50 protein-coding genes and 1 pseudogene are annotated in these 52,528 nt (G+C 62.8%); 32 read left to right on the top strand and 19 right to left on the bottom strand.

Features of this window, described 5'->3' with window-relative positions; genetic code table 11:
- On the bottom strand, nt 1-738 hold a 738-nt coding region (locus JF616_18915), incomplete at its 3' end, for a hypothetical protein (GenBank protein ID MBW8889836.1).
- 293 nt (nt 739-1,031) lie between these two features.
- Nucleotides 1,032-1,346: a hypothetical protein gene (locus JF616_18920; protein ID MBW8889837.1), complete on the bottom strand. Its 315-nt coding sequence runs from the start codon at nt 1,344-1,346 to the stop codon at nt 1,032-1,034.
- Nucleotides 1,347-1,506: 160 nt separating this feature from the next.
- On the opposite strand from JF616_18920, the gene JF616_18925 reads away from it, so the two are divergent.
- From JF616_18925 to JF616_19020, 20 genes are all read left to right on the top strand, one after another.
- Nucleotides 1,507-2,673, top strand: a complete 1,167-nt coding sequence (locus JF616_18925; GenBank protein ID MBW8889838.1) for a DUF1015 domain-containing protein — start codon at nt 1,507-1,509, stop codon at nt 2,671-2,673.
- 237 nt (nt 2,674-2,910) lie between these two features.
- Nucleotides 2,911-3,705: a hypothetical protein gene (locus JF616_18930; GenBank protein ID MBW8889839.1), complete on the top strand. Its 795-nt coding sequence runs from the start codon at nt 2,911-2,913 to the stop codon at nt 3,703-3,705.
- Between the two features lie 18 nt (nt 3,706-3,723).
- Nucleotides 3,724-5,724 (top strand): flagellar hook-length control protein FliK, encoded by a 2,001-nt coding sequence (locus tag JF616_18935; GenBank protein ID MBW8889840.1) that lies wholly within the window; start codon nt 3,724-3,726, stop codon nt 5,722-5,724.
- A 9-nt stretch (nt 5,725-5,733) separates the two neighbouring features.
- Complete coding sequence (locus JF616_18940) at nt 5,734-6,552, top strand: hypothetical protein (GenBank protein MBW8889841.1); 819 nt, start codon at nt 5,734-5,736, stop codon at nt 6,550-6,552.
- Nucleotides 6,553-6,603: 51 nt separating this feature from the next.
- The gene (locus tag JF616_18945) at nt 6,604-8,745 is read left to right on the top strand and encodes a flagellar hook-basal body complex protein (GenBank protein MBW8889842.1); all 2,142 of its coding nucleotides are present in this window, start codon (nt 6,604-6,606) and stop codon (nt 8,743-8,745) included.
- A gap of 294 nt (nt 8,746-9,039) precedes the next feature.
- Nucleotides 9,040-9,267 (top strand): flagellar FlbD family protein, encoded by a 228-nt coding sequence (locus JF616_18950; protein ID MBW8889843.1) that lies wholly within the window; start codon nt 9,040-9,042, stop codon nt 9,265-9,267.
- Between the two features lie 6 nt (nt 9,268-9,273).
- The gene (locus JF616_18955) at nt 9,274-9,954 is read left to right on the top strand and encodes a flagellar basal body-associated FliL family protein (GenBank protein MBW8889844.1); all 681 of its coding nucleotides are present in this window, start codon (nt 9,274-9,276) and stop codon (nt 9,952-9,954) included.
- A gap of 17 nt (nt 9,955-9,971) precedes the next feature.
- Nucleotides 9,972-11,003, top strand: a complete 1,032-nt coding sequence (fliM, locus tag JF616_18960) for a flagellar motor switch protein FliM (GenBank protein ID MBW8889845.1) — start codon at nt 9,972-9,974, stop codon at nt 11,001-11,003.
- Nucleotides 10,996-11,958, top strand: a complete 963-nt coding sequence (fliN, locus tag JF616_18965) for a flagellar motor switch protein FliN (protein MBW8889846.1) — start codon at nt 10,996-10,998, stop codon at nt 11,956-11,958. Before fliM ends, fliN begins: the two co-directional genes overlap by 8 nt.
- Complete coding sequence (locus JF616_18970; protein ID MBW8889847.1) at nt 11,955-12,617, top strand: flagellar biosynthetic protein FliO; 663 nt, start codon at nt 11,955-11,957, stop codon at nt 12,615-12,617. Before fliN ends, JF616_18970 begins: the two co-directional genes overlap by 4 nt.
- Entirely contained in the window at nt 12,614-13,477 is an 864-nt protein-coding gene (gene fliP, locus JF616_18975; GenBank protein ID MBW8889848.1) for a flagellar type III secretion system pore protein FliP, read from the top strand. Before JF616_18970 ends, fliP begins: the two co-directional genes overlap by 4 nt.
- A gap of 7 nt (nt 13,478-13,484) precedes the next feature.
- Entirely contained in the window at nt 13,485-13,754 is a 270-nt protein-coding gene (gene fliQ, locus JF616_18980) for a flagellar biosynthesis protein FliQ (protein ID MBW8889849.1), read from the top strand.
- Nucleotides 13,755-13,858: 104 nt separating this feature from the next.
- Nucleotides 13,859-14,686 carry a flagellar biosynthetic protein FliR gene (gene fliR, locus JF616_18985; GenBank protein ID MBW8889850.1) on the top strand — a complete coding sequence of 276 codons (828 nt, stop codon included), beginning with the start codon at nt 13,859-13,861 and terminating at the stop codon, nt 14,684-14,686.
- Complete coding sequence (flhB, locus tag JF616_18990; GenBank protein MBW8889851.1) at nt 14,687-15,754, top strand: flagellar biosynthesis protein FlhB; 1,068 nt, start codon at nt 14,687-14,689, stop codon at nt 15,752-15,754.
- Between the two features lie 192 nt (nt 15,755-15,946).
- On the top strand, nt 15,947-18,040 hold the full coding sequence (flhA, locus tag JF616_18995) for a flagellar biosynthesis protein FlhA (GenBank protein MBW8889852.1): 2,094 nt from the start codon (nt 15,947-15,949) through the stop codon (nt 18,038-18,040).
- 15 nt (nt 18,041-18,055) lie between these two features.
- Nucleotides 18,056-19,684, top strand: coding sequence for a flagellar biosynthesis protein FlhF (gene flhF / locus JF616_19000; GenBank protein ID MBW8889853.1), 1,629 nt, complete (start codon nt 18,056-18,058; stop codon nt 19,682-19,684).
- Nucleotides 19,685-19,845: 161 nt separating this feature from the next.
- Entirely contained in the window at nt 19,846-20,205 is a 360-nt protein-coding gene (locus tag JF616_19005) for a hypothetical protein (GenBank protein ID MBW8889854.1), read from the top strand.
- Nucleotides 20,206-20,245: 40 nt separating this feature from the next.
- Nucleotides 20,246-21,010 (top strand): FliA/WhiG family RNA polymerase sigma factor, encoded by a 765-nt coding sequence (locus tag JF616_19010; protein ID MBW8889855.1) that lies wholly within the window; start codon nt 20,246-20,248, stop codon nt 21,008-21,010.
- 12 nt (nt 21,011-21,022) lie between these two features.
- Nucleotides 21,023-21,907, top strand: coding sequence for an HDOD domain-containing protein (locus tag JF616_19015; GenBank protein ID MBW8889856.1), 885 nt, complete (start codon nt 21,023-21,025; stop codon nt 21,905-21,907).
- Nucleotides 21,904-23,874, top strand: a complete 1,971-nt coding sequence (locus tag JF616_19020; protein MBW8889857.1) for a GAF domain-containing protein — start codon at nt 21,904-21,906, stop codon at nt 23,872-23,874. The genes JF616_19015 and JF616_19020 overlap by 4 nt, the downstream gene beginning before the upstream one ends.
- 18 nt (nt 23,875-23,892) lie before the next feature.
- Here the strand turns inward: JF616_19020 and JF616_19025 are convergent, their stop codons facing one another.
- A complete protein-coding gene (locus JF616_19025; GenBank protein MBW8889858.1) occupies nt 23,893-24,306 on the bottom strand; it encodes a response regulator in 414 nt (137 codons plus the stop codon).
- Between the two features lie 115 nt (nt 24,307-24,421).
- Here JF616_19025 and JF616_19030 point away from each other — a divergent pair, with 115 nt between their 5' ends.
- The 3 genes from JF616_19030 to JF616_19040 all read left to right on the top strand — a co-directional run bounded on the left by JF616_19030 (nt 24,422) and on the right by JF616_19040 (nt 26,925).
- The gene (locus JF616_19030) at nt 24,422-24,871 is read left to right on the top strand and encodes a response regulator (GenBank protein MBW8889859.1); all 450 of its coding nucleotides are present in this window, start codon (nt 24,422-24,424) and stop codon (nt 24,869-24,871) included.
- Nucleotides 24,872-25,033: 162 nt separating this feature from the next.
- Nucleotides 25,034-26,596, top strand: a complete 1,563-nt coding sequence (locus JF616_19035) for a WG repeat-containing protein (protein MBW8889860.1) — start codon at nt 25,034-25,036, stop codon at nt 26,594-26,596.
- Between the two features lie 95 nt (nt 26,597-26,691).
- Nucleotides 26,692-26,925: a hypothetical protein gene (locus tag JF616_19040; GenBank protein ID MBW8889861.1), complete on the top strand. Its 234-nt coding sequence runs from the start codon at nt 26,692-26,694 to the stop codon at nt 26,923-26,925.
- Nucleotides 26,926-26,943: 18 nt separating this feature from the next.
- Here JF616_19040 and JF616_19045 read toward each other — a convergent pair whose 3' ends face one another.
- Nucleotides 26,944-27,960: a zinc-binding dehydrogenase gene (locus JF616_19045; protein MBW8889862.1), complete on the bottom strand. Its 1,017-nt coding sequence runs from the start codon at nt 27,958-27,960 to the stop codon at nt 26,944-26,946.
- 116 nt (nt 27,961-28,076) lie between these two features.
- On the opposite strand from JF616_19045, the gene JF616_19050 reads away from it, so the two are divergent.
- Nucleotides 28,077-29,054 (top strand): asparaginase, encoded by a 978-nt coding sequence (locus JF616_19050; GenBank protein ID MBW8889863.1) that lies wholly within the window; start codon nt 28,077-28,079, stop codon nt 29,052-29,054.
- Between the two features lie 67 nt (nt 29,055-29,121).
- On the opposite strand, the gene JF616_19055 is transcribed toward JF616_19050, so the two are convergent.
- The 6 genes from JF616_19055 to JF616_19080 form a co-directional block, all read right to left on the bottom strand.
- Nucleotides 29,122-29,559, bottom strand: a complete 438-nt coding sequence (locus tag JF616_19055) for a hypothetical protein (protein MBW8889864.1) — start codon at nt 29,557-29,559, stop codon at nt 29,122-29,124.
- A 142-nt stretch (nt 29,560-29,701) separates the two neighbouring features.
- The gene (locus tag JF616_19060; protein ID MBW8889865.1) at nt 29,702-30,865 is read right to left on the bottom strand and encodes a glycoside hydrolase family 16 protein; all 1,164 of its coding nucleotides are present in this window, start codon (nt 30,863-30,865) and stop codon (nt 29,702-29,704) included.
- 90 nt (nt 30,866-30,955) lie between these two features.
- Nucleotides 30,956-32,215 carry a DUF342 domain-containing protein gene (locus JF616_19065; GenBank protein ID MBW8889866.1) on the bottom strand — a complete coding sequence of 420 codons (1,260 nt, stop codon included), beginning with the start codon at nt 32,213-32,215 and terminating at the stop codon, nt 30,956-30,958.
- 121 nt (nt 32,216-32,336) lie between these two features.
- Nucleotides 32,337-32,534 (bottom strand): rubredoxin, encoded by a 198-nt coding sequence (locus tag JF616_19070; protein ID MBW8889867.1) that lies wholly within the window; start codon nt 32,532-32,534, stop codon nt 32,337-32,339.
- Nucleotides 32,535-32,560: 26 nt separating this feature from the next.
- Nucleotides 32,561-33,049 carry a hypothetical protein gene (locus tag JF616_19075; protein ID MBW8889868.1) on the bottom strand — a complete coding sequence of 163 codons (489 nt, stop codon included), beginning with the start codon at nt 33,047-33,049 and terminating at the stop codon, nt 32,561-32,563.
- 24 nt (nt 33,050-33,073) lie between these two features.
- Entirely contained in the window at nt 33,074-34,099 is a 1,026-nt protein-coding gene (locus tag JF616_19080) for a GGDEF domain-containing protein (GenBank protein MBW8889869.1), read from the bottom strand.
- A 120-nt stretch (nt 34,100-34,219) separates the two neighbouring features.
- On the opposite strand from JF616_19080, the gene JF616_19085 reads away from it, so the two are divergent.
- A complete protein-coding gene (locus JF616_19085; GenBank protein ID MBW8889870.1) occupies nt 34,220-34,435 on the top strand; it encodes a hypothetical protein in 216 nt (71 codons plus the stop codon).
- 44 nt (nt 34,436-34,479) lie between these two features.
- On the opposite strand, the gene JF616_19090 is transcribed toward JF616_19085, so the two are convergent.
- On the bottom strand, nt 34,480-34,818 hold the full coding sequence (locus tag JF616_19090; GenBank protein ID MBW8889871.1) for a hypothetical protein: 339 nt from the start codon (nt 34,816-34,818) through the stop codon (nt 34,480-34,482).
- A 343-nt stretch (nt 34,819-35,161) separates the two neighbouring features.
- Here JF616_19090 and amt point away from each other — a divergent pair, with 343 nt between their 5' ends.
- Complete coding sequence (gene amt / locus JF616_19095) at nt 35,162-36,853, top strand: ammonium transporter (GenBank protein ID MBW8889872.1); 1,692 nt, start codon at nt 35,162-35,164, stop codon at nt 36,851-36,853.
- Nucleotides 36,850-37,935, top strand: coding sequence for a serine/threonine protein kinase (locus JF616_19100; GenBank protein ID MBW8889873.1), 1,086 nt, complete (start codon nt 36,850-36,852; stop codon nt 37,933-37,935). The genes amt and JF616_19100 overlap by 4 nt, the downstream gene beginning before the upstream one ends.
- A gap of 49 nt (nt 37,936-37,984) precedes the next feature.
- On the opposite strand, the gene dusA is transcribed toward JF616_19100, so the two are convergent.
- Entirely contained in the window at nt 37,985-38,971 is a 987-nt protein-coding gene (dusA, locus tag JF616_19105) for a tRNA dihydrouridine(20/20a) synthase DusA (protein MBW8889874.1), read from the bottom strand.
- Between the two features lie 19 nt (nt 38,972-38,990).
- Nucleotides 38,991-40,106, bottom strand: a complete 1,116-nt coding sequence (locus JF616_19110) for an MFS transporter (GenBank protein ID MBW8889875.1) — start codon at nt 40,104-40,106, stop codon at nt 38,991-38,993.
- A 248-nt stretch (nt 40,107-40,354) separates the two neighbouring features.
- On the opposite strand from JF616_19110, the gene JF616_19115 reads away from it, so the two are divergent.
- A complete protein-coding gene (locus tag JF616_19115; GenBank protein ID MBW8889876.1) occupies nt 40,355-40,987 on the top strand; it encodes a PorT family protein in 633 nt (210 codons plus the stop codon).
- 25 nt (nt 40,988-41,012) lie between these two features.
- Here JF616_19115 and JF616_19120 read toward each other — a convergent pair whose 3' ends face one another.
- From JF616_19120 to xth, 4 genes are all read right to left on the bottom strand, one after another.
- A complete protein-coding gene (locus tag JF616_19120; GenBank protein MBW8889877.1) occupies nt 41,013-41,627 on the bottom strand; it encodes a YceI family protein in 615 nt (204 codons plus the stop codon).
- Nucleotides 41,628-41,838: 211 nt separating this feature from the next.
- On the bottom strand, nt 41,839-42,024 hold the full coding sequence (locus JF616_19125; GenBank protein MBW8889878.1) for a hypothetical protein: 186 nt from the start codon (nt 42,022-42,024) through the stop codon (nt 41,839-41,841).
- Between the two features lie 138 nt (nt 42,025-42,162).
- Nucleotides 42,163-42,705 carry a tetratricopeptide repeat protein gene (locus JF616_19130; protein MBW8889879.1) on the bottom strand — a complete coding sequence of 181 codons (543 nt, stop codon included), beginning with the start codon at nt 42,703-42,705 and terminating at the stop codon, nt 42,163-42,165.
- A gap of 162 nt (nt 42,706-42,867) precedes the next feature.
- Nucleotides 42,868-43,647: an exodeoxyribonuclease III gene (gene xth / locus JF616_19135; GenBank protein ID MBW8889880.1), complete on the bottom strand. Its 780-nt coding sequence runs from the start codon at nt 43,645-43,647 to the stop codon at nt 42,868-42,870.
- Between the two features lie 174 nt (nt 43,648-43,821).
- Here xth and JF616_19140 point away from each other — a divergent pair, with 174 nt between their 5' ends.
- Nucleotides 43,822-44,655: an RNA polymerase sigma factor RpoD/SigA gene (locus JF616_19140; protein MBW8889881.1), complete on the top strand. Its 834-nt coding sequence runs from the start codon at nt 43,822-43,824 to the stop codon at nt 44,653-44,655.
- A 323-nt stretch (nt 44,656-44,978) separates the two neighbouring features.
- A pseudogene (locus JF616_19145) lies at nt 44,979-48,474 on the top strand (hydantoinase B/oxoprolinase family protein).
- On the opposite strand, the gene JF616_19150 reads toward JF616_19145, so the two are convergent.
- Together JF616_19150 and JF616_19155 are read right to left on the bottom strand one after the other, a co-directional pair.
- Entirely contained in the window at nt 48,463-48,738 is a 276-nt protein-coding gene (locus JF616_19150) for a MoaD/ThiS family protein (GenBank protein ID MBW8889882.1), read from the bottom strand. The pseudogene JF616_19145 and the gene JF616_19150 sit on opposite strands and share 12 nt — an antisense overlap.
- On the bottom strand, nt 48,738-49,919 hold the full coding sequence (locus tag JF616_19155; protein MBW8889883.1) for a hypothetical protein: 1,182 nt from the start codon (nt 49,917-49,919) through the stop codon (nt 48,738-48,740). Before JF616_19155 ends, JF616_19150 begins: the two co-directional genes overlap by 1 nt.
- Before the next feature lie 298 nt (nt 49,920-50,217).
- Here JF616_19155 and JF616_19160 point away from each other — a divergent pair, with 298 nt between their 5' ends.
- Both JF616_19160 and JF616_19165 read left to right on the top strand, forming a co-directional pair.
- Nucleotides 50,218-51,897, top strand: a complete 1,680-nt coding sequence (locus JF616_19160) for a SpoIIE family protein phosphatase (GenBank protein MBW8889884.1) — start codon at nt 50,218-50,220, stop codon at nt 51,895-51,897.
- Between the two features lie 86 nt (nt 51,898-51,983).
- A complete protein-coding gene (locus JF616_19165; GenBank protein MBW8889885.1) occupies nt 51,984-52,436 on the top strand; it encodes a hypothetical protein in 453 nt (150 codons plus the stop codon).
- Nucleotides 52,437-52,528: the final 92 nt, after the last annotated feature.

Raw genomic sequence — 52,528 nt, forward strand, 5'->3', positions numbered from 1 at the left:
CAGGTGCGTCCCGGTCCAGGTCACGGAAGCCAGATCCCGCCTGGTATCCGCGGTTTGGGAAGTCCAGGTGACACCGTCGGGCGAAGTGAGGATGGTACCGGGATAACCGGTGGTCACAAGTAGGGACCCTGTCCAGGCCACGGAGGCCAAATCATAGCCTTCATCCCCTCTTCGGGAAGTCCAGGTAATGCCATCGGGCGAGGTCAGGATGGTTTCGAATCCGCCCACGGCGACGAGTTGCGTCCCCGTCCAGATTACCGAAGTCAGAATGTTGGCTGAGCCCGAGCTGCGGGAGGTCCAAGTGACGCCATCGGGCGAGGTGAGGATGACGGCTCCGTTTAGGCCGCCTACGGCCACGAGCTGTGTTCCCGTCCATGCCACGGAGTAGAGATTGGGCTTGGCCTCGATGTCCCGTGAAGTCCAAGCGATGCCATCGGGCGAAAGGAGGACGGTGCCGCCCTCCCCCACGGCCACGGCCTGGGTCCCCGTCCATATCACGGAAGACAAATGGTTGGTTGTTCCGGTGGATCGAGGGGTCCAGACGATGCCGTCGGGCGAGGTGAGAAGGGCGCCGAAATCGCCCACGGCCACGTGCTGCGCCCCGGTCCAGGCCGCGGAGAATAGCGTGCTAGCCGTCGGCAAGGAGTCTCCCACCGTCCAGGCGGATTGGGCGAATGCGACCGAGTTCAGGCCCAGAACGAGCACCAGGAAAAGTATTCCGTGCTTGTATGGCGTCATGGTAATCCCCCTGCCAGGTAAAGATACCTAAAGAATGGCCGAGCCTATAGCAAGCCTTGGCCCGGCCTTCTCCAAGGTGTCGCGCATAGGTAAATCTTTTCGTCATCATCACCGAGGCTAGCGTCCACAGGTATGCGAAGCTTGGCAGCTACCAGAAAAATAGCCGCGAGACAAACCTGTTTTCCTAGGAGCTGGACGAACCGCGCCTTGCTTTTCATTGACGAAAATATGCCTCAACAACGTCTAGGGCGGGATCGCCGAATCTTGGGGATGGGTTCGCGAGGTAAAGCGGATCAGCGTCCGAGGACGAAATGCGCGTAGCAGACGTAATAACCCTGAACCACCAGCACGCTTAAGGTGGTGAACCAGAGCAGCTTGATCTGCATCAGGATGCGGCGGCCGTAATGGTGCAGGAACATGCCCACGCCTACCAGGGGAAGGCCGCGCAGCAAGGTGGCCGGGAAGACGGGCGTAAGGGCGATGAGGACGGGGAAGAAGACGAAGACGGCGAGCAGGCCGAGCGCCAGATTACCCTGGTAGATCCATTTGCGCAGGGCGGCCATGTAGGCGAAGGTGAAGATGACGATTCCCGACCATTGCAGCAGCATAAACCCTATCTTACCTCGCCCGGATGCGGGCAGATCCACAATAAACATTTCTTTTTCGGGGTTCGCCGCCGCTTAAGGGGACCTGGCGGCGGGAATGATTTATTTTTGGGAACCCGGGTATCCGGGAACGCGCGGGATTCGCGCAGGAATGGGATGGAACATGGCTGAGATCGCGGGACTGAAGGGATTAAGGGCGGCGAAGAACAAGGCGAATGCGGTGGCGACGCCGCCTTATGACGTCATCAAGGAGGGTTCGCCGCTGGAAAGCATCCTGGCCGCCAATCCCGATTCCTTTTTCCATGTCACCCTGGGACCCGACGCCCCCGGGGCCTTGAAGAAGCTGACCGATTCGGGGGCCCTGGTTCCCGATGCCGATCCCTGCTTCTATGTCTACGAGCAGAAGTGGAAGGGCCTGCAAGGGCCGGCGGAGCGCTTGGGGTTTTTCGGGGCCGTGGCGGTGAGCGCCTATGCCGAAGGCAATATCGTGCGCCATGAGAAGACCTTCGACGAGAAGGTGAAGGGCCGCCTCAAGGTGACCAACGAAACCGGCTACACCCTGGAGCCGATCTTCCTTCTGACCAAGTCGCCCATCCAACCCATCCTGGAAAAGGTGCGGGCGGAGCAGGCGGCCGAATACGTCCTCAACAGCGACTTCGGCGGGTACAACGATTTGCATGGCATCGCCAGCCGCTTGTGGCGGGTGCCCGAGGCTTCGCCGGCGGGCCAGGCCCTGCGCCGCGCGGTCGCCGAGAATCCCCTCTACATCGCCGATGGGCATCACCGTTATCATGCGGCTTTGCTCAACGGGCAAACCCATGCCATGGCTTACATCGTGGAGAAGGCGCGCATCCTCGCCTATAACCGGGTCATCAACGGGAAAGCGAAGTTCCAGGACATCAAGGCCAAGCTCGATCTGCAGCCCGCTGCGGCCTTTACGACCCCGGACAAGCACGCCTTCCGGTTGTACACGAAGGAAGGGGCCTTCACCCTCAAGGCCAAGCAGGTGCCGGGCGACGTGGTGGGCCGGTTGGATTGCAGCATCCTGGAGAGGGAACTTTACCCGGCCCTGGGCGTGGACCATTCCATGATCCTGCAGAAGAAGCATTTCGATTACTATCCGGAATCGGATTTGGAGACGATGAAAGCGCTGGTCGACAAGGGTGAATACGATTTGGCCGTGGCCCTTTGCCCGGTCTCCATCGATGAGCTGATGGACGTCGCCAATGCCGGCCTCAAGAATCCCGAGATCGTGATGCCGGAGAAGTCCACCTTCTTCGCGCCCAAAATCCTGAGCGGCTTGGTCCTGTACAAGCACGCGAAAAAATGATCGGTGAGGGGCCTTCGCGGCCCCTCTTCCCTGCCTTCCCCGCCACTTCGAGTCGAAGTTAAAGCGTCGCTTCAGCCTGGCAATTCCTTCCCGGGCATCCTTGCCCCTCGGCAGCAATTCCTTTCCCGATCCCTCCTCCGGCGCCCGATTCCCCCGTAATCGGGCCCTTTCAGTCGGCTTTGCGCTTTGGCATACCGGTTGCGATAGCTTCCGCTTTGCCATGAAGCGGAACCGCACATGAAACTCAAAGATCTCCTGGGAATCTCCCTCGTATCGGTCTTCCTCTTCCCGGTCTTGCTGATCGGGATCATGCTCGCCGCGGGCGTGGTGCATCTGGAGACCGGGGACGGGAAGGATAAGGAGCGCCTGAAGCCCGTCTACACCGGCGAGGATCAGGCCAAGCAAGAAGAAGCCGAGGCCAAGCAGCTGAAGGCTTTCAAGGCGCTGGAGCAGAAGGAAAAGGAACTCAAGGATCGCGAAGCCGAAGTGAACCGCGAGACGGAGCGCCTGGAGAACCTGAAGCTGGAAACCGTGCAGGCCAAGGATCAGATCGCCGCGGAACGCCGCAAGATCGAGGAAGCCGTAGGCAAGAGCTCGGAAGCGCAGGACAAGCAAATCGCGTCGCTGGCGGAAGTGTATGGCGGGATGCGCCCGGACGAAGCGGCGCCTATCCTGTTGAGCCTGGACAATGCCATGGTGGTCCGCATCATGAAGAAGATCCCGGAAACCCGGGCCACCTCCAAGCTGATGGCGGCATTGGCGGCCTTGGACGTGAAGCGCGCCGCGACGATTACGACCCTGATGGGCGGAAAATCCAAGACGCCTAAGTCGGCGGAAGAGGTTGAGCCTAAGACCAACGGGAAATCGAAACAGGACAACGGGGCGAAGCCCGGCAATGCGGCGATGAACGCCGGGGATGCGGCCGCGAAGCCGGTGGATGCGACGGCGAAAACGGACAATAGCGGCGCGAAGCCAAGCGATGCGGCCGCCAAACCCGAGAGCGTGGCGTCGGCCCCGACGGACAAGAAATAGGAATCCAGCGGAGAAACCATGGCCCAGGTCCAAAACCTTCTCGATCTCTTCCGGCAAAGCCGTCCCGATGCCCAAGCCTCGGCCGCCGCGGACGCGAAACCCGCGCCCCGGAAGGTTACGACCCAGGGCACGGCCGGCAAGTCGGGCCGCAACCAAGGCGATCTGTTGCCGATGGATGCGGGCGCCTCGCGCGGGGGTAACAAGGGCGTTGCTAATCCCGCTTCCTCCTTCCAGACCAATATGGAGAAAAGCGCGGCCAAGCTGGAGGCCAAGGAACGGACGCTCAAGGAGCGGGCGCAGAAGCCCTCTGATACAAAGGCCCATGGCCCGGCAACGGCGGAATCCCGCGCAACCAAGGCCAAAACGGAATCTTCGTCGGAAGCTTCGGCGAAATCTTCGGCGCCCCGCAACGACGGGACGAAGCGCGCCAACGACGCTCGCGAGGCGCGCGCCGCTCGGGCCCAAGCGCGGCATGCGGCTCCCCCGAAAAGCGATCGCGATGCAGCGGCGAAGATCGAGGATCAGGATCAGGACAACACGGCCCAAGATGCTTCGGCGACGCTGCGGGACGATAACGGCAAAAACGATCAACCGAAGGGGCTCGACGAAAAGTCGCGGGCGGCCATCAAGAAAGGCTTGGCCAATCTCGGCATCAAGGTCGACGACAAGCAATTGCAGGATCCCGCTTTCCTGGCCGACATCCTCCGGATGCTCCAGGCCATGCCCGCCCAGGCCCTGCCCGCCGACGATAGCCAATCCGCGGTTGCCGCCGTGGATGGAACCGATGGATCGGACGGGACGGATGGAACTAATGGGATGACGGAGGCCAACGAGATTCCGGCCGATGCCGGGCAAATCGCGGCCGCCGCGGCTACCCTCTCCACTGCGAACAAGGCCGCGCAGGCGGCACCGACGGGAACCGCGAATCCCGAAACCCAGGCTACGGCGCAAACCGCGGGACCGGCGCAAGCGGCCTCGCCCTCGGATACCAAGCCCCAGATCGAAGGTCCCAAACCCCTTTCGCGCCAAGACCTCGCCCGCATGCTGGAAGACCGCATCGGCGGATTGGAACGCGCGGCCCAGGGCCAAGCCAACCGCATCCAGGTTTCGGCCCAGGCCCCGACGGTCACTCCCAAGGAATGGCAGGGCGTGCAAGCGCGGCCCCAAGCCGAGGGACCGAGCCCCGATCCGATGCCCATCGCCGATCTCGATCGCTTGCGCGTAATGCAGGCCTCGGCCCTCCAGGCCGCTCCCGCCAAGACCGATGCCACGGGCCCGCGCACCGACCTGGTGCTTGAATCCGATTCGGTCGAACCTACCTCCGGACCCGCGGGCACGGCCCACGTCGAAGCCGGGCACGACTCGACCGCCTCCCAAGATCAAGACGCGCAGTCGGACCTCTTCGGGCAAAAGGGCGATCAGGCCGGCGGCGCGCAGATGCTCGGGAAGGAATCGGCGCAATCCGTTAAGGACGGGTCGGCCGGAACCCAGTTCAACCAGGTTTTGGATCAGGCCCGCGCCATCGACCATCGCGCCGCCCTGGCCGCCGACGTCGCGCCGCGCCTTCCGGTGCACGATGCCTCCGTGCTCGATCAAATCGCGCGCAAGATGACGCTCACGACCCATAAGACCGGCGACGAAATCAACATCCAGCTTTCGCCCGAGCATCTGGGAAAGGTGAACGTCTCCCTCGAGATGAAGGAAGACGGCATGACCGCCCGCATCTCGGTGGAAAACGATTCGGTCCGCAAGCAAGTGGAGGAAAACATCTCCGTGCTGAAGGACGCGCTGAAGGACCAAGGCATCCAATTGCAGGGCATGGAAGTCTCGGTGGATCAACGCCACGCTTCCCTCTTCAATCCCGACGGCAGCAATGCCGAATCGTTCTTCCGCCGCCAGGGCCGCGGGAACGGGCAAGGCAACGGCGGCCCGGGGACCGAAAACGCGGGCCTCGATTCCGCCCCCGAGTCCGATACCGGACGGCGCTGGGGCTACAACACCATGGAATACATCGGGTAGGGGGAAACCATGACAACCGCCGTTACCAATCCGACCGCCAAGAATCCCGGCGTCACCTCCGACGTCAATAACATCCTCAATCCCGCCAAGCCCGCTTCGCGTACGGTCACCGCCGACGTAAGCGGCGGCAACGTAAGCAGCGCGGTATCCTCCGCCGGGGATCAATCGGTTTTCGGCAACGCGACCAAGACGCTCGGCAAGCAGGACTTCCTCACCTTGCTGGTGACCCAGATGCGCTACCAGGATCCCTTGTCGCCCCAGGATAATACCGCGTACGTGGCCCAGCTGGCGCAGTTCTCCCAACTGGAAGGCACGCAGAACATCAACACCTCCATCGACGATCTGAGCAAGAAGATCACCGACCTGGTGGGCAACCAGACGAACAACTCCTCGGCCATCACCAACGCTTCGGCGACCACTCTGATCGGCAAATACGCGCGCGTGAACGCGGAGGACATCGCCTACGTCTCGGGCCAGAACGGCGGGGTCACCCTCAACGTGCATACGGACGCGGGCACGGATCCGGTGCTCTCCATCCTGGATAAGGACGGGGCCATCGTGAACGTGGTGCCCCTGACGCCCGGCAAAGAGGCCCAGGTCAACTGGGACGGTTCGAAAATGGACGGCACCAAGGCCGCGACGGGGAACTACACCTTGAAGGTGACCTCGCGCGACGGGGCCACCCAAGCGGGGTACGCTTATTTCGAGAATAAGGTCAACGGTATTTCGTACACCAAGGACGGGGTGCGGCTGGAGATCAACGGTCAGCAGATCGGCATGGATCAGGTGCTACACGTGGGCGACCAGGCCCTGGCGCCGCAGGAATGATACGGAACGGCAGGGACGCCAGCGCATGAAAAGCATTCGGAGGATAATGATATGTTAAGGTCCCTTTACGCGTCGATTTCGGGTTTGCGCAACAGCCAGATCCGCATGGACACAATCGGTAACAACATCGCCAACGTGAATACCGTCGGCTACAAGTCCTCCCGCGTTACTTTCGAAGAGTCGCTATCCCAGCTGCTCCAGGGGGCATCCCGCGGGGTGGACGGCGGGGGCGGCACCAATCCCATGCAAGTGGGACTGGGCATGAACGTCGGTTCCATAGATACCCGCTTGAGCCAGGGAAACCTGGAATCCACGGGCCTGATTACCGATCTCGCCATCGAGGGCAAGGCCTACTTCGCCGTCTCGGACGGGAACGGGACCTACTATACCCGCAATGGCGCCTTCCAGTTCGACTCGACCGGCCAGATGGTGCTACCCACCAACGGCATGGTGCTGCAAGGCAAGATCGCCGATTCCAGCGGCGGCTTCGGTTCCACCTCCTTGATCGGCAACATCCGCGTGCCGTTCAACGACCAGGCCCCCGCCAAGGCTTCCACCGAAGTCAAGTATGCCCGCAACCTGGATTCCGATTCCATGGCCAAGGGATCGGTCCTGTATACGCAGAAGTTCCTCCATCACGCCCAGACCAACGATCTCGCGGTGGGATTGTCCGATCACGCGGGCAACAGCCTGGGCATGCAGGACGGGGACATCCTGACCTTTTCGGCCACCAACGCCGGCACGGCGGTCACGACCTTCGCCGTCACCGCCACCACCACCATGAAGAACATCACCGACGCGATGACGGCCTTTCTGCGCAGCAACGGAGTGGGCGCCACTACGGCAACGGTGGACATGGTGGACGTGCCGGACGCGGCGCGCGGCGCCATAACCATCTACGGCAACAACGTCCCCATCAACAATTTCCAGGTGACCAGCAACCGCCCCGTCTCCGGCCCCGCGGTGACCAAGGCCTTCGCGGTTCCCACCACCATCGCCGCCGGCACCACGCGCCTCGCGGTGGTGACCGATACCATGCGGGAACCGGCCGTCGCGACCGATTCCTTGAGCCTGCTTTACGACGCCAACGGGAGCGACCTGGGCCTGGAGAACGGCGACCAGATCTCCTTCGGCGGATCCATCGGGGGCGATCCCGCGAACAACGTAACGGCCCTCTCCTACGTGGCCGGCGTGAACGGCGTGGGCGGAACCAAGATGTCCGAGGTACTCGACAAGATCAAGGACAACTTCAAGCTCCCGGACCGCGACGGCACCATCCAGAACAACCTGTCCGTCTCCATGAACACGGCCGGCAGCGACGACAATATCCCGGACGGGTCCATCGTGATCCGGGGCCAACCGGAAACGGCCTTCGCCATCCGCGACGTGTCCATCCGCGCCACGGACTCGAACAATACCAAACCCTCGCCCAACTTCTTCAACACCAACATGAACTCGACGGCCTTGCGCGACGCGACGGACAGCCAAGTAGCCCAAAGCTCCATCACGGTGTACGACAACATCGGCAAGGAGCATGTCGCCACCATGGAATTCACGCCCACCAATACCCCCGGGCAATGGCTGTGGGACATTAAGCTCGCCGGCCAGGAAACCGTCATCAAGGGGCAAAAGGGCAAGCTCACCTTCGGGCAGGACGGCTCGGTCTCATCCTTCACCTTCGACGACGGCAGCTCGAGCATGGAATTCGATCCCCGCAACGGCGCCCCCGACGTGAACCTCCACTTGGGAGTCGGCGGACCGCGCGATTTCACCGGCCTCACCCAGTTCCGTTCCACGACCACGGCCACCGCGGTCTCCCAGGACGGCTATACCATGGGCCGCCTCCGCCAGATTTCCATCGGCGAGGACGGCATCATCTCGGGCTCGTTCACCAACGGCACGACCAAGAATCTCGCCCAGATCATGACCGCCGATTTCACCAATCCCGGCGGGTTGCAAAAGGTCAAGGACTCGGTGTACACCACCAGCTCCAACAGCGGCGACCCCATCTACGCCGCCGCCGGGCCTCAGAGTTCGAGCGTGATCAAGCCCGGCTCCCTGGAGCTATCCAACGTGGAGTTGGCCCAAGAGTTCACGGACATGATTACCACCCAGCGCGGCTACCAGGCCAACGCCCGCGTAATCACGGTCAGCGATAGCTTATTGGAAGAACTCGTGTCGCTGAAGAGGTAATAGCAGGTGGACCCGCATACAGGCGAAGGGCCGGCGCCCGCGGGGAATCCCTCCGGCGCGTTTTCCCTTCCTTTTACCCCCCGCCCCGCCCCCGAGGGTTTTCCGCCCCTGGCGGACGCCCCGGCGCGCAGGCGGCCATCGCCCCGTTCCCCGGCTACCGGAGACTTCCCGCTTCCAGGGCTCGACGTTTGGTCGCTCGATTCCCGCCGGAAAACCTTGCGCGGGGCCTGGCGTTTCTGGTCATTGAAATCACGCGCCCTGCTAAGGTAGAATGGGAACCGGGAAACCGCGGCCATGATCCAAGTAACGAAGCTCAACGGCGAAACCATCATGGTCAATGCGGACCATATTGAAACCTTGGAGGCGCATCCCGACACCACCTTGGTGCTCCAGAACGAGAAACGGATCGTGATCAAGGATTCCGTGGCCGACGTGGTGCGCAAGATCATCGAGTACCAGCGGAGCATCCGTACGGGACCGCGAATGGACGTGGGCGACGGCCCCGGCGAAGGGACGGTTTGATCCGGCATGGCTGAAGAGAAAACGAAGACGGAAGAGAAAGGCAAGGACGGGGCCGCCAAGGACGGGGCCGCCAAAGCCGCCAAGAAGCCGTTCAACAAGAAGATCCCCATCATCGCCGGCGTCATCGTGGCCGATCTCCTCATCATGGGCGGATTGGGGATGTTCATCGTGGGCAAGCTCAAGAAGCCCGCCGAAGCCGATCCCGCCATCGAGGCGATCAAGAAGCAGGAAGAAGACGAGGCGGAAAAGAAACGGAGCCTCACCAAGATAGGCATGGTCCTGCCCAAGCCGCTGCCTTTCACGGTCAACGTACCGGGCGCTCCCGGCCAATCGCATTACCTGAAGTGCTCGATCCAGCTGGAGTGGGACGGCCTGGAACCGGCCGGCGGAGGCGGCGAAGGCAAAGGCCCCGGTCTCGACGAAACCGGCAAGGAAATCGAGAGGCGCATGCCCAAGATCACCGACATCATCATCAACATCCTGAGCGCCCAATCCTATGACGAACTGCTTAGGCCCGCGGGCAAGCAGAAGATGAAAGAGGCCATCGTCACCGAGATCAACGCCATCCTGCCCGAGCCGCATATCGACCCCAAGGAGGAGGAGAAGCGGAAGAAGGATCCGCATGCCGAGCCGCCTCCATCGGGCAAGCTGCGTAACGCTTTTTTCACCGAGTTCATAGTCCAGTAGCGGAACCTAAGGCCACCATGAGCGACATCCTATCCCAGGAAGAGGTCGACGCCCTCCTCAACGCGGTTTCCACCGGGAGCCTGGTGCCGGACTCCGGTTCCGATAAGGCCTCCGGCGGCGATTCGTCCGGATCTTCGGATGACGAGCCGAGCGAGAAATCCGTCATCCTCTACGACTTCCGCCGCCCCGATCGCGTTTCCAAGGATCAGATGCGGACGCTGCAGAACCTGCACGACGGGTACGCGCGCCTGCTTTCCACCACGCTCAGCTCGTACCTGCGCACCCTGGTCGAGATCGACATCGTTTCGGTGGATCAGCTCACCTATTCCGAATTCATGATGTCCATCAGCAACCCCAGCTGCATCTACGTCTTCCAGATGGAGCCGCTGGAAGGCGCCGCCATCTTCGAAGTCAATCCCAGCCTGGTGTTTTTCATCGTGGACCGCCTGTTCGGCGGGCAGGGCAAGCCCTCGGAACACAACCGCGAGCTTACCGATATCGAGAAGAACGTGCTCACCAAGATCGTGGAACGGGCGCTCCTCAACCTGAAAGAGGTCTGGGAGCACGTCGGCATCTTCACCCCCAAGATCGAGAGCTACGAGACCAATTCCCAGTTCGTGCAGATCGCCCCGCCCAACGAGACCGTCATCCTGATCTCGCTGGAAGTGCGGATGAAGCACGGCTCGGGACTGATCTCCCTTTGCTTCCCTTACATGCTGTTGGAATCGGTGATCACCAAGCTTTCGGGCGAATCGTGGATCTCGGGCCAACGCACCACCACCCAGGAAACGCGCCGGCTCATCGAAACCGAACTGGGAACCACGGAGCTAGGGGTTACGGCGGTGATCGGCGACACCAGCCTTTCCATCCGCGATCTATTGCAATTGCAGAACGGCGACGTGGTGGTGCTCGACAAACTGGCGCAAACCGACCTGGCCGTGAAGGTCGGGGACAAACCGAAATTCCTGGGGAAGGTGGGGATCGTGGGCCGCAACAAGTGCATCCAGATCAACGCCCTCATCGACCGGGAGGTAGGGGAAGATGGCTGAAGAAGGACCGCTGAGCCAGGCCGATATCGACGCGCTCACGGCGGGCCTGCTGGGCGACGCCGGCGGCTCCGCGTTCAATCCCGACGCCCTCCGGCCCGAGGCCGAGGTCATCCTGGAGCAGGCCGCGGCGGTGCTCGGGACCCTGCTCAACCGGCATGCCAGCATCGCCGTGCGCGATATCCGCGAGGCGGAAGCCCGCGCCCTCGCCGAAGGCTTGGACGAAGAGGGGCTTATCGTGCGGCTCGCCTTCGAACACGGCTTGCCGGGAGAACTTTGCCTGCTGGTGCGGAAGGAAACCGCCGCGCGCCTTTCCGGGCTGATGATGGGCGGCGACGGGAACGCAGCGTACAAGGACGAAGACTCCGACGCGCTTAACGAATTCGGCAACCAGTTCATGGGGGCCCTTTGCACCGCCCTGGGCGCGCGCCACGGGACCACGGTTTCGAGCAAGCAGGCCCAGACCGCGCCCTTCGTTCCCGAAAACCCTCCCTTCGATTTGACCGGCGGCGCCATCGTGGATGCGGACTTGTCCCTGGAAGGCGCCCCGGACGCCCTTTTCCGGCTGCTGGTATCCTCCGATTTGGCCGCCAAACTGGGAGGCAACGGATCCTCGGGCTCGTCAGCGGCCGAGGAAAACCCGCTGGCCAGCCTGAGCGGCTTCGATACATCCTTGGCGCGGACCATGGAGGACAGCCCTCCCAACATCCAGATGCTCCTGGATATCAACCTCAACGTCACCATCGAACTGGGCCGCACCCGGCTTTCCATCCGCAAGATCCTGGAGTTGGGCCCGGGCTCCATCATCGAGCTCGATCGGCTGGCCGGCGAACCGGTGGATTTGCTGGTGAACGACAAGGTGGTAGCCAAGGGCGAAGTGGTGGTGGTGGACGAGTATTTCGGCATCCGCATCATCTCCCTGGTTTCCCCCGAGGAGAGGATTAAGCAGCTCAAATGACGCGCGCCCGGGCCGTATTCGCCTTCGCCCTTCTCGGCGCATCCCTATCCGTTCTCGCCGGCCAGCCCAGATCCTTGTACGCGGCGCCCGCGCGGGCCTCCGCGGCCAACGAGGCCGCCGAAGCTCCCGCGTCTTCCGCCTCCGAACCCTCTGCGCCGACTCCGGCCATGGAGGAGAAATTCCGCAAGCTCCAGCAGGAAATGCAGTCCAATCCCGCGGCGGCCCCCCCTACGTCCGGGGCCCAGGCGCCTGCCGCGGACGATGGCAGATCCGTAGGCGGGATCGCCCTGCAGATCCTCTTCGGCCTGGCCTTCGTGCTGCTTCTGGCGGTGGTTTCCATCCGCGTCCTCAAGCGTTTGCAGGGCCGCCTGCTCACGCGGCCGGGTCCCGGCGGGGACCTGCTGGAAGTGCTGGAAACCTGCCACCTAGGTCCACAACAAAAAGTGGTCGCCATACGCATGCATGACGAGATAAGCGTGCTGGGGGTGTCCAAGGAAGGCATCCGCCTGTTGACCGTTCTCAAGCATCCCGCGGAGGAAATCCGCCAGGCCCGCCAGGGGGGGAATCCCGCGGCCTTCTCGGACAACCTGAACAAGCTGCTGGAACGTTTCAAGAAACCGAAAAAGGTTTCCGACTTGCTCGACGAGGCGCAGGCATGAGGCCGGGCCTATCGGGATTATCGGAGCGAACCGCAGGGAACTTGAAGGAAATTTCCGGAACCGAAGCGGCCGCGAGCGGGAACGATCGCGCAGCGATCGGAAAGGAGAGTGGTACGACCGAGAGCCAGCGCGGCGCCGCGCCGGTGAAGTCCGCGCGCTCATGGTGCCTGTCCGCCCAGGCCCAGGTCCTTCCCAAGCTTTCGGTCGGCTTCGACAAGGCCGCCGGGCCCCAGGACGTGGCCGTCACCCTCGAGTTGGTGGCGATGCTCACCGTTCTCAGCCTGGCGCCCTCCATCCTCATCATGATGACCTGCTTTACGCGCATCGTGGTGGTGCTGACGTTCCTCAAGCAGGCCTTGGGCACCCAGAACGCGCCGCCCAACCAGATGCTGATGGGCCTTTCGCTGTTCCTGACCTTCTTCATCATGGGCCCCACCTTCAACCGGGTCAACGATGAGGCCTTGCAGCCCTACCTGGCCAAGAAGATCGATTACAAGGTGGCCATCGATAAGGGCATGGCGCCCATGCGCGAGTTCATGCTCAAGCAGGTGAACGAGAAGGACCTGGCCCTGATGGTTCGCATCAGCCGCTCCCCCACCCCCAAGAACGTGGAGGAGCTGAGCAACACGACCCTCATTCCCGCCTTTTGCATCAGCGAGCTCCGCTCGTCCTTCATCATAGGGTTCCTCATCTACATCCCGTTTCTGGTCATCGACATGGTGGTTTCCTCCGTGCTCATGTCCATGGGCATGATGATGTTGCCTCCCGTGATGATCTCCACCCCTTTCAAACTCATCCTTTTCGTGCTGGTCGATGGTTGGAACCTGGTCATCCAGCAGTTGGTGACGAGCTTCCGCTGAGGTCCCGATGAACGAAATCATGATCATCGATCTGGGGCGCAAGACCCTGATGATGGTGCTGCTGCTGAGCGGCCCCATGCTGATCCTGTCCCTGGTGGTCGGCCTTGCCGTCAGCGTATTCCAGGCGGCCACGCAAATCTCGGAAATGACCCTGACCTTCATACCCAAGCTGGTGGCCATGGGGGCGGCCCTGCTTATCTTCCTGCCCTGGATGCTTCAGCTCTTCAAGGGGTTTTTCGTCGAGCTCCTGGACATGATCCCGACCCTGTTGCGATGAGAAAAAAGGGTAAAGGGTAAAGGGTACAGGGTAAAGAGAGTGCAGATTACACCTACTTCCGAAACCCTTAACCCTTTACCCTGTACCCTTAACCCTAACAACGAATGACCACCCCCATCCCTCCGAGTCCCTTCGACGGCATCCCCGCCCTCCAGGACTTCACCACCGGCCAAATCGAAATCTGGCTGCTGGTCCTCCTGCGGGTCAGCGTGCTGGTTTTCCTCATGCCCATCCTCATCACCGACGACGTGCCGACGCGTTTCAAGGCGGCGCTTTCCTTCTTCCTCAGCATCATCCTCTTCCCCGCCCTTCCGCAAACCGCCATCGCCATTCCCGGCAACCTGGCGGCCTACATCTTCCTGGCCCTGAAGGAGATCTACATCGGGGCGGTGATGGGATTCGCCGGGACCTTCATCTTCGCGGGGCTGCGCTTCGCGGGCTCGTGGATCGATTCCGAGACGGGGTTCAACATGACCCAGATCTTCAATCCCATGGCGGGGGAAGAAGATACCCCGCTGGCCCACCTGATCTTCATCTTGTTCATCCTGATGCTGTTGGCCGGCGGCGGGCACGCCTTCTACCTGCAAGCCATGGCGGAGTCCTTCCGGCTCATCCCGCTTACGAGCGCGCATATGGCCTCGGGGAACATGGTCGCCGCCTTCGCCGCCATGACCGCCGAATCCTTCCTATTGGGGATGAAAACGGCGGCTCCCGTGATCGCCACCTTGTTCGTATCGTCCATCGCGTTGGCCATGATCGCGCGCATCATGCCGCAAATGAACGTTTGGATGGTCGGCATGCCCATGAAGATCGCCCTGGGGATGCTGACCCTCATGTTCGCCCTGCCCATGATGTGGCAGGCCTTCGCCAAGCAGCAAGCCGGGCTGCAAGCCTATTGGATCGGGCTCATGCGCCTGATGGGAGGCGCCTAAGTGGCCGCCGAAGACGACGGGAAAACAGAAGACCCGACAGGCAAAAAGGTTTCCGAAGCGCGCAACAAGGGCATGATCGGCAGAAGCTCGGACTTCCAGTCCGCGCTGATCATGCTGGCGGGGACCTGCATGATCTGGATGTATTCGGATCGATTGGTCGCCGGCATGCGCAATACCATGGTGGAAAGCTTTATGGCCATCGGGAATTTCGAATCCATCCCGGGGCGCTTCTTCTCCCTCGGCCAACAGGCCTTCATCGGGATCCTCAAGCTTCTTATCCCCGTGGTCGCGGGTATCACCCTGGTTTCGCTCACCTCTAGCGTCGCGCAGGTGGGCCTCCTGTGGTCGTGGGAGCCGCTGGGGCCCCACTTCGGGAAGATCTTTTCCCTGAGCGGCCTGGGGAAGCTGTTCTCGCCCTCCTCCTTCGTGGAAATCCTCAAGAGCGTGGCCAAGATGCTCGTCATCGGATTGGTCGCCTACAAGGTGGTGGCCTCGCATTACGGGAAATACCTGATGCTGGCGGACATGTCCTTGGGGCAATTCTGCCAGATGCTCTTCTCCGTAAGCGTGGAGATCATCATCAAGTCCGCGCTCGTGCTGCTGGCCATCGGCGTCGCCGACCTGGTTTACCAGAAGCGGAAGGTCCATAGCGAACTGAAGATGTCCAAATCCGAAGTGAAGGACGAGGCCAAGCAGTCCGAAGGCGATCCCCACATCAAGGGAAAGATCAAGACCCTGCGCCTGCAGATGCACCGCAATTTCATGATGAAGGAGTTGCCCAAGGCGACGGTGGTGATCACCAACCCCACCTTCATCGCCATCGCCATCCGTTACCGCCAAGGCGAGGATCAGGCCCCGGTGGTGGTGGCCAAGGGTAAGCGCCTGATCGCCGAGCGCATCCGCGACATGGCCAGGAAGAACGATATCCCCATCGTGGAGGATAAGCCTTTGGCGCGCGGCATGTACGATCTGGCGGAGCCGGGCGAGCAGATTCCCGAGGAATTCTTTGCCGCGGTAGCGGAAATTTTGGCCTACGTGTACAGCCTGAAAGGGACTTCCGTGGGTTGACCGCGGCTTTACCGCTGAGGGCGGGATCGCCCAAAACAAACCGGTTGAAGGATCGCGTGAACCTTACCGGGGCTCCCGGCCTCCCCTCCCGCCCCAAATACCCCCAAGCCCCAAGTCCGGCATCGGGTTTGCTCAACGGGCAGTAGGTCGATCTTCCGATCATCGGCAGTTAGCCACGGGAACTTGAGGGATATGTCCGCAGCGACGCAAACGAAGAAGGTAGGCGGGGTCCTGGTAGCCAACAAGGACCTGATCATCGCCATGATCCTCATCGCCGTCATCGCGATGATGATCATCCCCTTGCCGCCCATCATCCTCGACGTGCTCCTGACGGTGATGATTTCCCTGGCCATCATCATCATGCTCATCTCGATGTACATCGACAACGTGCTCGATTTCTCGGTGTTCCCGGGCATGCTGCTCATCATCACCCTGTTCCGCCTGGGGCTCAACGTGGCCACCACCCGGCTGATCCTGACCGAAGGCGAGGCGGGCAGCGTCATCCATACCTTCGGGACCTTCGTGACCAAGGGCAACATGGTGGTCGGGACCATCATCTTCATCATCCTGGTCATCATCCAGTTCGTGGTCATCACCAAAGGCGCGGGACGTATCGCCGAAGTGGCCGCCCGCTTCACCTTGGACGCCATGCCCGGTAAGCAGATGGCCGTTGACGCCGACCTGAACGCCGGCATCATCACCGAAGCCGAGGCCAAGGAACGGCGGCGCAACATCGGCCGCGAAGCCGACTTCTACGGCGCGATGGACGGCGCCAGCAAGTTCGTGCGCGGCGACGCCGTCGCCGGCATCATCATCACGGTGGTCAACATCATCGGCGGCTTCATCGTGGGCATGACCATCCAGGATCTATCCTTCCAGGATTCCCTCAAGCGCTTTACCATCCTGACCATCGGCGACGGCCTGGTGACCCAGATGCCGGCGCTGATGATCTCGACGGCCTCGGGCATCATCGTGGCGCGCGCGGCCAGCAAGCAGAACCTGGGCGAAGAAGTGATCGCGCAGCTTTCCCAAAGCACCAAGGCCATGTATACCGGAGCCGGCTTCATGGGCGTCACCGCCCTCATCCCCGGCATGCCCACCTTCCCCTTCCTGCTGCTGGCCGTCGCCGTGGGAGGCGCCGCCTTCCTGGTCTCCAAGAAGAAGACGGTGACCAAGGCGGCTGAAGAAACCGCCAAGGAAAAGAAAGCGGAAGAGAAGGAGGCGTCCGCGTCGGACAAGATCGAATCGTACCTGCAAGTGGATCAGATGGAGCTGGAAATCGGCTACGGCCTCATCTCCCTGGTGGACGTGCACCAAGGCGGCGACCTGCTGGAGCGCATCACCATGCTGCGGCGCCAGTGCGCCACCGAGATCGGCGTCATCGTCCCGCCCATCCGCATCCGCGACAACATCCAGCTCAAGGCCAACCAATACGTGGTCAAGATCAAGGGCATCGAAGTCGGGGGCGGCGAGCTGATGACGGGATGCTTCCTGGCCATGGACCCGGGCGGCACCAGCCAGAAGATCCAAGGCATCCCTACGGTTGAGCCCGCCTTCGGCCTGCCGGCCATCTGGATCACCAGTTCGCAGAAGGAAGCCGCCGACATCGCGGGCTACACCGTGGTGGAGCTGCCCGCGGTGATCGCCACCCACCTGACCGAGATCATCCGCAACCATGCCGGCGAGATCCTCACCCGCCAGGACGTGAAGTCGCTGGTCGAGAACACCAAGGCGACCAACGCAACCGTAGTGGAAGAACTCATCCCGGGCCTCCTGGGCATCGGCGAATTGCAGCGCGTGCTCATCAACCTGCTCAACGAAAAGGTTTCCATCCGCGACCTGGGCACCATCCTGGAAGCCATGGCCAACGCCGCCAAGATATCGAAGTCGGAAGCCTTCCTCACCGAACAATGCCGCCAGGCGTTGGCGCGCCAGCTTTGCACGGTCTATAAGGATGCTACCGATTGCATCCACGTGATCAGCCTGGAGCCGAAGCTGGAGCAAATGCTCGAAGCCTCGGTGCAGAATACCGAGCGCGGGCCCCGCCTGGTGATACGGCCCGAGCTGGTGGGCCGCATGGTGGGCCGCCTTACCGCTCTGGTGGAGCGCATGGTGGCCCAGAACATGCAGCCCGTGCTGCTCTGCTCCCCGGGCATCCGCTTCCAGTTGCGCAAGATCCTGGAAGGCTCTTTCCCCAACCTGGCGGTGATCAGCTACAGCGAAATCGCCAGCGGGGTAAACGTGAAAGCGACCGGGACCGTGATCCTGGGCGATAACGAAGGATAACGAAGGTTGAATGCCATGAAGATGAAGACGTTCCAAGCCGACACCATGCAAGAGGCCCTCAACCTCGTGAAGGACGAGATGGGGCCCGATGCCGTGATCCTGAAATCGCGGCGTACGACCCGCAGGGTGGGCGTCAAGCTGCAAGCCTGCTTCGAGGTGACCGCCGCGCTGGAAGAACCCTTGACCAACCGCGCCCCGGCCCAGCCCGCGCGTCCCGAACCCCAGCCCGCCCGTCCTTCGCCTAGGCCCATGCAGGGCCGCATTCCTCCCGCTTCCCAATACGATTGGCGCGGCAGCCTGCGCCGCGTCGAAAACGATTCCGCCGCGGAAACCGCTACTCCCGCCGAGGCAATCCGCGCCGCCCGGGCCGGCGCCCGTTCCGGCGAATCCGATCGCCGCGTCACCCCCATATCCGCCCCTCCCGGTTCGGAACGCCGCGCTCCCTCCGCGCCCGTCCGCTCGGCCGCGCGCGGCAACGATATCGCATCCCGGAACGAAGCCGATGCCGAGGCCGATCGCAAGGTGATCGAGATGCTGCGGGGCGAGTTGAAGGCCCTGCAGGAAAAATCCGAGATGCCGGCGCGGGAACTGAAGGACCTCAAGAACGAAATCAAGGCCATGATGGAATCGGCCGCGGCCCGCGTGGCCGCTTCCCATTCCCAACCCACCCCCGCCCCGCGCCAATTCGGGCGCGCCATCTCGCCGGCGGCGACTTGGATCACCAGCGCCGAAATGCAGGCCCTGCAGGACGGCCTGGTGGAATTGGAGATGGAACCCTCCCTGGCCGCCGAGGCCGCCGGTACCGCCTTCGCGGCCATGCGCGCGGCTACGCCAGTCGAACTGGCCGGAGCGCCCGCGGGCGAACGCGAAATCGAATTCCTCACGCGGGCCCTCACCGAACGCATCCGCGTCTCCGGCGGCATCCGCCTGCATGCCGGGCGCCCCACCACGGTGGCGTTGGTAGGCCCCACCGGCGTGGGCAAGACCACCACTTTGGCCAAGCTGGCCGCGCTCGCCAAGATCCAGCAAGGCAAAAAGGTCGGCATCATTTCCGCCGACAGCTTCCGCATGGGCGCCAACGAGCAGTTGGAAATCTTCGGCCGTACCGCCGGTATCCCGGTGAAATCGGTTTTCTCCCCGGAGGACGTGGCCAAGGCCCAGCGCGAATTCGCCGATCGCGATCTGATCCTGGTGGACACCGCCGGCCGCAGCCATGGCCATAAGGAGATGTGGCGCGAACTCCAGGGCCTGTTGCACTGCCTCGCCCCCGACGAAATCCATCTGGTATTGTCCGGGCCCACGCGCATGCGCGAACTGTGGCACCAATACGGGCTGTACCGCGATCTCGGCGCCTCCAGCCTCATCTTCACCAAACTGGACGAATGCCTTTCCCTCGGGTGCATGTATAACCTGGCGCGCCGGGCCGAGACGCCGGTCGCGTACCTCTGCAACGGCCAGGTCATTCCCGATCATATCCTGTTGGCGCGGCCGGATTTGCTGGCCGGCGCCCTCGCAGAAGCCGCCCGCGCCGCCTTGCCGACCGCGGTACCGGCCCGTTCCGCCGCATCCATGGCCTCTTCAGGGTCTGGCACGGCCACCTTGGTCGCGGGCGCGACGCGCTTCGCCGCCGGCGCGCATGCATGAAAAAACGCAAACCCCTGCCTACCCAGGATGCCTCGCAATGGCCGGGCTCAGTGCAACGGCCGCGGGTCGCATCGCGAACCCGGGGGTTGCGAAGGCAACCCCTTGTCAAAGCGGGCGGGCGGGGTCCATAATCAACCGTAAGCGGATTTGGAGGAACTTGAATGGACGCCTTGTCCATCGCCAAAGCGATAACGCGAACCGTCCTGATGGCCCTGGTGCTGGCCGTGGTCGGTTTCTCCCTGTTGCTGGCCCCCCAGATCGACGTATCCCAGATCGTATTCGCCCTGGCTAAAGGCCTCCTGACCTTCCTGTTCGGCTGGATCTTCATCCTGATCCTGACGGACACCCTCGTCAAATCGATCGTATCCTCGGCCCTGGAGGCCCGGGCCACCCGCAAGGACGGGGGGATGCTGTTCTACTTCCTTAAGCCCGATCCGGGCGAACTGCTGGAGGCCGACGGTAGGACGCCGGCCAAGGCGGATACACATAAAGCGGTTCCCGCCTCCGAAGGCCAGGCATGACCTTCGGCGCTGATCAGAACCCGAAAGACGAAGCCGCCTGATGCCCGACTTGAACGGATTGTGGACCGAATTCCGGGCCACGGGTAGCAAGGCCGCGAAGGATAAGCTCCTGGTGGAGTACGCCGGCCTGGTCAAGTACATCGCCCAACGCGTTTCCATGAACCTGCCCGCCTCGGTCGAATTCGACGATCTCGTGGGCGCGGGCATCATGGGCCTGGTGAAGGCCGTGGAGATGTTCGAGCCGGAACGCGGCCTCAAGTTCGAGACCTTCGCCACCCATAAGATCCGCGGGGCCATCCTGGACGAATTGCGCGCGCTGGACTGGGTGCCGCGCTCGGTGCGCCAGAAGAACAAACTGCTGCAGAAGGCCTATGCCAAGCTCGAGAACGTTCTGGGCCGCATGCCTTACGACGACGAGGTGGCCGCGCACCTGAACCTTTCCCCCACCGAATTCGAGGAGATGCTCAGCGACGTGGCCCCGGCCACCATCCTCTCCCTGGAAGAGGCCCTGCCCGATCGCGGCGACGAGAACAAATCCCTCAGCCTTATCGACACCATCGAGGATCCCCAAGGAACCAATCCCCTCAAGGAAATCGGCTACCAGGAAGTGAAGCGGATCCTCAAGGAGACCATCGCGCAGTTGCCCGAGAAGGAAAAGCTGGTGGTGGCCCTTTACCATTACGAGGAACTGACCCTGAAGGAAATCGGCGAGGTGCTGAACCTCACGGAATCGCGCGTCTCCCAGATCCACTCCAAAGCCATGCTCAAGCTCAAGGCCAAGCTCCTCCAGAAGATCAACGCCTGAGGCGCTTAAGCCATGTCCGCCCTGCCTGTAGAGCAAGCCAAACGCGTCAAGCGGATCACCGACTCCCTCATCTCCCTTCCCACCTTGCCCACCGTGGTGGCCAAGATGCTGGAGCTGGTGGACAATCCCAAGACCTCGGCTTCGTCACTGGCGATGCTGATCAGCCGCGATCAGGTGCTCACCGCGAAGATCCTGAAGCTGGCCAACTCCAGCTTCTACGCCTTCCCCCGGCAGATCGCCACGGTGAAGTTGGCCCTGGTGGTATTGGGTTTCGAGGCCGTTAAGGAAATGGCGCTTTCCTTCTCCGTATTGAGTTCCTTCAAGGGCGAGAACAACAAGCATTTCGACCTCAGCCTGTTCTGGCAGCACTCCGTGTCGGTCGGAGCCAGCACCCGCATGTTGGCGCGCGAGACCTGCTATCGACTGGCCGGGGAAGCCTTCGTGGCCGGGCTGTTGCATGATATCGGCAAGATCGTGCTCAACCAATACCTCCCCAAGGAATTCGCCGAGATCCAGGCCCGCGTATTCGAAGGCGGGGAAAACTGCGCGCAGGCCGAGAAGGCGGTGATCGGGGCGACCCACGCCGAAGTGGGCGCGTGGTTGGCGGAGCGCTGGAACCTACCCGTGGCCCTGGTGGAGGGCATCCGTTGGCACCAGAATCCCGAGCAATGCCCGCGCAATCCGGAACTCCCCTTGCTGGTCTACCTGGGCGATTACCTGTCGGCCAAGTGCGGCTTGGGAAAGAGCGGATCGCCCGGGCTCGACGCCCTTCCGGAAGCGGTCGCGGAGATGGCCCGCAGGATCTTAGGGCTGACCCCCGAAAGCCTGGAGCTTTTCCAGGCGAACCTCTACGCCGAGTACGATAAGGCCAGCAGCTTCATGGCGGAGGCCGCGTGAGCGATCTGCTCAAGGACATCGATAGCCTCAAGGCGGGACTGGTCGAGGGGCGGGATCTCGCCGAGCTGAACTTCGATTCGCCGGAGGTCTCGGCGTTGGCCGGCGCCTTGGCCAAACGCGATTCCCGCGAACGCCGCCGCATCCGCGCCGCGGGCGCTTCGCTGAACAAGGTCCGCATCGAGAAGGACCAATACAAGTCATCGCTTTCCGAGCTCCAAAAAATCCTGGACCTGTGCCGGGTCATCGCCAGCTCGCAGGACCTGAAGGACATCCTCCATCATCTGGTTTTCCTCTTGAGCGAAATCCTGCCATCGCGGGGATGCGCCGTCTTCGTGGGGGACGGCGGTTTCGCTTCCCCTGGAACCGCGCCCCTGTTCGCCAGCAATTTCACGCCCCAACTGCAACAGATACTGGCGCAGCACTACGAGGAAGGCATCATCCGCTGGATCCTGCAAGAGAAGCGCGTCTGCCTCATCCCCAGCTTCGAGGATCGGCCCGGCGAAGGCGGCGGCGATTTCGCCGTCATCCCCCTCCACGATAACGATCGTAACCACGGCTTCGTTTGGATCGCCTGCACCCTCAAGCAGGAAGAGGTGACCGCGGAGACCGTCAACCTCATCTGGGTGCTCTCCTCCCAGGCTTCCATCGCCATCATGAATTGCCTGCACCGGGAGCGCATGGAAGAGAAGCTGAACGAACTCAAGCTTCTCACCTCCATCAACGCCCTGGGCCACGGGCGCGAAGACGGCATGGAAGCGGCCGGCGCCCTGCGCGCCTTCTTCCGTGAATTCCAAAAGCTCATCGCCCGCGAGCTCCGGCTGGACCAAGGATTCCTGCTCTTCCCCGACGACGCGGCCTCCGCCGATAACGATCCCCGGCCGCCGCCCATCGACGGAGCGCCTTTCCTGGAGCATGCCGAAACGCGCAAGCTACTGCGCCTGGCCGAAGGAGAACATTTGCGTTTGGAGGCGGGGGATTTCTTCCTGACCGCTTACCCGCGCATGGCCAAGGCCCTGGCCTCCCACGGTTTGGCAATCCTTTCCCTTTCCCCCGACGCGGGACGCGGCGCCTTCCTCCTCATCCGCTTGTCCGCCGAGGAAACGCAACGCATGCCGGCCCTGCAAAACCTGCTCCAGGCGGTCGCCTCGCAGGCGCGCGTGGTGGCCGAGAACATCGACCTGTACGATTCGCTCCTGGCGGCCAACCGCAATCTCACCGCCATGCAATGGCAACTGGTCCATTCCGGCAAGATGGCAGCGGTGGGCCAACTCGCCGGCGGCGTGGCCCACGAGATCAATAACCCGCTCCAGATCATGCTGGGCCGCATCCAGATGATCCAGATCATGGCAGGGGACGACAAGACAGCGGCCGATCCAGGGAAAATCAAGGAAGAGCTCCGCCTGGTCACCGATGAAGTGCTGCGCATCCGCGATATCGTACGCAACCTGCTCGACTTCTCCCGGCAAGGCAAGCGCGAGGCCGCCCTCACCCCGCTCAGCCTGGACGACGCCATCAAGGACGTGCTGGCCTTGCTTCGCCACCAACTGATCTCGAACCAGGTGGAAGTGCGCCTATCCCTGGGCGGGACGCAAGGGTCGTACGTGCTGGGCAACCGCAATCAATTGAAGCAGGTATTCATCAACCTGATGATGAATGCCATCCACGCCATGGAGAAGGAACCGCGGGTCCTGGAAATCGCCACCGCGGAGCGGGACGGCATGGTGGTGGCGACGGTGCGCGACAGCGGCGTGGGCATCGCCCGCGAGGATCAGGAACGGATCTTCGAACCCTTCTTCAGCACCAAGCCGATGGGAACCGGGCTGGGTTTATCCATCAGCTACGGGCTGATCAAGGATCATAAGGGGACCATCGAAGTGGAGAGCCAACAGGGCCGGGGCACGTGCTTCACCATCCGCATCCCGCGGGTGTCGGACCAAGCCCGCGGATACAATCTGTTGGTCGGTTGAGGGCGAAGCTAGGGGCGCTTAGAGGTCGGACCCGATCGACCAGTCCTCGAGGGCCCGCTGCACGTTTTCCGTAAGGATCGATGGCGTAAACGGCTTTTGCAGGAAGCCCGCCATCATCTCCTGCACTTCCTTTTGGATCTTCGCCCCGCCGCGTTCCTCACAATATTCCAGCGGGTAGCCCGAGGTATAGAGGACGCGCATATGCGGCCGGTCGTGGCGCAGGCGCTTCGCGAGGTCATGGCCGTTCATGCGATCTTCCAGCTCCACGTCGGCCAGCAAGAGATCGATGTCGCCGGCGTGGGCGGCGCTCATTTTCAGGGCTTGGGCCCCCGATTCGGCGGCCAGCACCGAGTAACCGCCCATTTCCAGGACCTTGGCCATCAAACGCATGACCTGGTCTTCGTCTTCCACCAGCAATACGGTTCCGATCATGGGGAAAGCATAGCATAGAGGGGATCCGGGATCCAGCAGAAGGAAGGCCCCACAAAATCCGCATCCGCCCGCCGCAAAGTTTATCTTCGCAGTTAGAATCCCGAAGGGAAATCCAATGGAAGCAGCCAAGCCTTCTGGAATGCACAAGCCTTCCGAAACCGTCATCCTGGTGGTTGAGGATGACGAATCCCTGCTCAGGCTTTCCACCCACGTGCTGGAAATGGCCGGATACCGGGTCATTCCGATGCCGGAAAGCGAATCCGCATTGCATCGGGCCAAGAGCCGGCGCGACGAAACCATCCATATCCTGCTTACCGACGTGCGCATGGATCCGCATATGAGCGGCGCCCGTCTGGCCCATTTGCTGCGCCAGGAGCGCCCTGACCTCAAAATCATCTATATGACCGGGTTCCCGGCCAGCGAAATCGTTCTCAAAGAGGCCACGGGGGGCCAGGCCGCGCTCCTGCGCAAACCATTCACCCCCACCGTGCTGCTGGATGCGGTCCGCAAATGCCTTGACCCTACCCCCGCCCCGATCGCAACCACGCATCCTCCCGCCTCATAAGGGCCCCACCCCTCCAAGGCCCAAGCTGACGTCTTTTCGGGCCCGGAGGTTCCGCTCCCGGGCGGAGCCCCTTTTTTTCGACGCTCCCAGCCTATTGCCCCTTCCGCCGTGCCGGCCCTATGATGGAGATGAAAGCGATTCACCTCGGCCGCGAAATACATCATGCTGAAACCGTTCAAAAAAGAAGGCAAGTGGGGCTTTTGCGACGAGCATAATCATGCCGTCATCCCGCCCCGCTATGCCTTGGCTTCGCGCTTTTCCCAAGGCCTCGCCGCCGTGGCCGTTCCGGGCCCCACCGCCAAGTCCTGGGGCTACATCGGCGAAAGCGGCGAGATCGCCATCGCCCCGCGGTTCCAGGAAGCGATGGATTTCCATGAAGACTTGGCCGCGGTACGGCCCGACCCGGCCGAGTCCAGCGGCCATTCGGGATGGGGTTACATCGATCGCAACGGATCGTTGGTCATCGCGCCCCGCTTCGACAAGGTGGGCGAATTCTCCGAAGGCCTGGCCGTGGTCTGGAAGGACGGCAAGGCCGGCTACCTCGATCACGACGGAAGCACCGCCATCGAACCGCAGTACGCCCATGCCGATCCTTTCCATGAAGGCTTGGCCCGCGTGCGCCTCTCCGACGGCTCCTGGACGCATATCGATAGGCACGGCCGCCCGCGCCATCCCGGTTGCCCCGCGGCCGAGTCCTACTCCGGCGGCCTGGCCGCCGTAAAGCTTTCCGCCGAAGGGCCCTGGGGCTACATGGACGCGGACGGCATCCCCGTCATCCCTCCCGCTTTCGCCAAGGCGCATCCTTTCCAGGAAGGCCGCGCCCGCGTGCTGGTGGGAGTCTATCCCCACGGCAAATACGGTTTCATCGACAAAAAAGGATCCCTGGTGATCCCGCCGCGCTGGCACGAGGCCGAGGATTTCCAGCAAGGCATGGCCCGCGTGAAATTCCTGGGCGGCGATTGGCGCCATCTGGACGTGTCCGGAGGCATGCTCATCCATCCCGGGCATCGCGACCATCTGCTTTTCTCCGAGGGCCGCGCGCGCACCTTGGTGGACGGCAAATGGGGTTTCGTGGACAGGAGCTACGGCTTCGTGATCCCCCCGCGCTACGACGAGGCCGGGCATTTCTACCAAGGCCTGGCTTCGGTCAAGATGGACGCGGCGCGTCCCACCGATGATCCGGATCTGGACATGCCCCGCACCGAGCTCCCGGCCAAACCGCGTTGGGGCTACATCAATGCCGATGGCGCCATCGCCATCGCGCCGCGCTTCCTGATGGCGGGATCCTTCAGCGAGAAATTGGCGGCGGTGAAGGTGAACGGGTTCTTAGGGCTGTCCATCAAATGGGGATATATCGATGCCGGCGGGGCCATGGTCATCAAACCCGCTTTCGATTTCGCCTATCCCTTCGCCGAGGGGTTGGCCCGCGTGAACATGGGCGGCAAGGCATCGACGGCGGGAATCCGCGGAGGGCGCTGGGGCTTCGTGGACAAAACCGGACAATACGTCATCAAGCCCCAATTCGAATACGTCTCCTGGTTCGCCGAGAACCATGCCGTGGTCCGCGTCGGGGCCAAGTGGGGATATATCGACTCCCGCGGGAAGATCGCCATCGCTCCCGAATTCGATGAAGCCTATAACTTTTTCAAAGGCCTGGCGCGCGTCCGCATCGGGGAGCGCTGGTTCTATATCGACCCCGCCGGGCATAAGAAACCCCTCGAGTAATCCCGCTGGCTCGGGTCCCCGTAGGGTGACCTGGCTTCCATTCCCGACCGCAATCTCTTGTCGGGGCAGGGGGGCTTCAACTACTTTAAACGCCCATGCAACCCGCGGCGAAAGGGACCCATACCGGCTTGGAAGCGGCGCGGCCCATCGGCAAAGCGAAAACCGCTTTGGTGGCGTTCCGCCGCCGGGTCTACCCCGTCTCCACCGACGGGCTCTGGGCCTTCATGGAATTGACACGGGGACCCGTGGACCGGGACGAGGCCATCGGTTTCGTACTCAGGCAAGAGGGGTATGAAATCTCGGCGGATGAAAAGCCTTCGGCTCCCTGACGCAACCTAAGCGACGGCTCATCCTTCCGTGATCCGGATCACCAGCTTTCCGAATTGACCGCCCGCCTCCATCCGCCGTAGGGCCTCGTCGGCTTGCTCGAAGGCGTAAACCCCGTCGATGACGGGGCGGATGCCCTTCTCCGCCACGAAGCGGGCCATGGCCGCGAAATCGTCCGGCGATCCCATGGTGGTCCCCAGCAGATTGAGCTGGCGCCAGAAAACCTTGCGCAAGGGAAGCTCGGAAGGATTGCCGGCGGTGGCCCCGAAGAAGACCAACCGGCCGCCCGGGCGGGTGAGATCGCAAAGCTTCGGAAAGCCGGGCCCGCCCGCCGAGTCGATCACGCAATCGAAAAGGCCCGCTTGGGCTTGCAGACTTTCGGCCCAATCCGGCCGCGTATATTCGACACCGCCCGTGGCCCCGAGCCCGGTCGCGCGCCGCAGCTTTTCCGGCGAACCGCTGGTTACGTAAACGCGCGCGCCGGCCGCCAGGGCGAAGCGCAAGAGGAACAGGGCCACGCCACCGCCGATGCCCGTGAGGAGCACCTTCTCGCCCGCGCGGACCTGGCCGCGCGCGAACAAGGCCCGGTAGGCGGTGACGCCGGCCAAGGGCAAGGCGGCCGCCTCTTCGAAGGACAGATGCTCGGGCATGGCCGCAAGATTGGCCGCGGGCACGCGCACGAATTCGGCCAAGGTACCGGCATCGGGCAGCCCCAGGATGCGGAAGTCCTTCCCTTGGGCCTCCGGTAGCTGGCCCCAGTCCAAGCTCGGATTGATGATGACCTTGCGCCCCAGCCACGACGCGTCGGCGCCGGCGCCTAGCTTCTCTACCGTCCCGGCCCCGTCCGAACCGGGGACCAACGGGAATTTCAGGCCGGCGTATTGGCCCTTTTGGATCCAGAGGTCCCGGTGGTTCAATGCCGCCGCGCGCAATCGCACCAAGGCCTCCCCCGGTTTGGGAGCCGACAGGTTTTCCTTGGAGACGCGCAGCGCAACGCCGACGGAATCCAGGACCAAAGCTCGATAGGTATTTGCCATATTCCCCCCGGCGGATGGCGGTCAAAATAAATAATCGGGAATGCCCGGGCGCGCTTTTCCTTGGAGCCCCGCGCGCGGGATCGTATCATAAACCTTATGAATCCGGGTAATCCGCCATGGAAATGACCGGCCCCAACGAGGAAGGCGGCCATCGCTGGGACGAAGGCGCCGCGCCTCTCCTGACCCAATTGCGCGGGGGCGAGCCCGATCTTTCCCATCGCGGCTTCGCCTGCCTGGTGGATGCCGCCGGCAAATGCCTATGGTCCCTTGGCGATCCCCATGTACGCGCCTTCTTCCGTTCCTCGGCCAAGCCGTTTCAGGCCCTCGCCATGGTCGAATCCGGCGCCGCCGACGCGGCGGGCCTCGATGACGCCGACCTGGCCATCGTATGCGGTTCCCATGCCGGCGGGCCCGATCAGGTGGAACGGGTCCGTTCCCTTTTGTCCAAAAGCGGACTGGGGCCGGATGCCTTGGGGTGCGGGGACGGCCTGGCCGATCAATGCTCCGGCAAGCACGCGGGCATGCTTACGGCCTGCCGGCATCTGAAGCTTCCCTTGGATACCTATCTGCATCGCGATCATCCCTGGCAGCGGCGCATGTTGGCCGTGACCTGCGAGTGGTGCGCCGCCGACGCCGAGGCCGTTCCCTTGGCGGTGGATGGCTGCTCGGCCCCGACCTTTTCCCTGCCCGTTTACAACATGGCCCTGGGCTTCGCCCGCCTGGCCCGCGCCGCGGCCGATCCCGGTCCAGTAGCACGCCTGTTACGGGCGATGGCCGCGCACCCGGCCCATACCGGCGAACCGGACATGGGCGGATTCGCCTTGCGGGGAAGGGCGGCTCCGCTGCCGGCCGCCTTCGTGACCAAGCTCGGCGCGAACGGGGTCCATTGCGCGGCGGTGCCCGGCCTGGGGCTGGGCTTCGCGATGAAGGTGGCGGACGGCGCCTCGGCCCCGCGTTGGCCGGTGCTGACGCGGGCCTTCGAACTGGCCGGGCTCATCGACGCGAAGACGGCGGCCGCCATGCGGGAGCGACTTTGGCCGCGCGTCGAAACCCGGCGCGGGGAACCGGCGGGGCAATTACGTTTGGAGTTTTAACAGGGGCGTTGGGAGTTCTATCAGGGCTTGCAAAAGCCCTCGCAAGACCGTAGGCCCTGCTCAGGACTTACAAGCTTCCCGCTTCGAGGCGAGAGCGGACCTTGGCTTCGAATTCCTCCGCCGTCACCGGACCCATCCACAGCGGTTTCTTGATCAGGATGCGCCGGCCATCCTTCAATTCGATGCGCGCCCGCGGAGGGCGCGAGCGATCATCGCTTAGGAGGGCCGCGATAGCCGTCCCCCGGAATTCGATCGGCTTGCCCAACAAAGGTTTTCCGCGGAAGATCCCGTTGCGATAGGTCAAGGCGTGGATACGCAGGGACAACCCTAAGGACAGTGCGTACAATCCGCCGATACCTGCCAACCAATATCCGTACCCGCGCACGCGCATATAAGCGATCAGGATCGCCATCGCGCCCGAGGCCAAGGTCGCCAATACCGTCTCGGTCATCCCGTTCGCGCTAACCTTGGATTCCGCCACCGCGGAGACCTCTGCCCTATCCATCCGAAGCCTTGCCCCTTCCGGCTTTCCCGCCGGGGGTCCCGGCGGCCAGCCGCGGAAAAGATAATCCCGCGGCGCGGGAGAGTCTTCCGCGAACGTGGGATCAGAGCGCGATGCCGGAGCGCTGAGCGAAGACGGGAACCGCTCAGGGGACGAAATAAAGACCCGCCGCGGGCCGGGAATTATCTTCCGCGGGGATCGAGCGTCCCGAAAGGGAAAACGCGGGGACGGCCAAGGGATGCCCCGGATCCGCCGCCAGCATGACTGGGCCGCGCCCGGCGCCCCATCCCCGGGCCGAAGGCATACGTAAGGCCGTGCCCGGCTTAAAGGTCGCGGATACGGAGATGTTTCCCGCGAGCATCGAAAGGCGCGCGTCTTCCGAGTAGGCATCGGAAATTTCCGCCGCGCCGGAGGTCACCACCCAGCGATCGAAGATCCGGCCCGCAGGCGCCGGGCCGGCCGTAAGGGAAGCCTGCGCGCCTTCGACATAGGTCCCGCCGCCTGCCCCGCCGGAAACCGTGAGCAGATAGGCCGGGCCCGGGGTCCAAGCATGCACGCGGATCCAAGCGATGCGAAACTCCACCGGAAAGGCGGTGCCGGATGGATCGCCCCCTGCCGTCCCCCCGATGGCCTGGTTCAGGATCAGATATCCGGCGTGGCGGAAAGGGTTGCTCCCGCCCGGGCCCGTCCCGTCGGCATTGGCGACCGGATAGTGGTTCATCAGAGCCCCATCAAGGGAAAGATCGATGCGCGCGCTGTCCCATTCCATGGCCCAGGTGTGGTAGGCCGCCGCCCAATCCGCGCCGCCCAATGCCGCCACGGTTTTCGTAGGCGATGACCATTTTCCTTGGCCGTCCATCACGTTGAACAGGCATTTGCCCTGATAGGATTCCATCATATCGATTTCGCCGCCGATGGGCCAACTGGAGGAATCCGGAAGCCACCACCAGGCGGGCCAACTCCCGGCGCGCGGATCGATGCGCGCCCGCATCTCGAAGCGGCCGTATTTCCAGGATCGCTTGCCGCGGGTGATGCGGCTGGCCGAGGTGTAGGCATGCCCGTTCCAGCCGTCGCGCAAGGCTTGGATCAATAAAGCCCCGCCCTCGATGCGGGAGTTCTCAGGGCGATTGGTATAGTACTGGTCTTCCTGATTGCGGAGGTAGCCGGACTCGAACCCCCAGGTGGCGGCGTCCACCGCCGGCCCTTCGAACTCGTCGCTCCAAGCCAGTTTCCAACCCCCTTCCAGCCCGAAGGCGGCCGAGGCGGCGAAGCCGATTCCCGCCCACAATTTCCGGTTCGCGCGGCGCATAGCTTCTTATCGCGAATGTACCCGGGAAACGCGTGCGGCACCGGCGGCCATTCGAGCCGAAAACGGGGCCTTCCGGGAGGGGGCCTTCCGCTAACCGACGACAGCCGGCGCGGTCCGATCGAGCAGGCCCTTTTCCTTGCTGATCAGGAACTCCTTCCCGCCGTCGTGGGAATCGAGCAGGCGGCGGAAATGCAGGAGATCCAGGTGGACGTTCCCCTCGATGCTCCCGGCCGCGCTGAAGGTCTGTTTCCGATCGCCTAACCCGGCCAATTGCCCGTCGACCATGGCCCGTTCCGAACTGAAGTTCGTCAGCTTGCGCCGGCATTGGGTGAAGGCCTCCGCGGCGGCTTTCATTTCCGCGGCGGTCTTAGGCGGGATGACGGCATTACCCGCCTTGGTTATCCAGGCCTTGAACGTCCGCAGCTTTCGATCGAGCTCCCCGGCGAGGTCTTTTTCCTTCGCCTCGAGGGCTTCGAGACTGGCCTTTTCCGCGCGCAGCGCTTCTTCTTCCTCGTCGCGGAAGACGAGTTCCGTGCGGCTTCCGTCCGCTCCCACATGCGCGAGCCGGGCGCTGCCGAAGCACATGAGCTTGCCGCCGAATATGCGGCAATCCGCCTTGGAGGCCGAAATCCCATGGGCGGTCACTTGGCAATCCTGCATGGACTTTTCCACCACCAGGCTCCCGCAGCGGATTTCCGCTTGCCTGGCGGAAGAGATCTTCACCTCGCCTTTCGCCTGGATCGAACCCTTGCTTTGGCCGAAAAATCCCCCCGTGACTTGCACGTTACCCCGGGCGCTGATCAAAACCGCGCCTTCGGCGTCGCCTTCGACCCGGATGTTTCCGCCCGCCTCGATCCGGAAGCCTTCCGCCACGTTGCCCTTGACCCGCACTTCCCCGTCGAAACGGATGTTCCCGGTATGGAAATCCACCCCTTTGCCCAATTCCAGCAATGCGGAAACGGAGATCGCCCCGTTCCTCACCGCCACCGCGCCATCGCATTCCGCGAGCAGGTTTTGCCCATCCGGGGAAACCTTGGTTCCCGGGCCGGGGATTAATTGCGCGGGCTTTCCCGGCGCCGCAGGCAGGCTATTGCCATGGGCATCGCGACCCGGGCTCCCCAGTCCGGGAGGCTGCAAGCGGGCCAGAGGCGTACCCGCCTTGACCTGCACCACCGCTTCCACCTCTCGGAAATCCGCGGTCCCGTCGCCGCGCAGTTTCGGCCCGGATTCGCCCTGGGATCGGAACAGCATCACGACCTTACCGTCCTCGCCGGGCACGGGAGGGAAAGCCGCTCCCTGGGCTCCGGGCGCGTCCATCGTGACAGGGGTTTTTCCCTCGTCTCCGGTCATGTTCCCTCCGTAGGTGGAAATACCATCTATTCATCGGATTATAACGCGGATCACATAAATAGTTGCAATGATGGGCGCGGAAAAAAGGAACGGACCGCTCCGTCACGCTCCCTAGGGGAGGTTATGCTTGCGGATCGAACTTCGATTCCAGCTCGAAATAGGCCTTGGCGGCCCCGCACTGGGGGCAAACCCAATCATCGGGAATGTCTTCCCAGAGGGTGCCGGGGGCGATCCCGGAATCGGGATCGCCTTGCGCTTCATCGAATACGTACATGCAAAGCATGCAGACGAAACGTCGGTGGCCGGGGGCCTGGGGCATGGGAAAACTCGCTTTCTCGGAAGGCCTCAGGGGGCCGGGACGCGCCAGCAATCCGCCGTACCGAGTTGGGCGCTGCCCGCTGCCTTGAGGTAGAGGAAAAGCTGCATGCGGTACCCGATCATCCAGCGCATCGGGGTGAGTAAAGCCTCGGCCCGCTTCACGGTTTCGCCCCAAGGGAAGGTCATGTCCTTATTGAGCAGATCGCTTAGGGGCGCGGCGCGCAGTTCCCGTTCCACGGCATCGGCCTGCCAGGCCATGCGCGCCTTGAAATCGGAGGCCGCCATCATGGCCATCATCTCGGCGGTGGGCCGCCCGGCGGCCCAGTCCCCCGCGAGCACGCGATGGACCCCGTTATACGGGCCGTAGCTCAGGTAACGCATCAGCTCCAGGGTGGTGCGCTGGCCGGCGGAGGGCCGGTAATCGAGCCCACCCGCAGGGATCTTGCCGGCCAGGTTGATGCAGATGGCGCTTTCCTTGCGCCAGGTGGAGATATAGGACTCTACGGTGAACAACATGGATACCTTCCCGGCCTTGCGGCCCTATTTGACGATCACGAGTTCGGACTCGAGGTAATATTGGCCATTATAGGTGGCGATGCAATTCTTGCCGTTCTTCTTGGCGAAGTTCTTGGCCCGATTGGCCCGGTCTTCGATTTCCCGTTCGGTGAGGAAGCAATCGGAGGAGATCCAGACCGCGCCGATGGAGACGGTGGTCTTCTCGGCGATGCCGCGATAGGCGATCATGCGCAGCTTGGCCTGGAACTCCTTGATGAACGCCACGCCCATCGCCAGGCTGAAGTTGGGCAATAGCTGGATGTATTCGTCCCCGCCGTAACGGTAGCCGAAACCGTGGGAATACAAGTGCGACTCCATCAGCTCCATGAAGCGGGGCAAGAGGTCGCGATCGATCTTGGTCTCGGTATAGCGGGTATTGAAGGACTTGAAATCGTCCACATCCAGGTACGCCACCATCAGACCGTTGGAGCGCAACTCGCACTTCTCGCGGAAGTAGCGCAAATCCTTGACGAAAAGGGAAGGCGCCTGCAGGATGTGGAACTTCTCGTCGTAATCCCGCGGCTCCAGTTTCAGATCGGACTTGTGCATGTCTTCGACGAATTTGATGGAGAGGAATTCGGTCAGGTGCGGCACGCGCAGGGCCGGGACGGCCAGGAACCAGGGCGCGGACATGACGGCCTTGATCGGTTCGAGTTCCTTCTCGAGGTTGTCTATCAACTCGGGATGGAAGGTCTTACCCAGCGGCTCCTCGAGCTTGCTGGCCACGATGCGACGTTGGTGGATGATAAGACGCTTGAGCAAGGGCGTGAACTCGTCCGGGATTTCGTGCTGCTCTTTGATGCCCGTGTCCCCGCGCCCGGGGCCGGCGTTCCGCTTCTTCAGCAGATTGCCAAGAGTTGACAATTTCGCCAGGATGGAATCGACCTCCGAGGGGAGCTTGTATCCGATCTGGGCCTGGAGCTTCACCACGAGATTCTTTTTCAGCCAATCCGCGAAGGCATCGGAATGCTTCTCGAGCATATCGCACTGGTCATTGGAAAGAATTGGCATGTTCCTATCGACCCCCGACGGAAAAGTATTCACTCACGACGCGTTTGGAACGTCTAATGCGGAAAAGGAAACGGGATCGGAATGCTTGCGCCGCGAAAACCGAAATTGTTTAATGGAAACATGGAATCCAAACCTTCCCTCTCCGTCTCCCCATCCAGCCGCGGCGATACGTCCCGGCCCGGACTACCCGCCGACTGGCAACCCTCTTCCGGCATCGTGGACCGCATGCTCGCGTATCGCGAATGGTGGAACATCCCCGAAGGCGTCGCCGGGCGCGGCGCGGCCCGAACGGGCGCGTCGAAGAACCGGATTCGCCCCCAAGACCGCGCCGGCTAAGAGCCGGGGCGTGGAATCGGATCCGGCCCGCCGGATCCCCGACCTTACGCCGCCGAGCGCATCGGCCCCAGGATCCCCATCAGCTTCTTGGACCAGATGAACATCTCGGTCCAAACCGATATGCAGGCATCGCGATAGAATGCCTCCCCGATGCTTTGCTTGAAATTCCCGTACCTCACCTCCTGGGTTTCCTTGGCCAGCCACCTGACGACGGCGTCCCGATCCACCGCGGCGCGATAGCGATAATCGCTTTCCGGCGTTTCCCGCACTAGGGCGCCGGGGAAGGCCGCATCGATATGGCCGGGAAAGCGAGCCCGCGCCCAGAGCATCCCCGTATCCCCCGGATATTCCACGATGGACAAAAAGGCCTTATTGGTAAACACCCACATCCTATCCTCCCGCGTTCCATTCTGTTTCCGGCTCCCATGCTTGCGGCGTCGCCGCGCCCGGGACCGATGCAAAGATACCCCTCTCCGCGGGTCAGGTTTTGTCCCACGGCAAGGTAACTTGCGCGTTACCCACGGGGAAGAAAGACGATTAAAACGCGGGCGACCGCAGCGCAACGGGGGGCGTTAAATGACAATCGCACCGAATTGTCATCTTATTGAAGCGCGTTCGGGAATTGCCAAACCAATCCGGAAAAAATTATTATCTGCGCGAGCTGCGATCGTAAAGCCAAGGTAGGCGGCGATCGCATCCATGGCGATTTTCAACACGTGAGGGACGATGGATCTTCAGACCCAAATCGGATATCTTTGGCTGTCCATCTGCACCGGCTTGGTGTTCTTCATGCAAGCCGGGTTCGCCTGCCTGGAGGCCGGATCGGTCCGCTCCAAGAATAGCGTCAACGTGGCCTTGAAGAACGTGGTCACCTTCATCGTCGCGGCGGCCGGCTATTACGTGATCGGATACGCCTTGCATTTCGGGAAGCCCTGGATCGCCGGTTTCGCGGGCATGCCCGTGCCCATGCTCCGTAACGTTTCCGACGAAGGGTACTTCACCTTCCTTTATCAACTCGTCTTCTGCACCACCGCCGCCACCATCGTTTCCGGCGCGGTCGCCGAGCGCATGCGCTTCCTCCCCTACATCATCGGCACCTTGGTGGTCGGCGTCTTCATCTATCCCGTTTTCGGACATTGGGCCTGGAATGATGCGGGATGGCTGCATACCCTGGGCTACCACGATTTCGCCGGCTCTTCTGTGGTGCACATGTGCGGCGGCTTCATCGCCCTTTCCGGCATCGTCAAGATCGGGACCCGCAAGGGCCGCTTCGGCGCGGACGGCCAGGTGAACGAGATCCACGCTTCAGACGTGCCCATGGTGGCCTTGGGCGTATTCATCCTTTATTTCGGTTGGATCGGTTTCAACGGCGGATCGGCGCCCTTCGGCCCCAAAACTGCGTCCATCGTCCTCAACACCTTCCTGGGCGGCATCTTCGGAGGCATTACCTGCTTGCTGGTCGGCTGGGCCCTCAAGGGGATTTCCGGCGCCGCCACCCAGATGAACGGCATCCTGGCCGGGTTGGTGGCCATCACCGCTTCGGCGGATATCGTGACCGCGCCTTCGGCCTGCATCATCGGTTGCATCGGCGGCCTGGCGTATCTTCTCGCCGATGAGCTGCTGGTCCGCATGCGCCTGGACGATGCCGTAAGCGCGGTGCCCGTGCACGGAGCGGCCGGCCTTTCCGGCATCCTCAGCGCGGGGATCTTCTCGACCCATGCGCACCTGGAATCGGTATCCGCCCTGGTGGGACATCCCGTCACCCGCGGCGGCCTGATCCGGATCCAGACCCTCGGCGCCCTGGTCTGCGCCCTGTGGGCCTTCCTGGTCGGCTTCATCATCTGGTCCATCATCGATCGTATCTCCCGGCTCCGCGTCACCGAGGACGAAGAGTTGGTGGGTCTCAATTATTCCGAGCACAAGGTGCGCAGCCCCAGCGACGAAGTGGTGGCTTACGTGCTGGCCCGCGCGGCGGGACGCGAAGTCGAACGCCCTTACGATTTGGAAGGGGGCGAATTCGCGCGCATCGTGGCCGCCGCGCAGGGATGGGCCGATGGCTTGGCGAAAGAACGGGACGAATTGGAAAGGGCGCGCGCCAGCCTGGGCCAGGACGCCGATCGCCTCTATGAGATCATCCGCCGTTGCGAAGAGGAGAATCGCCTGCAATCCAAGCGGCTGGAAGCCATCGCGCACAAGGTCCAGATGGTGGACGGCGAATTGCGCCGACGCGAGGGCACGCCGGGCGCCATCACCCCGTTGGCCGCGGAAGTCATGACGGGCGTGCGCGAGAAGCTGGCCGAGATGCAGGCCGGGGGCCGAAACGTCTCCTTCTATTGGGAGCAATTGCGCGGGTTGGGATCGGCCCTGTTCTCGAATACGCGCTCCCTGGAGCGGCCCACCGCGGAGGCAAGGGCATGATCTTCGCCACCGGCAAGGTCCTGGGGCATTGCCATATCGAATCCCTCATCGGCGAAGGCTCGTCGGCCTGGGTGTATAAAGCTTCCCACCAGACCTTGGGGATCCCGGTGGCGGTGAAGGTGCTCAAGCCCGCCCCCCAGGATTCCCTGGCTTCCCACCTGACCACCTATCGCGATCGGTTCCGCCGCGAGGCGCAACTGGCCGCTCGCATCAACCACGAAGGCATCGTGCGCGTGCTCGACTTCGGCGAGGAAATGGGCAACCTTTACCTCGTCATGGAATTCGTGAACGGCCATACCCTGTCGGAATACCTGCGTAAGGGCGGGCCGATGACGGAGGAGATGGCCCTCAGGGTCACGGCCTGGTTGGCCACGGCCTTGCACGCGGCGCATACCCAAAACATCGTCCATCGGGACGTGAAGCCCGGCAATATCCTCATCACCAAGGACGGCTGGCTCAAGCTTTCGGACCTGGGGCTGGCCAAGGACATGGGGGTGCGCGAGCTGACCAACCTGGATACCGTGCTGGGGACGCCGTATTACATGGCTCCGGAGTCCCTAAAGCCCGGCCACGAGGTAGGCCCCCCTGCCGATCTCTATTCCCTCGGGATCATCCTGTTCGAAATGCTTACCGGCCGGCCGCCCTTTTCCGGCACCCTCAGCCAGGTCATCTCCGGCCATCTGCATGCCGAGCCATCCTATGTGGCCATGGTGGGCAGCGCCCGGGCCCCTCTCCCCGAAGGAACGGTCAAGCTGCTGAAGGCCCTTCTGGCCAAGGATCCCGCCATAAGGCCGCGTACCGGGCGGGAGGTGTCCGAACTCTGCCAAGTGCGTTTGCAGGGGGTGCAATCCGGCTCGGCTTTCAACGCGGGCACCGAAGCGCCCCGGGAAGCGCGGCATCTGGCCGACTCCAGCACCTTCCAGCGCCTGGGGCAATTCATGGAACGCAACCTGGGCTCCAGCGTCAGCGAATACCAAGGGCGCCAGGTCATGCACACCACCGGGCGCGAGCGGATCTTGATCTGGATCCTGGCGGCCGTATTCCTGGGAGGGGCCCTTGCGGCCTACGTGGCCTCGCGGTGAAGCGGACCGCTTCCCGCGCTGATGCCGCGTAGGAAAGGGCGGCGCTTTCTCACGCGGCGGCGGCCAGGCCCTGTACGGCCTGCAACGCCCCGTCGAGGACTTCCAAGCCCGCTCCCGGCTTGCAGGCGTTTTCGCTGAGATACCTCCGCCAAGCCCGTCCGCCGCGCACCCCTTGGAATAGCCCCAGGATATGCCGGGTCACGGAGTGCAGCCTTTGCCCCCGGGAGAGCTCGGAGGCGACGTAGGGCCGGAACGCCTCCACGATATCCACCCGCGAAGGAATCGCCCCGGTCTCGCCGAACCAGCGGCCATCCGCTTGCGCCAGCAGGTAGGGATTTTCGTACGCGGCCCGTCCCAACATGACGCCGGGGAATTCGGCCAGATGCCCGTCCACCTGCTCCGCCGTCACGATGCCGCCGTTGAGGACGAATTCCAAGGCGGGGAAGTCGGACTGGAGCTGGCGTACCACATCGTAGCGCAAGGGCGGGACTTCGCGATTTTCCTTCGGGCTCAAGCCTTGCAGCCAGGCCTTGCGCGCATGCATGATGAAGGTCGAGCATCCGGCCTCGGCTACCGTACCGATGAAATGGACCAACTCGGCATAGGAATCCTTCTCGTCTATGCCGATGCGCGTCTTGACCGTGACCGGCACCGCGACCGCGTCGCGCATGGCCCGCACGCCTTGCGCGACCAGGGCGGGCTCGGCCATCAGGCATGCCCCGAAGCGGCCCTCTTGGACCTTGTCGCTCGGGCAGCCCACGTTCAAATTGATCTCATCGTAGCCGAAGCGTTCCCCGATGCGCGCGCAGGCCGCCAGATCCTTCGGGTCGCTGCCGCCCAATTGCAGGGCCACGGGATGCTCGGCCGGATCGAAAACCAAAAGGCGTTCCGCCTTCCCGTGCATGATGGCCGCGCTGGTGACCATCTCGGTATAGAGCCGCGCATGCCGCGTGATGAGGCGCAGGAAGAACCGGCAATGCCGATCCGTCCACTCCATCATGGGGGCGATGCACAGGCGGTGAGGGGAAGGCTGCATGTCTAAGGATCTAAGAATTTTAAACGGCGGAGCGCAGCCGCCAGGCCAAGGCGAGGCTCGCCAGCACGCATCCCGCCCCAATCAATCCAACCGTCCCATAATGCTCTAAACGATGTTCGGCGCCTTCCACGATAATGGCGCCCCCCAGCAAGGAGGCCAGTCCCGAAGCGAATTGCTGGATCGCCGAATTGAGGCTCATGAAGCCGCCACGGTAACGCCCCGCCACGCTGTTGGTGATCATGGCCATCCCAGGGATGAAACGGCCCGAAGAGAAGACCATAAAACACGTGGTGACGATAAGGGCGGCCCAGACCGGAACCCGGGGCAAGCGAGTCAGGACCAGGATAGGCGCCATGCAAAGCAGGCTCACGACGAGGAATACGCGCAGCAGCCCAATCCGATCGGAGACGCGGCCCAGCCACCGCGAGGAGAAGAAGGTCGCCAATCCGCCGAACAGGTAGATGAGCGGCAATTGCTCGTTGGTAAGGCCGACGTTGTCCACCAGGGATGGGCTGATGTACGGGATGACCATGAATCCCGCCATGGTCATGGTGATGGTGAGGCCGAAGGCCAGCCAATGATTGCCGCCCCGCAAGATGGCCTTCATCTCCGTCCAAGGGCTGTCCTTTTCCCGCGAGAGATGATCGCGCACCGGCGGCAGTACCTTCGCCGCCAATATCAGGATGACCGCGCTCAATCCGGCCAGCATGAAGAAGGGCGCATGCCAACCCAGGCGGTTGGCCAGGAACAGGCCCAGCGGAACGCCGGCGATGGAAGCCAGGGAAAAGGCCGAGAAGAGCGTGCCCATCGCAGCCCCGCGCCGATTGGGCGGAATCGCATCGCCGATCACCGCCAGGATGGTGGCGCCGGATATCCCGCCGAAACCCCCGGCCAGGAAGCGCGCGGCCACCATGGCGTAATAGTTCGGTGCCACCGCGCACAACAAGGTGCCGATGGCGAAGCCGCCGTAGAGCCAGAGCAATGCCCGCTTGCGATCGAAGCGATCGAGGAACCAGGCGGCGATGAGGCCGAACAAGGCCGCGCTGAAGGTGTAGGTGGATACGATGAACCCGAACTGCGCCGGCGTAATGGCGAAGATGCCCATCAACCGGGGCCCCATGGGCATCACGATCATGAAATCCAGGATATGCGTGAATTGGATCGCGGCAAGTACGTAAAGGAGGAACCTTTCCTCTCGGGCGGGCAAGGGAAACGCCCGTCCGGCGGCCCTTTTCTCGGCTTGGGCTTGAATCAAAAATCCTCCTGGCGTCCGGACCCATACTAACTATTTTCGGGGCAGGGTTCATCCCGACGCGCGGGATGAAATCCCTTCCCGGCCCCGTTCCATAGGGACCGGAACAAGATCGAAATGAAGGAGAATGAATGCTTTCCAACCGGATACCGTACTCTCTGCTGTTGTCCGCCGCCTGCTTGGCCGCGCCCGTTGCCGTGCACGCCCTGTCTTTCGGGGCGGGCCCCATCGCCGGCGTCGAATTCGCGAATGCCAGCGTCGATAACCACAGCAAGACCGACGGGCTTACGGGCCTGGCCATCGGCCTGCGCACCGAATTCGGCGTGACCAAGCCCTTCAGCCTTCTGGTCGAGCCTACCTACGTCCAGAAAGGGGCCAGCTTCGGCGCCTTCGGCAACATCACCAGCGCCGAGGGGGACTTGGACTATCTGGAAATCCCCGTGCTGGTGAAAGCCAAATTCGGCGCCTTAAAGGCCCATGCCTACGCCATCGCCGGCCCCAGCTTCGGGATCAACCTGAAGACGAAAGGCAGCCTGGGCGACTTCACCAGCGATTTCAAGGACCAGGCGGCCAACCTCGCCATTTCCGGGGATATCGGCGTGGGAGCCGGCTTTCAGCTGCAACACTACGTTTACCTCACCGGCGATGTCCGCTATTCCCACGGCTTCACCAACGCCCTGGATAAATCGGTGGGCGACATCAGCTCCTGGTATTCCCGGGACATCCGCCTGGTCGCGGGCATCCTCATCCATCTAACCGAGTAGATAATCATCTACTCGGTCGGATAATTCACTTGGCCGGGGCTTTCGCGGGCTTCGCTTCCATCTTGCCCGCCTTCTGCGCGTCGGGGGCGAGCTTGCGGACGCCTTCGAAGGCCAGGTTCAATTCCACCTCGGGGCCGACCACCAGGCCGCCCGCCTCCACGGTCTTACTCCACTTCAGGCCGTAGTCGAAGCGGTTGATCTTGCCGTTGGCGGCGAATGCCGCGCGTTCATTGCCCCAGCCATCATTGATGATCCCGCCGCCCTTGATCTTGAGCGCAACGTCCTTCGTTGTCCCGCGGATGGTCAGGTCCCCGATGAGCGTGCAGGTGGAGTCCTTCTCGTTGATGTCGCGCACTTCCTTGGATACGAATTTCATTTCCGGAAAATGCGCTGCGTCGAAGAACTCGTCGCTCTTGAGATGCGCGTCGCGCTTGGGGTTGCCGGTGCTGATGCTGTTCACGTCGATGGTCAGGGTTCCGGTGGTCGCCTTCACGTTCTTGGGATCGATGGTAAACGAGCCGCCGAACTTCTCGAACTTGCCCGTGACGTTGCTGATTCCCATGTGGCGCACCTTGAAGGTGATATCCGTGTGGGCCGTATCCACGTTATAGGTCTCGGCCGCGGCCGCGGCCAATCCCATGCACGCTACGATTGCGAAAGCGGGAACTCTGAGCATCTTGAACATGAAACCTCCAGGTTAATTGTGGGCATCAAACTATCCGTTACAACGACCGTTGTCAAGACAATTTAAAACCAATATATGGCAAAAAAAGCCAGAAACACCGGTTTTTACCGATGTTTCTGACCGGAACTTCGGATTTAAGAGAACCTAGGTCGGGTTCCGGCCCAGCTCAAGCCCGGCCAAAGCGCATGGCCTGCTTAACGCCGTAATAGAATCCCTTTCCCATCCCCTTCACGTAGCCGATAAAGCCGCCGCCACGCGCGGCGAGTTCTTCCGAAGACATTTGTTTGCGTCCGAAGTAGGAGATGCCGGCCACGAGGCCCAAGCCGGTCAGGATCTTGGCTGTTTTGCCCATATATCCTCCATGCATAGCGCCTGATGAAGGGGCCGCTGGAGACGGACCGGCATGGATTGGCTTGAAGATCCGCTTCCATCGGCGCCCTGAAGGCGCCTACACATAATTAAAAGCTTGGAGACAGGGGGTACAAGCCCTTCAGCCCATGCGGAGTTCGTTGCGCTCGACGATCTTAGAGTAAAGATCCTCGGCAAGGGGCGAGGGCATCCCCACCAAAAGCTCGTACTGGCGATAGGCGGATTTGAGATCGCCTGAGGAGACGAACAGGATGCCCAAGCCGAAGAGGGCTTCCTCATCCCGGGGATTGAGGTTCAAGGCTATTTGGTAGGATTGGAAGCTCGCTTGCTTCCGGCCCAACGCGAAGGCGGCGAGCCCCAGGCTCTTGATGCATTGGATATCGTCGGGCCTTAGCGAGAGCGCGCGCTTGAGGGGATCGACGGCCTCGGCATAGCGTCCCAGGTGGATGAAAGCCCATCCCAGGCTGCTCCATAATTCCGGATCCGCGTTATCGTACCGCAGGGCTTCCCTGAGAACGTCGATGGCCTCGCCCACGCGACCCGTTTCAAAATAGTTTTGAGCCATCTTGCGCAAGTGGACGGTGTCGTAGATTTCCATCTCGGCGATGCCGGGAAACGACCCGGCGGCTTGTCCGCCCCATCCGAAGTCCGGAAAATTCCCCATCAAGAATTCCTCCTGCCGCCTTCCAACGGTCGGAAGGGGCCAGCGAATAATCGGAGGGAAAATATAGATCCGCTTTCGCCCAGACCCATTCCGGTTCCAAGTTATCTAGGATGGTTTGACCCTTCCTTGACCGCGATTTCGATCAATGAACCTCGGGGTCTTTTATTCCAACGCCAATTCCAGGCCCACCGGGCAATGGTCGGAACCCATCACCTCGGGGCTGATCCAGGCGTTCTTCACCTTCGCCTTCAGATCCTCGCTCACGTAGAAGTAATCGATGCGCCAGCCCACGTTGCGCGCGCGCGCCCCGGATTTCATATCCCACCAGGAATATTGGTTCGGCTTCTGGTTGAACATGCGCAAGGAGTCGATGAACCCGCTCGCGAGGAAACCGTCTATCCACGCCCTTTCTTCGGGGAGGAATCCGGAAATGCCGGAGTTCTCCTTGGGCCGGGCGATGTCGATCTCCTTATGCGCCGTGTTCACGTCGCCGCAGACGATCACGCTCTTCCCCTTTTTCCGCAGTCCCGTGGTGAAATCCTGGAAATGCCGGTAAAAGTCCATCTTGTATTGCTGGCGCACGTCGCCGGTCTTCCCGTTCGGGAAATACACGTTGCAGAGCACGAAGCCCGGGTATTCGGCCACCAGGGTACGGCCCTCGATGTCGAACGCGTCCTTGCCGAAGCCTTCGGTCACCCGGAGCGGCTTCTCCTTCGTGAACAAGGCGACGCCGCTGTAGCCCTTCTTCGCCTTCGATGAGCAGAAGTTCCAGTGGTAGCCCTCCACTTCCTTGAGCTCCTTTTGGATCTGGATCTCTTCGGCCTTGGTCTCTTGGAGGCAGAGGATATCCGGCGACTCCTTGTGCAGCCAGTCGATGAAGCCTTTCTTGTATGCGGCGCGGAAGCCGTTCACGTTCCATGAAAGCAGCCTGATGGTCTTCACGTTTTAATCTCCGGATTAAAATGGGGAGCCAGAAATTTACGTTTTGGTACGGAGCCGTAAACGATTTGGTGCGTTGGGCGCGCGCCGATGCGCCATACGGGGCCGATTCGGGATCGCGCGGGCGAGAGGTCGCTGGCATCCTCTTTGCCCTGTGTCGGGCGGGAGATCCTCCGCATGGCGAAAGATACCGTTAGGCCTCTGGCCGGCCTCGGCTCCGACGCATCGCTGAAGCGATACCTCGAAGACATCCGGAAGGCCCCGCAATTGCGGGCCGAAGACGAATCCGAGCTCTTCCATCTCTTCCGCAAGGGGAGCCGCGCGGCGCGCGAACGCCTGATCGCCGCGAATATGCGTTTCGTGGTGAAGGTGGCGCTGGAATACCGCGCCTGCCCCATGCCCATGTCCGACCTCATTTCCGAAGGCGCGCTTGGCCTCATACACGCGGTAGAGACCTTCGATCCCGGACGCGGCGTCAAATTCATCTCCTACGCGGTATGGTGGATCCGGTCGCATATCACCAAGTCCCTGAACGAGAAGGGCTATCTCATCCGCTTGCCGGCGAACCAGTACTTCCGGCTGCGAAAGGCCCTGCAGGCCGAACGCAACGGACGTTTCGAAGAAGAGGATTTGCGGGTCATACGCCAATTGAGCCAAGGCTGCGCGTCCCTGCACTCGCCCCATCCCGGCACCGGCCGCTCATGGTCCGACCTGCTGCCCGATCCCGCCGCCCCCGATCCCGAAGTCCAGGCCGAGCTCGCCGTAGGGTCGGGGCTAACCGAACGCATGCTCGCCGCCATGCCCGAGCGGGAACGGCGGATATTGCAGCGCACTTACGGCCTGGGGAACGAGAACCCGGTCACCTTGAAGGAAGTCGGCCGGGACCTGAGCCTTTCCGCGGAACGGGTACGCCAACTCCGGGCCATGGCCCTCCGGCGCATGCGATCCGATCCGGAGTATGCGCCTTTGCGGGAACGCTATGCGTGCCTCTCCGATGCCCGGACGGCCTGAAAAGCGGACTTAGAAGTGGGTTCTGCTCCGGCCGGCCGGCCGGAGCGACGGTTACCGGCGCGTTACGTAGAGCGAAGCCGAAGCACCCGCCATCCTCGCGTCAAGTCCATCCTGCCCATCAGGAATGGGCAAGGAACCAACGGAGAGGAAACTCCCGGGGGGGTGGGGTTGGGGTAGGAGTCTCAGGACCCTTTCGGGTATCCCGATGACGGAATGCTTCGGCAGGGACATCATTGAACCCCTAAATTTACATTAGATTTTACCCTACTTTGATAGGCTCGCGCATCGACTCCAAGGCCAGTCCCGCCGTTTGGCGATTTTGGATGGATCAAGGCGGAACCTTCACGGATTGCCTCGGCGTGTCCCCTTCCGGGGAGGTCCGCATGGCCAAATTGCTTTCCGGCCCCATGGCACCGGTCGCCTGCATCAGTGGTGGAAGCCCGGGGCAGGCTCGACGCCAGGGGCGGGGAAATCGAACCCTTGCATCCGGAAACGCTTGCCGGGGATTTACGCGGCCTGCTGGAAAAAGGTTATGCCGATTTGGCCATCGTCTTCCTGCATGGTTACGCCTTCCCCCGGCACGAACGCCAGGCCGCCGAGCTCGCGCGCAAGCTGGGATTCGCCAGGGTGACCTGCTCGCATGAGGCCGATCCTTCCATCGGCTTCGTCGCGCGCGGAGACACCACCACGGTGGACGCTTACCTCACCCCGCTGCTGGCGGAGTATCTCGCGGGGCTTCGGGAGCATTTGCCGGGCTCATCCCTGCTGCTGATGCAATCGGGAGGCGGCCTGTGCGAACCGGAGCTTCTGCGCGGCCAGAACGCCATCTTGTCCGGCCCCGCGGGCGGCGTGGTGGCTTGCGCCCGTCTCGCGCAACGCGCGGGTTACCCCCGGGCGATCGGGTTCGACATGGGAGGCACTTCTACCGACGTCTCGCGGCATGCGGGAGGCGAATGGGGCAAGGCTTACGCCGCCACCACCGGCGGAATGCGCATTCGCGCGCCTTCGCTGGACATCCATACCGTGGCGGCGGGCGGAGGCTCGCTCTGCCGCCTGGCGCCGGGGCGCCTGACCGTCGGGCCGGAAAGCGCCGGATCCGATCCGGGCCCCTTGTGCTACGGGAAAAAGCGCGGCCATCGCGACGGCATGGGCGACGAAACAAGCGAGAGCGAAGGCAATGGGTCGGCCTCCGGAAGCGCCGACCTGACCGTAACGGACGTGAATCTTTTCCTTGGCCGGTTGGCGGAGGACTATTTTCCCTTTCCTTTGCATCGCGCGCCGGTGGAGCGGAAGCTGGAAGAGCTTAAGCGAAGCTGGGAGTCGGAGGGCGGTGGCGCCGTGACGGCGGCTGAATTGGCTATGGGCTTCCTGGAGATCGTGGATCGCCAGATGGCCCAGGCCATCAAGGAGATCTCCCTTTCGCGGGGGCACGAACCGGCTGAACACGCTTTAGTCGTCTTCGGCGGGGCGGGAGGGCAACATGCCTGCGCGGTGGCCCGCTTGTTGGGAATCCGCGCGATCCTGATCCACCCCCTGGCAGGCGTGCTTTCGGCGCTGGGGATGGGGCTGGCCGAGACCCTCTGGGAGAGTTCGGCGCCGGTGGACCGCCTGCCCCTGGATGCGGATTCCCTGCATGCCTTGGAAACGGTTTTCGCCGATTTGGAATCCCGCGGGTTCGCCGCCCTGTTAGCACAGGGTAACCCTCCCGCTACGGTAACTCATAAGAGACGGTTGGATCTCCGCTACGCCGGGACCGAACACGCCCTTTCCATCGTGAGGCCGACCGGGGACGATTGGCGGACCGCCTTCGAAGCGGAGCACCGGGACTTGTACGGGTATGAGCGTCCGGGAAGAAAGGTGGAGATCCTCCAGGCCCGGGTGGAAAGCCTGGGCGCAGCGGAGGCGGAATGGCCCGTACCGGCTGCCCAACCGCAAGGCCAGGCCGGCTCCGGGCAGGCCCGCCAAGGCGGATCCGCATCAGCCGGCCCGCTTCCCCGCCCCGTGCGCCATACGGTCCTGTACGGCCGTCAGGGCCGGACGGAAGCGCCCGTCTTCCGTCGCGAGGATCTGGCTGCGGGCGTCCCGATCGCCGGGCCGGCCTTGATCCTGGATCGCGTCTCCACGGTCGTACTCGAAGATGACTTCCAGGCCATCGCGGGCCCGGAAGGCTTGCTGAGATTGGAACCTATCGAAGGCGCCGGTAAGCGCGTGGATCCCGCCGGAACCGCCCTGCTGGAATTGTTCAACCACGCGTTCATGTCTATCGCCGGGCAAATGGGAACGGTTTTGCAGCGCACCGCGATCTCGACCAACGTAAAGGAGCGCCTGGACTTCTCCTGCGCCGTCTTCGATGCCGGCGGGAATCTGATCGCCAACGCCCCGCATATCCCCGTGCATCTGGGCGCGATGGGCGAGAGCGTACGCCACGTGCTGCGCCGGCATCCCCGGCCGCGCCCCGGCGATGCCTACGTCACCAATAACCCCTACCGGGGCGGATCGCATTTGCCGGACATCACCGTGGTTACGCCGGTTTTCCTCGACCCGGCCGATGCGGAGCCCGCATTCTTCACGGCGAACCGCGCCCATCACGCCGATGTCGGCGGGACCACGCCGGGATCGATGCCCGCCTTTTCCTCCCGTCTCGAAGAAGAAGGCGTACTATTGGACGCCGAACTCCTCGTCGAAGGCGATCGCATCCGCGCGGACGGCATCCGGAAGCTGTTCGAGCAGGGGCCGCTGCCGGCCCGCAATCCTAGCGAAAACCTGGCCGATCTCGAAGCCCAGGTCGCGTCCAACCGCGCGGGCGCGCGCTTGTTGCTGGACTTGATCGCCGAACATGGTCGGAAGCGGGTGCGCAAGCAAATGGGTTTGTTGCGCGAGAACGCCGCTTACCAGGTGCGCCGGGCGCTGGCGCGCCTGCCGCAAGGGGTTCGCTCCTTCGCGGACGCCATGGACGATGGTACTCCTATCCGCGTGGCCGTGACCCTGGACGGGGACGGGGCCGTGGTGGACTTCGCGAGCACGGGACCGGAAAGCGAGGGCAACCTCAACGCGCCGCCGGCGGTGGTGCGTTCGGCGGTGATGTACGTGCTCCGCTGCCTGGTGGCGGAACGCATCCCCATGAACGAAGGCTGCCTGGATCCGGTGCGCATCCTGATCCCGGAAGGCAGCATCCTGAATCCTTCCCCGGACCGCGCGGTGGCGGGCGGGAACGTGGAGACCTCGCAACGCGTGGTGGACGTGCTGCTAGGGGCCCTGGGATTGGCGGCGGCCAGCCAAGGGACGATGAACAACGTCAGCTTCGGGGACGGTTCCTTCGGGTATTACGAGACCTTGGCGGGCGGCGCGGGGGCGGTGGGCCCGCAGGGTAACCCGGGCGATACGGGATATCGGCCAGGCGGGGACGGGCCGAGCGCCGTGCACACCCATATGACGAATACCCGCATCACCGATCCGGAGGTGTTAGAGACGCGTTATCCCGTGAGGTTGGAGCGTTTCGCGATCCGGAAGGGATCGGGAGGCAAGGGGCAATGGCGGGGCGGAGACGGAGTGATCCGGGAATATCGGTTTCTGAAGCCGGTGGAAGTTTCTTTGCTCACCCAGCGGCGTGGGTTGGCGCCCTTCGGCCTCGCGGGCGGGGAAGCCGGGGCCATGGGCCGGAACCTGCGTTTGATGACGGACGGGTCGGCGGTGGAATCGCCGGGGGCGGCGGCCTATCGGGCTGCGGCCGGCGAGAGGTTGCTCATCGAGACGCCGGGAGGCGGCGGCTGGGGCGCTCCGGACCGGTCCGGGCCGGGCCCGGCATCCTCAACCCCCTGACAATGCCTGCAAGATGAATATTTCCTGGCTCGGCGAAAGCGCGTCGCTCAGGGCCTCGCGATCGCAGATGGGCTCATCGCCCACGAAGACGTGCACGTGCCTGCGCAGGCGCCCGGTCTCGTCGCCCACGTACAAGGCGAAGCCCGGATAACGCTTCTCCAATTCGGCTATCACCTCGCGTACGGTCGCGCCCGGCACCTCCTCCCCCATCTTCAGCGCCGGGAAGAAGGTCTGCAGGTGCCGGGTGAAACTGACTCGCGGCATCAGGCGAAGCGCACCGAATGGATCGGGGGCAGATTGTTACCGATGCAACGCCAGGTTTCACCGCGGTCTTCGGAGATGTAGAGGTTTCCGGTGGTGGTCCCGAAACAGACCCGATCCCCGCTGGCATCGAGCGCGTGGCGATAGATCACGTCGTAGCAATTCTCCTGCGGAAGCCCCTCGCGGAAGCTCTGCCAACTGGCGCCGCCATCGCTGGTACGGGCGACGGACAGCCCGTCGCCTAGATTCATGCGCTCCTGATCGCTGCGCAGCGGCACCACCCAGGCGGTCCCGGGATCCTTGTCGTCGGCGGCGATGGGGAAACCGAAGTGCGCGCCCACGTCCTTTTGGCTCACCCGCTTCCAACTCCGCGCGCCATCTTCGCTGGTGAAGATACCGGTATGGTTCTGCTGCCAGAGCCGGTCCGGCCGCGACGGGCACAGGGTAACCAGGTGCGGGTCGTGCCCCCACTCCGCTTCCGGGTTGGGCAAGTAATCGTTCAGCATGCCGCGATTGCACCCCGCCCAGCTCTTACCGCCATCGCGCGTCTCCAGCACCCCGGCGCAGCTGATAGCCACGTAAAAGTGGTCCGAGTCGCGTGGATCGACGACCACCGAGTGGATGCCGGGCGCGAACTCGCCGTACGCCATCGCCGCGGGCGTGCCGCCCCACTGGTTCTTGCTGGTCGCCCCGCCGGCAAACAGATCGCCGCCGCGGCTCTCGTGGTTCCACAGCGGTCGATTGAGCTCCCAGCTCTCGCCGCCGTCGCGGGTGGTAAATAGGCCGCCGGGCAAGGTGCCGGCGTGGATCACCCCCGGCTGGTCCTTGCCGGCGAAGCCGAGCGACCAGATCTTCATGAGCGCGGCCTGCTTGTAAGCGATCGGCTTGCCCGCATCCTCCATCGCCTTGGGGTCCGGGATGAGCTGTTCGATGTAGCGCGCGCCCTTGGGGTAGACCACGCGGCTGGCGTCCTGCCAAGTGGCGCCGCCATCGCGGGAGCGCATCAGCGCCGGTCCCCAGTGGGCGTTGTCCATGCAGGCCCAGAGCGTTCCGTCGCGCGGATCACGGGCGGCGTAACTGACCGCCATGCCGGGTTGGGCGATCGGGCGTAACGTCCAGCGGCCGCTCTTGCGGTCGATGATGAGGGTGCCCTTCTTCGTGGCGAGGAGGAGTTGGTCTGACATGGGTGAGAGGATAAATAAAAGAAAGCCCTTTTTCTATTCCTACCCTTATTAGCGGCGATTTCTCGCAATAAATCGGAATATGCTGTCCGGGTAAATACGTGTGCCGCAGGAAGAACGGCCGCCACTCCAGGAACTCCAAGCACCGAAAAAACTCGGGCGTGCGCGTTTTAGGGTTTGTGAAATTGGTGCCGGAAATCAGACCCGGTATCCGCCGCCGCGGATTACGATAACTAGTGCCGGGTGGATCGCCCGGAAGCGATGAACGCGCAAGCGTCGGATGTGAACCCAGAAGCCCGTGATGGAATTGCCCGACAACATTTTCGAGAATGCGTTCAACCTCATCGGCGATCCCATTTTCGTCAAGGACCGCCGGCACCGGCTCGTGATGCTGAACGATGCCAGCTGCCGGGCCATCGGCAAATCCAGGGAGAAGATGCTCGGCTGCACGGACCATGATTTCTTCCCCAAGGAGGAAGCCGACGTCTTCTGGGCCCGCGACGAGCAGGTTTTCCACACCGGGATAGAAGATATCAACGAAGAGTCCCTCACGCCCCCCGGAGGCACTCATCGAACCCTTCTAACCCGCAAGCAGTTATACGTCGACCCGCGCGGGAACCCCTTCATCGTCGGTATCTTCAAGGATATCACGCCCCTCAAGAAAGCGGAGACAGTCCTGCAGCGGACTAACATGGTCCTGGAAGGGATGGTCCGGGAGCGCACCGCCGAGCTTCAGCGCGCCAACGCCGAAATGCAGGTCCGCATCAACCAACTGGACTTCCTGAACGAGAAAAGCCGCTCTTTCGCGCACCTCTTGAACCGCGAGGAGGTCCTGGAGGCGATCCTGGCCACGTTCTCGGGCCTTTTTCCGGGATCACCCATTAACCTGGTCATCAGGGACGGGAAGGGCATCCGGTACGCTCGGCAAGCCGGGGTCCCGCTCAAGGTCCTGAAAGCCATCGGGGTCTTACTGGCCCCGAACCTAGCGGAGGACAGCCGTAGCATCGCATTCGGCGCCCTGGATCCCGTACTCATGAAGGCGTTCCCGAAATTTTCCGGATATCTTTGGATTCCCTTCCGCAACGGCGCAGGCCTCCTGGGCGGCGTCCAGATTCTGCTGCCCGTCGGATGGGAGCCGGGCATAGCCGCCGATTTGCCTTTGCTCGGGGCGTTATCCGTTCATGCCGCCACGGCCTTGGACAACGCCGAGCTCCATGAATCCCAGGGAGAGCGCGCCCGGATCGAGATCGAGCTGCAGATGGCCCGTAAGATCCAAGGGAATTATATTCCGGACCCGCCCGTTATTCCCGGAATCGCCCTTGCCGGGGTATGCCTGCCGGCCCGGGAGATCGGCGGCGACTACCTGGATTACTTCCGCAACGAGAACGGTGATTGGATCATCGTCGTCGCCGACGTGTGCGGTAAAGGCATCCCCGCCGCCCTGGTCATGACGACCTTGCGCAGTTGCGTAAGGGCCGAGGGTAGGCGTCAGGAGTCCAGCAAGGAATTGCTCGCGGCCGTGAACAGCCTGATGGGGCCCGAACTGCAGCGCGAAAAATCCTTTATCACCTGCCTTTGCCTGGTGGTTTCGGCGCGAGGCGACGCCCTCAACTTCACCCGCGCGGGCCATCCCTGGTTGGTGGCTTCCGGTCCCGGCATGCCCGGGTCCCGCGGCATCGCTTCCCAGGGCATTGCCTTGGGGCTGGTTCCCGACGGGGAATTCCGGAGCCAGGCGGAGGAAGTACGAATAACCCTGAATCCTGGTGATCGATTCGTCGCGTATACGGACGGGGTGGACGAGGCCAAGGACGCCGAAGGACGGCCCTACGGTAAGGAACGGCTGTACTCCATATTGCAGGCGAGCCGTGATCTGGCGCCGTCCCGGCTCATCGACGCGGTACTGGCGGACGTTCGCATCCATACCCAGGCTAATCCGCAATACGATGACATGACCCTGTTCTGCCTGGAAAAGCTGGGATAAGCGTTCCCGCGCGCCACGCGAGGCGCTTTTCATCGAAACTCCGGGCGCCGGAGAAATGGGGCCGAATCGGAACTATGTTTCAGGCGATGCCGCCCGACAGATCCCACGCCCTGGCCCAGTGCCGCGCGATGCTTCTCTCCCGCCAAGCGGGCTACCGCCGCGAAATGTCGAACCTGGACGAGGCTTCCGCCCGGGAAACCAAAAGCAGCGCCGGGGACAAGTATGAAACCGCCCGGGAGATGATCGCCCAATCCCGCCGCCTAATGGAAGTCAACCTGGCCGAGGCGGACGCCGCGTTGGCGAACCTGGAACGAGTAGCGGTGGCGCCAACGAAGGCTAGCTGCGGCTTTGGAAGCCTGGTGGAAACCTCCCAGGGCTGGCTGTTGGTGGGGATCAGCCTGGGCGACGTGGAAGCGGATGGGGCGATCATCCGGACCCTATCGCTGGCGAGCCCTTTGGGGCAGGCCTTGAAAGGCCGCGTCGCCGGGGATCGGCTTCCCTGGCGGGGCGAAGAGATTTTGATCCTTTCCGTCGCTTAGCCGGGAAGCAAGCAGGGGAGCTACCGGTCCATTCCGGTTTCCCGGGAATCAAGGCAAGATATGCGCAAACACATGATGATTTGTATACCCTT

The organism is Fibrobacterota bacterium, assembly GCA_019509785.1.
In the GTDB taxonomy this organism is placed as follows: domain Bacteria; phylum Fibrobacterota; class Fibrobacteria; order UBA11236; family UBA11236; genus Chersky-265.

Coding starts and splice junctions, on each gene's coding strand:
- JF616_18920 (MBW8889837.1), bottom strand. CDS start 1,346: ATGCTGCTGCAATGGTCGGGAATCGTCATCTTCACCTTCGCCTACATG.
- JF616_18925 (MBW8889838.1), top strand. CDS start 1,507: ATGGCTGAGATCGCGGGACTGAAGGGATTAAGGGCGGCGAAGAACAAG.
- JF616_18930 (MBW8889839.1), top strand. CDS start 2,911: ATGAAACTCAAAGATCTCCTGGGAATCTCCCTCGTATCGGTCTTCCTC.
- JF616_18935 (MBW8889840.1), top strand. CDS start 3,724: ATGGCCCAGGTCCAAAACCTTCTCGATCTCTTCCGGCAAAGCCGTCCC.
- JF616_18940 (MBW8889841.1), top strand. CDS start 5,734: ATGACAACCGCCGTTACCAATCCGACCGCCAAGAATCCCGGCGTCACC.
- JF616_18945 (MBW8889842.1), top strand. CDS start 6,604: ATGTTAAGGTCCCTTTACGCGTCGATTTCGGGTTTGCGCAACAGCCAG.
- JF616_18950 (MBW8889843.1), top strand. CDS start 9,040: ATGATCCAAGTAACGAAGCTCAACGGCGAAACCATCATGGTCAATGCG.
- JF616_18955 (MBW8889844.1), top strand. CDS start 9,274: ATGGCTGAAGAGAAAACGAAGACGGAAGAGAAAGGCAAGGACGGGGCC.
- fliM (MBW8889845.1), top strand. CDS start 9,972: ATGAGCGACATCCTATCCCAGGAAGAGGTCGACGCCCTCCTCAACGCG.
- fliN (MBW8889846.1), top strand. CDS start 10,996: ATGGCTGAAGAAGGACCGCTGAGCCAGGCCGATATCGACGCGCTCACG.
- JF616_18970 (MBW8889847.1), top strand. CDS start 11,955: ATGACGCGCGCCCGGGCCGTATTCGCCTTCGCCCTTCTCGGCGCATCC.
- fliP (MBW8889848.1), top strand. CDS start 12,614: ATGAGGCCGGGCCTATCGGGATTATCGGAGCGAACCGCAGGGAACTTG.
- fliQ (MBW8889849.1), top strand. CDS start 13,485: ATGAACGAAATCATGATCATCGATCTGGGGCGCAAGACCCTGATGATG.
- fliR (MBW8889850.1), top strand. CDS start 13,859: ATGACCACCCCCATCCCTCCGAGTCCCTTCGACGGCATCCCCGCCCTC.
- flhA (MBW8889852.1), top strand. CDS start 15,947: ATGTCCGCAGCGACGCAAACGAAGAAGGTAGGCGGGGTCCTGGTAGCC.
- flhF (MBW8889853.1), top strand. CDS start 18,056: ATGAAGATGAAGACGTTCCAAGCCGACACCATGCAAGAGGCCCTCAAC.
- JF616_19005 (MBW8889854.1), top strand. CDS start 19,846: ATGGACGCCTTGTCCATCGCCAAAGCGATAACGCGAACCGTCCTGATG.
- JF616_19010 (MBW8889855.1), top strand. CDS start 20,246: ATGCCCGACTTGAACGGATTGTGGACCGAATTCCGGGCCACGGGTAGC.
- JF616_19015 (MBW8889856.1), top strand. CDS start 21,023: ATGTCCGCCCTGCCTGTAGAGCAAGCCAAACGCGTCAAGCGGATCACC.
- JF616_19025 (MBW8889858.1), bottom strand. CDS start 24,306: ATGATCGGAACCGTATTGCTGGTGGAAGACGAAGACCAGGTCATGCGT.
- JF616_19030 (MBW8889859.1), top strand. CDS start 24,422: ATGGAAGCAGCCAAGCCTTCTGGAATGCACAAGCCTTCCGAAACCGTC.
- JF616_19035 (MBW8889860.1), top strand. CDS start 25,034: ATGCTGAAACCGTTCAAAAAAGAAGGCAAGTGGGGCTTTTGCGACGAG.
- JF616_19040 (MBW8889861.1), top strand. CDS start 26,692: ATGCAACCCGCGGCGAAAGGGACCCATACCGGCTTGGAAGCGGCGCGG.
- JF616_19045 (MBW8889862.1), bottom strand. CDS start 27,960: ATGGCAAATACCTATCGAGCTTTGGTCCTGGATTCCGTCGGCGTTGCG.
- JF616_19050 (MBW8889863.1), top strand. CDS start 28,077: ATGGAAATGACCGGCCCCAACGAGGAAGGCGGCCATCGCTGGGACGAA.
- JF616_19055 (MBW8889864.1), bottom strand. CDS start 29,559: ATGGATAGGGCAGAGGTCTCCGCGGTGGCGGAATCCAAGGTTAGCGCG.
- JF616_19060 (MBW8889865.1), bottom strand. CDS start 30,865: ATGCGCCGCGCGAACCGGAAATTGTGGGCGGGAATCGGCTTCGCCGCC.
- JF616_19065 (MBW8889866.1), bottom strand. CDS start 32,215: ATGACCGGAGACGAGGGAAAAACCCCTGTCACGATGGACGCGCCCGGA.
- JF616_19070 (MBW8889867.1), bottom strand. CDS start 32,534: ATGCCCCAGGCCCCCGGCCACCGACGTTTCGTCTGCATGCTTTGCATG.
- JF616_19075 (MBW8889868.1), bottom strand. CDS start 33,049: ATGTTGTTCACCGTAGAGTCCTATATCTCCACCTGGCGCAAGGAAAGC.
- JF616_19080 (MBW8889869.1), bottom strand. CDS start 34,099: ATGCCAATTCTTTCCAATGACCAGTGCGATATGCTCGAGAAGCATTCC.
- JF616_19085 (MBW8889870.1), top strand. CDS start 34,220: ATGGAATCCAAACCTTCCCTCTCCGTCTCCCCATCCAGCCGCGGCGAT.
- amt (MBW8889872.1), top strand. CDS start 35,162: ATGGATCTTCAGACCCAAATCGGATATCTTTGGCTGTCCATCTGCACC.
- JF616_19100 (MBW8889873.1), top strand. CDS start 36,850: ATGATCTTCGCCACCGGCAAGGTCCTGGGGCATTGCCATATCGAATCC.
- dusA (MBW8889874.1), bottom strand. CDS start 38,971: ATGCAGCCTTCCCCTCACCGCCTGTGCATCGCCCCCATGATGGAGTGG.
- JF616_19110 (MBW8889875.1), bottom strand. CDS start 40,106: ATGATCGTGATGCCCATGGGGCCCCGGTTGATGGGCATCTTCGCCATT.
- JF616_19115 (MBW8889876.1), top strand. CDS start 40,355: ATGCTTTCCAACCGGATACCGTACTCTCTGCTGTTGTCCGCCGCCTGC.
- JF616_19120 (MBW8889877.1), bottom strand. CDS start 41,627: ATGGGATTGGCCGCGGCCGCGGCCGAGACCTATAACGTGGATACGGCC.
- JF616_19125 (MBW8889878.1), bottom strand. CDS start 42,024: ATGGGCAAAACAGCCAAGATCCTGACCGGCTTGGGCCTCGTGGCCGGC.
- JF616_19130 (MBW8889879.1), bottom strand. CDS start 42,705: ATGGGGAATTTTCCGGACTTCGGATGGGGCGGACAAGCCGCCGGGTCG.
- JF616_19140 (MBW8889881.1), top strand. CDS start 43,822: ATGGCGAAAGATACCGTTAGGCCTCTGGCCGGCCTCGGCTCCGACGCA.
- JF616_19150 (MBW8889882.1), bottom strand. CDS start 48,738: ATGCCGCGAGTCAGTTTCACCCGGCACCTGCAGACCTTCTTCCCGGCG.
- JF616_19155 (MBW8889883.1), bottom strand. CDS start 49,919: ATGTCAGACCAACTCCTCCTCGCCACGAAGAAGGGCACCCTCATCATC.
- JF616_19160 (MBW8889884.1), top strand. CDS start 50,218: ATGGAATTGCCCGACAACATTTTCGAGAATGCGTTCAACCTCATCGGC.
- JF616_19165 (MBW8889885.1), top strand. CDS start 51,984: ATGCCGCCCGACAGATCCCACGCCCTGGCCCAGTGCCGCGCGATGCTT.